General features: G+C 34.8%; 58 protein-coding genes (1 of these 58 running past the window's edge). 30 read left to right on the top strand and 28 right to left on the bottom strand.

All coding sequences use genetic code 11. From position 1 onward, the window contains the following. Positions 1 to 577 carry the beginning of a peptidase U32 family protein gene (locus DAY19_RS11120; RefSeq protein ID WP_115362420.1) on the bottom strand. The gene continues 626 nt to the left of window position 1, outside the view, so the window shows 577 of its 1,203 coding nt (coding positions 1-577); its start codon is at positions 575 to 577; the stop codon falls past the left edge of the window. Then, the gene (locus DAY19_RS11115; protein ID WP_115362418.1) at positions 577 to 1,785 is read right to left on the bottom strand and encodes a U32 family peptidase C-terminal domain-containing protein; all 1,209 of its coding nucleotides are present in this window, start codon (positions 1,783 to 1,785) and stop codon (positions 577 to 579) included. Before DAY19_RS11115 ends, DAY19_RS11120 begins: the two co-directional genes overlap by 1 nt. Before the next feature lie 65 nt (positions 1,786 to 1,850). On the opposite strand from DAY19_RS11115, the gene DAY19_RS11110 reads away from it, so the two are divergent. Genes DAY19_RS11110 through DAY19_RS11100 form a run of 3 tightly spaced genes read left to right on the top strand, consistent with a single transcriptional unit; the run spans position 1,851 to position 6,079 of the window. Continuing rightward, on the top strand, positions 1,851 to 2,996 hold the full coding sequence (locus DAY19_RS11110) for a hypothetical protein (protein ID WP_133296949.1): 1,146 nt from the start codon (positions 1,851 to 1,853) through the stop codon (positions 2,994 to 2,996). 9 nt (positions 2,997 to 3,005) lie between these two features. Further along, entirely contained in the window at positions 3,006 to 3,416 is a 411-nt protein-coding gene (locus DAY19_RS11105; protein ID WP_115362413.1) for a cyclic nucleotide-binding domain-containing protein, read from the top strand. Between the two features lie 17 nt (positions 3,417 to 3,433). Then, entirely contained in the window at positions 3,434 to 6,079 is a 2,646-nt protein-coding gene (locus DAY19_RS11100; RefSeq protein ID WP_115362411.1) for a cation-translocating P-type ATPase, read from the top strand. A 133-nt stretch (positions 6,080 to 6,212) separates the two neighbouring features. Here DAY19_RS11100 and DAY19_RS11095 read toward each other — a convergent pair whose 3' ends face one another. Next, a complete protein-coding gene (locus DAY19_RS11095; protein WP_115362409.1) occupies positions 6,213 to 7,196 on the bottom strand; it encodes a malate dehydrogenase in 984 nt (327 codons plus the stop codon). A 142-nt stretch (positions 7,197 to 7,338) separates the two neighbouring features. Here DAY19_RS11095 and DAY19_RS11090 point away from each other — a divergent pair, with 142 nt between their 5' ends. Continuing rightward, positions 7,339 to 8,007 (top strand): hypothetical protein, encoded by a 669-nt coding sequence (locus DAY19_RS11090; RefSeq protein WP_115362407.1) that lies wholly within the window; start codon positions 7,339 to 7,341, stop codon positions 8,005 to 8,007. Positions 8,008 to 8,102: 95 nt separating this feature from the next. On the opposite strand, the gene DAY19_RS11085 is transcribed toward DAY19_RS11090, so the two are convergent. Continuing rightward, a complete protein-coding gene (locus tag DAY19_RS11085) occupies positions 8,103 to 8,429 on the bottom strand; it encodes a helix-turn-helix domain-containing protein (RefSeq protein ID WP_115362405.1) in 327 nt (108 codons plus the stop codon). Between the two features lie 173 nt (positions 8,430 to 8,602). After that, positions 8,603 to 9,925: an amidohydrolase family protein gene (locus DAY19_RS11080; RefSeq protein WP_115362403.1), complete on the bottom strand. Its 1,323-nt coding sequence runs from the start codon at positions 9,923 to 9,925 to the stop codon at positions 8,603 to 8,605. A gap of 34 nt (positions 9,926 to 9,959) precedes the next feature. On the opposite strand from DAY19_RS11080, the gene DAY19_RS11075 reads away from it, so the two are divergent. From DAY19_RS11075 to DAY19_RS11065, 4 genes are all read left to right on the top strand, one after another. Continuing rightward, positions 9,960 to 11,288: an NfeD family protein gene (locus DAY19_RS11075; RefSeq protein WP_158536884.1), complete on the top strand. Its 1,329-nt coding sequence runs from the start codon at positions 9,960 to 9,962 to the stop codon at positions 11,286 to 11,288. A gap of 8 nt (positions 11,289 to 11,296) precedes the next feature. After that, on the top strand, positions 11,297 to 11,422 hold the full coding sequence (locus DAY19_RS15450) for a hypothetical protein (RefSeq protein WP_255509252.1): 126 nt from the start codon (positions 11,297 to 11,299) through the stop codon (positions 11,420 to 11,422). Positions 11,423 to 11,582: 160 nt separating this feature from the next. Continuing rightward, a complete protein-coding gene (locus tag DAY19_RS11070) occupies positions 11,583 to 12,335 on the top strand; it encodes a slipin family protein (protein ID WP_115363724.1) in 753 nt (250 codons plus the stop codon). A gap of 20 nt (positions 12,336 to 12,355) precedes the next feature. After that, complete coding sequence (locus DAY19_RS11065; protein ID WP_115362399.1) at positions 12,356 to 12,907, top strand: DOMON domain-containing protein; 552 nt, start codon at positions 12,356 to 12,358, stop codon at positions 12,905 to 12,907. Here the strand turns inward: DAY19_RS11065 and DAY19_RS11060 are convergent. Next, positions 12,904 to 14,139: a hypothetical protein gene (locus DAY19_RS11060; protein ID WP_115362397.1), complete on the bottom strand. Its 1,236-nt coding sequence runs from the start codon at positions 14,137 to 14,139 to the stop codon at positions 12,904 to 12,906. The two genes, DAY19_RS11065 and DAY19_RS11060, sit on opposite strands and share 4 nt — an antisense overlap. A 97-nt stretch (positions 14,140 to 14,236) precedes the next feature. On the opposite strand from DAY19_RS11060, the gene DAY19_RS11055 reads away from it, so the two are divergent. Then, positions 14,237 to 14,890, top strand: a complete 654-nt coding sequence (locus tag DAY19_RS11055) for a hypothetical protein (protein WP_115362394.1) — start codon at positions 14,237 to 14,239, stop codon at positions 14,888 to 14,890. Between the two features lie 10 nt (positions 14,891 to 14,900). On the opposite strand, the gene DAY19_RS11050 is transcribed toward DAY19_RS11055, so the two are convergent. Both DAY19_RS11050 and DAY19_RS11045 read right to left on the bottom strand, forming a co-directional pair. Further along, complete coding sequence (locus DAY19_RS11050) at positions 14,901 to 15,773, bottom strand: hypothetical protein (protein WP_115362392.1); 873 nt, start codon at positions 15,771 to 15,773, stop codon at positions 14,901 to 14,903. Between the two features lie 33 nt (positions 15,774 to 15,806). Next, complete coding sequence (locus DAY19_RS11045) at positions 15,807 to 16,721, bottom strand: hypothetical protein (RefSeq protein WP_115362390.1); 915 nt, start codon at positions 16,719 to 16,721, stop codon at positions 15,807 to 15,809. 245 nt (positions 16,722 to 16,966) lie between these two features. Here DAY19_RS11045 and DAY19_RS11040 point away from each other — a divergent pair, with 245 nt between their 5' ends. Genes DAY19_RS11040 through DAY19_RS11030 form a run of 3 tightly spaced genes read left to right on the top strand, consistent with a single transcriptional unit; the run spans position 16,967 to position 18,745 of the window. Then, positions 16,967 to 17,272 carry a hypothetical protein gene (locus tag DAY19_RS11040; RefSeq protein ID WP_115362388.1) on the top strand — a complete coding sequence of 102 codons (306 nt, stop codon included), beginning with the start codon at positions 16,967 to 16,969 and terminating at the stop codon, positions 17,270 to 17,272. Further along, positions 17,250 to 17,573 (top strand): hypothetical protein, encoded by a 324-nt coding sequence (locus DAY19_RS11035; RefSeq protein WP_115362385.1) that lies wholly within the window; start codon positions 17,250 to 17,252, stop codon positions 17,571 to 17,573. The genes DAY19_RS11040 and DAY19_RS11035 overlap by 23 nt, the downstream gene beginning before the upstream one ends. Further along, positions 17,570 to 18,745 (top strand): hypothetical protein, encoded by a 1,176-nt coding sequence (locus DAY19_RS11030; protein ID WP_115362383.1) that lies wholly within the window; start codon positions 17,570 to 17,572, stop codon positions 18,743 to 18,745. Before DAY19_RS11035 ends, DAY19_RS11030 begins: the two co-directional genes overlap by 4 nt. A 5-nt stretch (positions 18,746 to 18,750) precedes the next feature. Here the strand turns inward: DAY19_RS11030 and DAY19_RS11025 are convergent, their stop codons facing one another. Beyond that, positions 18,751 to 19,455, bottom strand: a complete 705-nt coding sequence (locus tag DAY19_RS11025) for an MgtC/SapB family protein (RefSeq protein WP_115362381.1) — start codon at positions 19,453 to 19,455, stop codon at positions 18,751 to 18,753. A gap of 55 nt (positions 19,456 to 19,510) precedes the next feature. Here DAY19_RS11025 and DAY19_RS11020 point away from each other — a divergent pair, with 55 nt between their 5' ends. Next, positions 19,511 to 20,593 (top strand): phosphatase domain-containing protein, encoded by a 1,083-nt coding sequence (locus DAY19_RS11020; RefSeq protein WP_115362379.1) that lies wholly within the window; start codon positions 19,511 to 19,513, stop codon positions 20,591 to 20,593. On the opposite strand, the gene DAY19_RS11015 is transcribed toward DAY19_RS11020, so the two are convergent. Next, positions 20,579 to 20,821: a hypothetical protein gene (locus DAY19_RS11015; protein WP_115362377.1), complete on the bottom strand. Its 243-nt coding sequence runs from the start codon at positions 20,819 to 20,821 to the stop codon at positions 20,579 to 20,581. The genes DAY19_RS11020 and DAY19_RS11015 overlap by 15 nt on opposite strands. On the opposite strand from DAY19_RS11015, the gene DAY19_RS11010 reads away from it, so the two are divergent. Then, positions 20,820 to 22,298 carry a hypothetical protein gene (locus tag DAY19_RS11010; protein WP_115362376.1) on the top strand — a complete coding sequence of 493 codons (1,479 nt, stop codon included), beginning with the start codon at positions 20,820 to 20,822 and terminating at the stop codon, positions 22,296 to 22,298. The genes DAY19_RS11015 and DAY19_RS11010 overlap by 2 nt on opposite strands. Before the next feature lie 23 nt (positions 22,299 to 22,321). Here DAY19_RS11010 and DAY19_RS11005 read toward each other — a convergent pair whose 3' ends face one another. Further along, positions 22,322 to 22,648 (bottom strand): hypothetical protein, encoded by a 327-nt coding sequence (locus DAY19_RS11005; protein ID WP_115362374.1) that lies wholly within the window; start codon positions 22,646 to 22,648, stop codon positions 22,322 to 22,324. A gap of 242 nt (positions 22,649 to 22,890) precedes the next feature. Between DAY19_RS11005 and DAY19_RS11000 the strand changes: the two genes are divergently transcribed. From DAY19_RS11000 to phnE, 3 genes are read left to right on the top strand one after another with little or no spacing between them, the layout of a single operon-like run. Then, the gene (locus DAY19_RS11000) at positions 22,891 to 23,808 is read left to right on the top strand and encodes a phosphate/phosphite/phosphonate ABC transporter substrate-binding protein (RefSeq protein WP_115362372.1); all 918 of its coding nucleotides are present in this window, start codon (positions 22,891 to 22,893) and stop codon (positions 23,806 to 23,808) included. Positions 23,809 to 23,838: 30 nt separating this feature from the next. After that, entirely contained in the window at positions 23,839 to 24,600 is a 762-nt protein-coding gene (gene phnC / locus DAY19_RS10995; protein WP_115362370.1) for a phosphonate ABC transporter ATP-binding protein, read from the top strand. A 28-nt stretch (positions 24,601 to 24,628) separates the two neighbouring features. Beyond that, on the top strand, positions 24,629 to 25,723 hold the full coding sequence (phnE, locus tag DAY19_RS10990; protein WP_199506653.1) for a phosphonate ABC transporter, permease protein PhnE: 1,095 nt from the start codon (positions 24,629 to 24,631) through the stop codon (positions 25,721 to 25,723). 560 nt (positions 25,724 to 26,283) lie between these two features. Here the strand turns inward: phnE and DAY19_RS10985 are convergent. Further along, entirely contained in the window at positions 26,284 to 26,514 is a 231-nt protein-coding gene (locus DAY19_RS10985) for a hypothetical protein (RefSeq protein ID WP_115362368.1), read from the bottom strand. A 133-nt stretch (positions 26,515 to 26,647) separates the two neighbouring features. Between DAY19_RS10985 and bfr the strand changes: the two genes are divergently transcribed. The 3 genes from bfr to DAY19_RS10970 all read left to right on the top strand — a co-directional run bounded on the left by bfr (position 26,648) and on the right by DAY19_RS10970 (position 29,336). After that, positions 26,648 to 27,124, top strand: a complete 477-nt coding sequence (gene bfr / locus DAY19_RS10980; protein WP_115362365.1) for a bacterioferritin — start codon at positions 26,648 to 26,650, stop codon at positions 27,122 to 27,124. A 78-nt stretch (positions 27,125 to 27,202) separates the two neighbouring features. After that, positions 27,203 to 28,894: a FecR family protein gene (locus DAY19_RS10975; protein WP_115362363.1), complete on the top strand. Its 1,692-nt coding sequence runs from the start codon at positions 27,203 to 27,205 to the stop codon at positions 28,892 to 28,894. Between the two features lies 1 nt (position 28,895). Then, positions 28,896 to 29,336: a hypothetical protein gene (locus DAY19_RS10970; protein ID WP_115362361.1), complete on the top strand. Its 441-nt coding sequence runs from the start codon at positions 28,896 to 28,898 to the stop codon at positions 29,334 to 29,336. Here DAY19_RS10970 and DAY19_RS10965 read toward each other — a convergent pair. From DAY19_RS10965 to DAY19_RS10950, 4 genes are all read right to left on the bottom strand, one after another. Next, positions 29,333 to 30,691: an ATP-binding protein gene (locus DAY19_RS10965; protein WP_115362358.1), complete on the bottom strand. Its 1,359-nt coding sequence runs from the start codon at positions 30,689 to 30,691 to the stop codon at positions 29,333 to 29,335. The two genes, DAY19_RS10970 and DAY19_RS10965, sit on opposite strands and share 4 nt — an antisense overlap. Before the next feature lie 62 nt (positions 30,692 to 30,753). Then, positions 30,754 to 31,713: a hypothetical protein gene (locus DAY19_RS10960; RefSeq protein WP_133296948.1), complete on the bottom strand. Its 960-nt coding sequence runs from the start codon at positions 31,711 to 31,713 to the stop codon at positions 30,754 to 30,756. Positions 31,714 to 31,769: 56 nt separating this feature from the next. Next, on the bottom strand, positions 31,770 to 32,186 hold the full coding sequence (locus tag DAY19_RS10955) for a DUF6691 family protein (RefSeq protein WP_115362354.1): 417 nt from the start codon (positions 32,184 to 32,186) through the stop codon (positions 31,770 to 31,772). Beyond that, positions 32,183 to 32,602 carry a YeeE/YedE family protein gene (locus tag DAY19_RS10950; protein ID WP_115362352.1) on the bottom strand — a complete coding sequence of 140 codons (420 nt, stop codon included), beginning with the start codon at positions 32,600 to 32,602 and terminating at the stop codon, positions 32,183 to 32,185. Before DAY19_RS10950 ends, DAY19_RS10955 begins: the two co-directional genes overlap by 4 nt. Before the next feature lie 105 nt (positions 32,603 to 32,707). Between DAY19_RS10950 and DAY19_RS10945 the strand changes: the two genes are divergently transcribed. The 3 genes from DAY19_RS10945 (at position 32,708) to DAY19_RS10935 (ending at position 43,052) form a co-directional block, all read left to right on the top strand. Next, positions 32,708 to 33,343, top strand: a complete 636-nt coding sequence (locus DAY19_RS10945; RefSeq protein ID WP_148666857.1) for a Crp/Fnr family transcriptional regulator — start codon at positions 32,708 to 32,710, stop codon at positions 33,341 to 33,343. A gap of 115 nt (positions 33,344 to 33,458) precedes the next feature. After that, positions 33,459 to 33,779 (top strand): hypothetical protein, encoded by a 321-nt coding sequence (locus tag DAY19_RS10940; protein WP_115362348.1) that lies wholly within the window; start codon positions 33,459 to 33,461, stop codon positions 33,777 to 33,779. 357 nt (positions 33,780 to 34,136) lie between these two features. After that, the gene (locus tag DAY19_RS10935; RefSeq protein ID WP_115362346.1) at positions 34,137 to 43,052 is read left to right on the top strand and encodes a tandem-95 repeat protein; all 8,916 of its coding nucleotides are present in this window, start codon (positions 34,137 to 34,139) and stop codon (positions 43,050 to 43,052) included. Here the strand turns inward: DAY19_RS10935 and DAY19_RS10930 are convergent. Then, a complete protein-coding gene (locus tag DAY19_RS10930) occupies positions 43,049 to 43,567 on the bottom strand; it encodes a lipocalin family protein (RefSeq protein ID WP_115362344.1) in 519 nt (172 codons plus the stop codon). The genes DAY19_RS10935 and DAY19_RS10930 overlap by 4 nt on opposite strands. A gap of 61 nt (positions 43,568 to 43,628) precedes the next feature. Further along, positions 43,629 to 43,733 carry a hypothetical protein gene (locus tag DAY19_RS15540; protein WP_371287243.1) on the bottom strand — a complete coding sequence of 35 codons (105 nt, stop codon included), beginning with the start codon at positions 43,731 to 43,733 and terminating at the stop codon, positions 43,629 to 43,631. On the opposite strand from DAY19_RS15540, the gene DAY19_RS10925 reads away from it, so the two are divergent. Beyond that, positions 43,717 to 44,076 (top strand): hypothetical protein, encoded by a 360-nt coding sequence (locus tag DAY19_RS10925; RefSeq protein ID WP_115362343.1) that lies wholly within the window; start codon positions 43,717 to 43,719, stop codon positions 44,074 to 44,076. The genes DAY19_RS15540 and DAY19_RS10925 overlap by 17 nt on opposite strands. 37 nt (positions 44,077 to 44,113) lie before the next feature. On the opposite strand, the gene DAY19_RS10920 is transcribed toward DAY19_RS10925, so the two are convergent. Beyond that, positions 44,114 to 44,908 (bottom strand): hypothetical protein, encoded by a 795-nt coding sequence (locus DAY19_RS10920; protein WP_115362341.1) that lies wholly within the window; start codon positions 44,906 to 44,908, stop codon positions 44,114 to 44,116. Between the two features lie 71 nt (positions 44,909 to 44,979). Between DAY19_RS10920 and DAY19_RS10915 the strand changes: the two genes are divergently transcribed. Then, entirely contained in the window at positions 44,980 to 45,372 is a 393-nt protein-coding gene (locus tag DAY19_RS10915) for a fibronectin type III domain-containing protein (protein ID WP_133296947.1), read from the top strand. Positions 45,373 to 45,374: 2 nt separating this feature from the next. Here the strand turns inward: DAY19_RS10915 and DAY19_RS10910 are convergent, their stop codons facing one another. Next, a complete protein-coding gene (locus tag DAY19_RS10910; protein WP_115362337.1) occupies positions 45,375 to 46,196 on the bottom strand; it encodes a hypothetical protein in 822 nt (273 codons plus the stop codon). A 184-nt stretch (positions 46,197 to 46,380) separates the two neighbouring features. On the opposite strand from DAY19_RS10910, the gene DAY19_RS10905 reads away from it, so the two are divergent. Then, complete coding sequence (locus DAY19_RS10905; RefSeq protein ID WP_115362335.1) at positions 46,381 to 47,103, top strand: YebC/PmpR family DNA-binding transcriptional regulator; 723 nt, start codon at positions 46,381 to 46,383, stop codon at positions 47,101 to 47,103. A gap of 60 nt (positions 47,104 to 47,163) precedes the next feature. Continuing rightward, the gene (locus DAY19_RS10900; RefSeq protein ID WP_115362332.1) at positions 47,164 to 48,090 is read left to right on the top strand and encodes a hypothetical protein; all 927 of its coding nucleotides are present in this window, start codon (positions 47,164 to 47,166) and stop codon (positions 48,088 to 48,090) included. Here DAY19_RS10900 and DAY19_RS10895 read toward each other — a convergent pair. From DAY19_RS10895 to DAY19_RS10875, 5 genes are all read right to left on the bottom strand, one after another. Next, positions 48,065 to 49,687 carry a Na/Pi cotransporter family protein gene (locus DAY19_RS10895; protein ID WP_199506652.1) on the bottom strand — a complete coding sequence of 541 codons (1,623 nt, stop codon included), beginning with the start codon at positions 49,685 to 49,687 and terminating at the stop codon, positions 48,065 to 48,067. The genes DAY19_RS10900 and DAY19_RS10895 overlap by 26 nt on opposite strands. Before the next feature lie 225 nt (positions 49,688 to 49,912). Beyond that, the gene (locus tag DAY19_RS10890) at positions 49,913 to 50,737 is read right to left on the bottom strand and encodes a hypothetical protein (RefSeq protein WP_115362330.1); all 825 of its coding nucleotides are present in this window, start codon (positions 50,735 to 50,737) and stop codon (positions 49,913 to 49,915) included. A gap of 109 nt (positions 50,738 to 50,846) precedes the next feature. After that, entirely contained in the window at positions 50,847 to 51,236 is a 390-nt protein-coding gene (locus tag DAY19_RS10885) for a c-type cytochrome (RefSeq protein WP_115362328.1), read from the bottom strand. After that, positions 51,236 to 51,685, bottom strand: coding sequence for a universal stress protein (locus DAY19_RS10880; RefSeq protein ID WP_115362326.1), 450 nt, complete (start codon positions 51,683 to 51,685; stop codon positions 51,236 to 51,238). Before DAY19_RS10880 ends, DAY19_RS10885 begins: the two co-directional genes overlap by 1 nt. Positions 51,686 to 51,787: 102 nt before the next feature. Further along, positions 51,788 to 52,618, bottom strand: a complete 831-nt coding sequence (locus DAY19_RS10875; protein WP_115362324.1) for a hypothetical protein — start codon at positions 52,616 to 52,618, stop codon at positions 51,788 to 51,790. Between the two features lie 293 nt (positions 52,619 to 52,911). On the opposite strand from DAY19_RS10875, the gene DAY19_RS10870 reads away from it, so the two are divergent. The 3 genes from DAY19_RS10870 to DAY19_RS15160 all read left to right on the top strand — a co-directional run bounded on the left by DAY19_RS10870 (position 52,912) and on the right by DAY19_RS15160 (position 55,600). Continuing rightward, positions 52,912 to 54,633, top strand: coding sequence for a transglutaminase-like domain-containing protein (locus DAY19_RS10870; RefSeq protein WP_115362322.1), 1,722 nt, complete (start codon positions 52,912 to 52,914; stop codon positions 54,631 to 54,633). A gap of 152 nt (positions 54,634 to 54,785) precedes the next feature. Further along, positions 54,786 to 55,388, top strand: coding sequence for a hypothetical protein (locus DAY19_RS10865; RefSeq protein ID WP_115362321.1), 603 nt, complete (start codon positions 54,786 to 54,788; stop codon positions 55,386 to 55,388). A 2-nt stretch (positions 55,389 to 55,390) separates the two neighbouring features. Further along, positions 55,391 to 55,600: a hypothetical protein gene (locus DAY19_RS15160; RefSeq protein WP_133296946.1), complete on the top strand. Its 210-nt coding sequence runs from the start codon at positions 55,391 to 55,393 to the stop codon at positions 55,598 to 55,600. A gap of 433 nt (positions 55,601 to 56,033) precedes the next feature. Here the strand turns inward: DAY19_RS15160 and DAY19_RS10855 are convergent, their stop codons facing one another. The 3 genes from DAY19_RS10855 to DAY19_RS10845 form a co-directional block, all read right to left on the bottom strand. Next, positions 56,034 to 56,399, bottom strand: coding sequence for a hypothetical protein (locus tag DAY19_RS10855; RefSeq protein ID WP_115362317.1), 366 nt, complete (start codon positions 56,397 to 56,399; stop codon positions 56,034 to 56,036). After that, complete coding sequence (locus DAY19_RS10850) at positions 56,396 to 56,887, bottom strand: hypothetical protein (protein ID WP_133296945.1); 492 nt, start codon at positions 56,885 to 56,887, stop codon at positions 56,396 to 56,398. The genes DAY19_RS10855 and DAY19_RS10850 overlap by 4 nt, the downstream gene beginning before the upstream one ends. 400 nt (positions 56,888 to 57,287) lie before the next feature. Beyond that, on the bottom strand, positions 57,288 to 57,530 hold the full coding sequence (locus DAY19_RS10845; protein ID WP_115362314.1) for a hypothetical protein: 243 nt from the start codon (positions 57,528 to 57,530) through the stop codon (positions 57,288 to 57,290). Positions 57,531 to 57,671 lie beyond the last annotated feature (141 nt).

The raw sequence follows: 57,671 nt of genomic DNA, 5'->3' as shown, positions 1-57,671 counted from the left end.
TTTCAAATTCTTCTAAATCTTCATCAGTGTATAAAGGAGAAACAAGATTTCGTGGTGTATAAAATAGTAGGATGCGCCCGAGAACAAGAAGTTCCGTTTTCACACCCCAACTCTTAATTTCCTGACAAAATTCTTTTACGACATTGCTTGATAACTCAATAGAAAGAATAATCTTTCTTAAACGATCACCAACTAAATTCTTCCAAACTTTGATGGCCTTAATATTGTGATGCCCACCAGTATCAAGTAAAAGGTCAATACTTAAGTTCTCATAAGAATTTAAGATAAAATTAATGGCCCCAGGATCTCTTAAGCGAATACTCGAAAAACCTAAATCAGCATATTTTTTGAATTGTTCACGATACATCTTAAAACGGCTCTCCGTCATAAGAATATCCCACTCTAGAGTATACTTAACTTTTTGGGCCTTACACTTTTCTATAATCTCAAGCATTTCATCTATTGTTAGCTTTCCAACCTGAGAGAATAATCGCGTTGCAAGAATAACCTCACTGAATTTACTAGTATCCAGTGATTCAAGTTCATCAATATGTGAAATATAAGTAATGGCCTTCATTAATTAGTAACCCTTGCACGTACGAGATTATTAATATCAACCCCATCAACGTATGGAATCTTAAATAAGGCACCAGGGCGAGTGCGACTGAAGTCCTGTCCTGCAAGATTTTTAATGTGACTAATATTTACTTCGACGTGAGAATCATTAAACGGAAGAATCTCTAAAGACTCCCCTATCTCAAATGCACTCTTTACATCAACAACGATAAACTCATCTTTTACAACTTGAGCAACCTTTCCAATAGCTCGATATGTCTTCTCTTCGTGTTCACGATCATTATAAATAGAGCTCTCATCAGCTTCTTCAACTAAAGATGCTTGAGTATATGCTCGGTGAGTAACTTTAGTTAGCTCCTCTTCCCATTTTAAAAGGTCTTCACTTAAGAAGTTTCCATGCTCTTTATAGTAAGCAAGGGCCTGAGAGTAGACCATTGAAATGGTACCTGCATACATTGGTGATTTCATACGACCTTCGACTTTCAGAGAGTCGATTCCAGCATCAATAAAGTCTTGAAGAAGTCTAATCCCTTCCAAATCTTTTGAGCTCATAAAATAGCTATTAAGTTCTTTCTTCCCATCATCAATCTTATACTCAAAGCGACAACTATGGGCACAACCACCACGATTTGAATCACGGCCTTGCGTATAATTTGAGATAACACAATTTCCAGAGTAGGCCATGCACATTGATCCGTGTACGAACATTTCAATTTCAACACCGGCCTCTTCTTTGATCATCTTTGCATCAGCAATTGAGACTTCACGTCCGAGAACAATTCTCGTAACACCAAGCTTCTTCCAAAGCTTAGCACTTTCAACATTTAAGCAACTGGCCTGTGTTGATAAATGAATCTCTAGATTAGTATTTTCTGCGATATAATTAATAACACCAGGGTCAGAAACGATAACGGCATCAATTTTAACAGCGTCAAGCTCTTGAATAAAATCCAATAGCCCGTCAAAGTCTTTATCGTGAAAGAAAGAATTTAGAACGACATAAACACATGAGCCATGCGCATGAGCAAATTCAACACCTTCTCGGATTTCTTCAATAGTAAAATTATCCGCGGCTTGGCGTAGTCCATATTTCTGCCCGCCTAAGTAGACAGCATCTGCACCATAACTAATGGCGACTTTTAATTTCTCAAGGCTTCCTGCTGGAGCTAAAAGCTCAGGTACCCATCTGGTGTTTTTTGCATCTTTCATAAGGTCTTCTATGTACCAGAAATTACGTATATAATAAAGGCATAGACAAAACTTATATAGATTTTATGAAAAAAGTATTCAACATTTTATTTTATTTGGCCTGTGTTCTAATTATCGCAATTCTAGGAGGGCTAACTTACCATTATTACGAGATGCCTCTTCGCGATGACCCGGCCCCCTATAAGTTAAGTGATTCTGTTTATGGGCCAGATGATATCGCATCAAATACAGATGTTCTTGTAATTGGTGATGATCTGGGCAAGACCTTAAACCCATATATTGGAGAAATCACAACAAAGCTCTCTCAGAAATTGGCCAGGCCTCTAGCTATTTATAATATATCAGCAAAGAACGAAAGTTTGTTTCGTACAATTGAGAAGGTCTCAAAGCTTACTAAGGTTCCTAAAATAATTATATTGGCCACTGGTTTTTCTGAGATGCAAGAAGAACTCTATCCAAAATCAAACAAAGAATTAAATATTAATAATATTAACTTTAAGATATATCGAAATCTCTATATTCAAAGTTTCATTAAATTATATCCCAATTTATCTAAGTTATTCTATCTTAACGAAAATATAAAAGAGCTAGAAAAACAAGTAACGCCATTAGATTATTCTAAGTTAAGCGCTGAAGCCTTTCGCTCAATTTTTGATAAAGAAGTTCTACTCTATCAACATCGATTAGAGAGCTTCCTTCGAGAACTAAGGAAAAAAGGTGTAAATGTACTAATGGTTTTACCGCCAATTAATATAGAAATAAGTAATCTTAAAGTTTGTGAAGATACGACAAATGATAAAATAGAAAAAGCACTCCAAAAACTTGATAACCTACTAGAGCAAGGTAAAACAAAGGAAGGTCAGTTACTGGTGGAAAGTCTTGATAAGAAGATCGTGGCCAATACAAAATATCATCAGTTAAAGCAAGAGCTCTATCGAAAACAAGGTCAGATAACGAAATCTTACGAGCAAGCTCTACTTAAGCTCGCCTTTGCGTGTGAAGTGGAATCTTCTCATCCTGTTTTCACTAAAATTTTAGAAAGAACAGCTATTAATCAAAATATTGATTTAGTTGATTTTCAACAAATCATAAAAGAAAATTATATGCGTAATCCACTTTTTGTTACTAAAAAGACGCCACAAGATATCTATTACCCAAAACTTGTTAATGAACTTGTTATTAAACTTAAACAACTTACTCAACTACAATAGAGAGGCCTTATGAGACTTACTCACGAAGCAAATAAAATCATCATTAAACAAGGCGATCAGTCAGATACGATCTATCTAGTTGAAGAAGGCGAATTACTTGTTTTTGTTGTAGATGGAAGCAAGGTAAGTCCTGTTGCGACAATAGGTCCAGGAGAAATGATAGGTGAAATGGCGTTCTTTGCTGGAACTCACCGCGCAGCCTACGTTATGACTAAAACACCGACAACTCTTATGGAGATCGACAGTGAAACAATAAAGGATCAAATTCCTGACTGGTTATTTAAAATGACTAAGAACGTGGTCGATCGTATTCATCACCTCGATAAGGTTATCGCTAAGAGTGGAATAAAAAGAAAGAAAGTCGACTCAGTAAAACCACTTTCAATTGAAGAGCAAAGAAGTATTCTAGATTTAATATGATTTAGAGGGCAATAAATATGACAACCTCTAAAAGTTTACCTTATTCTAAAAAATCAATTGAAGATATCCTAAACGAATTAGAAAGTGATATTAAAAACGGACTCTCTCAAGAAGAAGTCATAAAGAAGACTTCAAAATATGGCAAAAATATTTTAACGATTAAGCCACCTATCTCAAAACTATCAATCCTAATTCGACAATTAAAAAGTATCATCGTTTTACTTTTAGCTCTGGCCTGTGCAACTTCTTTTTTTATGGGTCATGTAATAGAAGGCCTAACAGTTGTGGCCGTTCTGATTATTAATACAGCGCTTGGTTTCTTTACAGAACTTAAGGCCGTACGATCAATGGAAGCATTAAAGAAGATAGGAGTTTCAAAGTCTGGAGTCATTCGAAATGCACAAGCAATCAATCTCGATACTAAAGAACTAGTACCCGGGGATATTGTCATATTTGAAGCAGGAGATGTTGTTGGTGCAGATATTAGAATTATTGAAGCTAATAATATAAATGTGAATGAGTCGATACTTACTGGGGAATCAGCACCAGTAGATAAAACTGCTGAAACACTTTCTAAAGATACAATCATAGCTGAAAGAAATAATATACTCTACAAAGGTACTTCAATAACAAGAGGCTCAGGCAAGGGTATTGTTATTGCCACGGCAATGATGACTGAAGTTGGACAAATTGCAAAAGCAATTCAACAAGAAAAAGAAGAAGTAACTCCTTTAGAAAAAAGGCTTGATAAACTTGGTGGTCAAATCGTTTGGTTTTCTTTGGCCATTGCTATTTTAATTGCAATTTCAGGTGTTATGGCCGGGAAAAGTTTTATACTCATGCTAGAGACTGCTATTGCGCTAGCAATTGCAACAATCCCAGAAGGCCTTCCCATTGTTGCAACTTTGGCCCTTGCAAAGGGCATGTGGAGAATGGCAGAAAATAATGCATTAATTAATAAACTCGCCGCTGTAGAAACTCTAGGTGCAACATCAATCATCTTTACAGACAAGACAGGGACATTAACTGAAAATAGAATGAAAGTAAGGCTTATGAAAGGCCATGGTGATACATATAATTTGGACGATCATCACAATCTTCAAGAAAATACTGAATTAAAGAAATTAATAAAGGTTGGTCTTCTCTGTAATAATTCTAAAATCAATCATGAAAATAGTGACAAAAACATTGGCGATCCTATGGAGATTGCATTACTGAATGCCGCTAATAAGTTTAATATTAGAAGAGATGAAGTATTAAAAACAACACCAGAGCTAAAAGAAGTCCCCTTTGATAGTTCAACTCTTATGATGGCCACTTATCACCAAAGTGATAAGCAAATTATAGTGGCCGTAAAAGGTGCACCAGAGGCCGTAATTGCAGCCTGTACTAATATTGAAACAGATGATGGAGCGCTAGATTTTTCTGATGATTTAAAATTAAAATGGAAGACAGAAAATGATTTATTGGCAGCAGATGGATTGCGAATTCTGGCCTTAGCAACTAAGACAGTCTCCTCTATAAATGAGCCACCATATAAAGGTCTAAACTTTTTAGGGCTTGTAGGGCTACTTGATCCAGCACGTTCAGACGTAAAAGATGCTATCACAAAATCAAAAGAAGCTGGAATTAGAACGATTATGGTTACTGGAGACCAAGAAGGCACTGCTTTAAAAATTGCAAAAGAAATAGGACTTATTGAAGAAAGTAATAATCTTTCAATTAATGGCAAAGTACTTGGACCTAAAGAAGAATGGAATGAAAGCCTAAGGGATAAAGTTAATCAAACACAAGTATTTAGCCGTGTAAGTCCTGCTCAAAAACTAGACTTAATCGAATATTTTCAAGCTAAGAACGCAGTCGTTGCAATGACAGGCGATGGTGTAAATGATGCACCAGCGCTTAAGAATGCAGATATAGGTATAGCCATGGGACAAAGAGGTACTCAAATCGCAAAAGAGGCCTCTGATATGGTATTACAAGATGACCGATTTAACACAATAATCTTGGCCATTAAACAGGGCCGAATCATATATAGCAATATTCAACGTTTTGTGGTCTATCTGCTTTCTTGTAATATAAGTGAGATCTTAATTGTATCAATTGCATCCTTTATCAATGCTCCTCTTCCCCTACTACCTTTACAAATTCTATTTCTAAATCTTGTCACAGATGTTTTTCCGGCCCTAGCTCTGGGTATGGGTGAAGGCGATCATACCTATCTTGAAGAAAGACCAAGGCCTCGTAATGAACAAATTATAACAAAGAGAAAGTGGGGATTGATATCACTATATGGTGCTATTCTCACAGCATGTGTTCTAACAGGCTTTCTCTATACTTTAAAAACAACAAATGATGACAAGGCCGCACTAACAGTATCATTTTTAAGTTTAGCATTTGGACAGGTCTTCCATGTCTTTAATATGAGACTTGAAAAATCGAATTTATTTATTAATGAAATTACTAGAAATATTCATGTCTGGGGAGCAGTTGTACTTTGTACGATTATACTACTGGCCGCTGTCTTCATACCTGGCCTTAGAAGTATTTTAAGCTTGAAATTAATCGATAAACAGAGCTGGCTTATCGTAGGATATTCATCTCTTGCACCGCTTATTATCATTCAAATATTAGCAAAATTTAGATTGGGAATTAGAATTTAAGAGGGTGCCATGCTCCTTTTGTTTCGCATGTGCTAAATGATCGTTTTATTAAATTTTAAATAACCTGGCAAAGAAGAATTGAAAAGGTGTGCTCCTTTTATTTAGCATTTGCGAAACAAAAGGAGCATGGCACCTAAACTAGACCTAGTTCTTTTACAGTATTTCTTTCAGTGCGAAGTTCTTCAAGTGTTGCATTGAATTTTTCTTGACCAAATTCATTATGCTCTTGTCCTTCAACAACTTTTAGCTCACCGTTTTCAACGCGACATGGGAAAGAGAAGATAAGACCTTCATCAACGCCGTACTCACCTTTTGAAGCAAGACACATAGAGAATGTCTCACCTGCTGGTGTGTCGTGTGTAAGTGCGTAAACACCATTTACACAAGCATTAGCAGCAGAAGCAGCAGATGAAGCACCACGTGCTTTAATAATTGCAGCTCCACGCTTTTGAACAGTTGTGATGAACTCATCTTTTAAATATGTTTCATCGCCAATAACTTCAGCAGCTGACTTTCCACCAATTTTTGCATTGTAGAAGTCTGGGTATTGAGTTGCTGAGTGATTCCCCCAGATTGTCATATTTGTAACTTCAGTTACATCAACTCCAGCTTTTTGAGCTAGTTGAGTTTTTGCTCTCTTCTCATCAAGAGTAGTCATAGCAAAGAAACGTGACTTATCAAGTCCTGAAGCTTCCATTGCGATATAACAATTTGTATTACATGGGTTACCAACAACAAATAGTTTTGAATCTGGTGCAGAGTGCTCTGCCATAGCTTTTCCAAGTGGACCAAAGATTCCACCATTAACTTTTAATAGATCCGCTCTTTCCATTCCGTCTTTTCTTGGAACAGCACCAATTGCTAGAATCCAGTTAGCATCTTTAAATGCAACTTCCATCTTATCTGTACAAACAATATTCTTTAGTAATGGAAAAGCACAGTCATCTAATTCCATCTTTACACCTTCAAGAGCACCTAGTGCTTGAGGTAGTTCAAGAAGTTGTAATTCAACTTCTGTATCTGGACCAAACATTTGTCCAGAAGCAATTCTAAAAAGAATTGCATAACCAATTTGTCCTGCAGCTCCTGTTACGGCAACTTTAACTCTGTTAGTCATATAAATTCCCCTTTTAAGTTAATAGAGAGTTGTTCGAATTGAAATTGGCCAATTTTAACATAGGAGTTAGACAAGTTGTAGCTTTACTTCGCAATATTAGGGGCTATAATTAAATTTAAATTAATAGAAGAAGGAATCATTAATGGAGCAAGGCAAAAAAGAGGCCAGCAACAATAAGGGTGATGCAAATAAGCCACGTCCAAATAATAAGAGAAGACGCAATAACCGTCGTCGCCCAAATAATAAGCAGCAGGCCAAGGGCGCAAAAGGCCAAGAACAAAAACAAACAAAGTCTCAAGGTCCAAACAAGGGACAAAAAGCGGCCCCTAAGAAAAGTGGAAGTCGCTCAAATAATCGCAACCGTAGAAGGCGCCCTCAGGGACGCAATCGTCGCAGTGGAACAAGTCACTTAAAAGGTGAAGACTTTGTTATTGTGAAGTATTTAAATCTTCTCGAACAACACATCATGGCCAGAAAGAAATATTTTGAAAACTTTGATCGTGTTGGTGAAAAACAAAAAGAAAAACTTGAGAAAAATTTTATCGACACTCAAAAAACTTTCTTAGACTTCAAAGGTAGACTAAAGCCAGAGGAACTAGAAATATTTGAAAAGAAGTTTGAATCCCTAAAGATGGATACAACTTATGCAAATAATCACGAGCTCCCACTTGGTGAAGTTGCACCTGAAGTAAGTGTTGAAGAAATTGAAGATCCACATTATCTACAAACTCAAATTCAAGCCGACTACTCTGAAGATACTGAAGAGTCGATGGGTAGCTTGGAAGATTACAAGGCCTATAAAGGTTTATAATTATAATTTAAATTTAATCTAAACATAAAAAAAGGGAGCTAATTTAGCTCCCTTTTTCTTTATCAACATTTTTGTCTAAATAACTTAACTATATCTTAGTAAACAAAGTTAGAAGATTGCGCAGCTTCTGTTGTTTCTGTTGTAGCACCTACTACACCAGAACCATCTTTAAGATAATTATCAAGTGTTTCTTCGTGATCTTTAATAATTGCTGTCTTTAATTCAGCTTCATCAATATCAAGAATTTCACAAACACGACGTAACATCTTTAAAGGAATGTTACATAATGCACGCTCAACGTTTGAAATGAATTGTCCGTTTTTGTAACCTAAAAGGTGAGACAGCTCTGATTGAGAATAGCCTTTTGGGTGTGCTGTTCTCTTGTCTTTAATTAATTTTGCGATGTGACTAAAACTTCTCATGCATTTACTCCTAACTATATATTCAAGCACTTACGATTCATATCTAAATATATTCTAAAGCAACAAAATATTTTTGTAAATACATTTACTAAATTGTTAGTAAAAAAGTTTAATTAATATAACTTTTTTTTGGTTTAACCAAACATCGTTAACTCAATTAATCATATTGCTTGTTATCTACCTGAAATCATGTGAGCGTTGTAATATGTCGATTCAATTAAATCAGAATAAAGTTCACGTAATTTGTTAGGTCTCTTAATCAACTTTTTTAATTTGTCTTCAACTGTTAAGTTGCCGCGGAAGTTTTTGCTTCCAAGTGAAACAAAATTGAGTTTCTTTCCTAATTCGAAGTTCCCACTCTCCTTGTCTAATTTAAGTGATTTTGCACCTGCAAGGGTTGCGCGATACAAGGCCTGAGTGTATGAAGCATCACGATGTCCTTTCTTATGATTTTGACAAACAAATGAATTCATCACATCAAGCATTGATAAGAATGGGCCACCACCAATATCACTAGCTAAGGCCCAATGCACTTTATAACGATTGGCCCTTTTATAATCGAAAAGGCCAGAGCCAAGACCTAACTCCTTAATAGGAGCATTACTTGTAGGACAATGTGCAATCATTGTTTGCTTTTGTGATAAGAGCTTTAATTCTTTTGGTGATAAATAGATACCATGGCCCATGATTGTCTTTGGTGTTAATAGACCTACTTTATCGTAAATTTCTGTATACGTTTTTACTTTTTCAAAGCCTTCGATATTTTTATAAATACTAAGAACAAAGTCGATTTCATTTTGTGTTTCACTTAAGTGTGTTTGAATAAATGAGCGATGCTTCTTTGCCGTTTTTGCTCCTGCACTCATTGTCTTAGGATCAGTAGTAATTGCAAAGCGTGGTGTTACGGCATATTTATTTTTATACTTACTTGCAAGCTCTTCTGTTTGAGCAATCGTATCTTCGATTCCCATTGTGAGATACTCAGGCGAGTTCATTGTCATTTGAACATTACCAAGAATATAATCACCTTCAAATTTTTCTAATGCCTCAGATACAGAATGAGAGTGAATAGATCCATAACAAGCACCACCAATTGTTCCATTATTAGCGATCTTCTTAGCGAACTCACGGGCCTTCTTTTTTGCATAAGAAACTTTTTTAAAATTAGCCTCATATGGCCACGTATAATTTTCAAGCCAAGATAATAGATTTGCTTTTGGCATCGTTCTTACGTCATCTTGTACCCAGTGAAAATGTGTATCATACATACCAGGAATGACATATTGACCAGACTTATCAATAATTTCCACAGACTTTTTTCTTTTAATATATTCATTTAATTTTGACTTGTGGCAGCGATGTACGATTTTATAGTCACCTTTAGCGTTGCGCTTAGCAACAATAGCGTAATCTTCTAAAAATTCACATATTTTATCATTTATAGGATTAAAAAAATGAGCGATAATTACTTTATAAGTAATATTATTTGATGACATGAAATCTCCTTCTAAAATAAGCAGGTCAAGATATATGAGAAATACTATCATTACAAGTTTTGTAACAATCATTACATTCTTATCAATGCACTTTTTTGGTAACGATGCAGTTGCTCAAACAAAAGAATATAAAATCAATAAATTTCTGATAGTAGAAGTAAATGAGGCAATCACACCGGTGACTCTAAATCATCTAAAGAAAGCACAAGAATCAATAAAGAATGAGCCAGGCTCAGCTCTTCTAATAAAAATGAATACACCAGGAGGACTGGTTAGTATTACTAAAGACATTATGCATTTGATCGCCAATAGTGAAAATCTCGTTATCGGATGGATTGGCCCATCTTCAGCATCGGCCACAAGTGCTGGTGCAATTATTTCAAGCAGTATCCCTACTTTATATATGGCCGACGGTACACGAATTGGAGCAGCAACACCAATTTCAGGTTCCTCAGATATTAAAGAGGGAGATATGAAAAACAAGATTATCAACGATCTTGTTGCCCTTGTTAAATCGCAAGCAGATGGAACAGGAAAGAATCCAAAGATTTACACAAAAATGATAACTGAAGCAACTAGCCTTACGGCCCAAGAAGCTTTAGAAGAAAATGCTCACAATGGAATCGTCGATAAAATCCAGGGTGAAGATGGTTTAATCGAACTTATTAACGGCAAAGAATATCAAAAGCATCATGAGAAATATAAAATTAGCGTTGAAAGCAATCACGTTGTTGTAACTTTTGAAAAAACCATCGGACAAAAAGTGATGGCCTTCTTTGCTTCACCCGATATGGCCTATATTCTCTTCTTAATAGGTGCTGCTTTAATTTATCTTGAGTTTCAAGCACCAGGTGGCTTTATTGCAGGAAGTGTTGGTGCTGTTTTAATACTAGTGGCCGGTATTTCTTTTGGAGTTCTATCATTAAATGTTGGAGCACTTCTACTTGTTATCGCTTCATTCGTTCTTTTTATTCTTGAAATTTATATCACCAGTTTTGGTATTCTTACCATAGCGGGAATTGCGAGTTTAATTATTGGCTCACTCTATCTTTTTCAAACAGAAGAGTCTTACTTACAAATATCAGCGACAGTGCTATTTTCTAGCATTGGTGCTATCTTATCCTTTATTGGACTGATTGCTTATATTTTCTATAAGTCACGCAAACGTATATTCTCAGAGCCTGATGATCCATATTCAGGAAGCACTGTTGCCATCAGTGCAATTGATGGCGATAAGTATTACACTCAATTTAATGGGGAGCTTTGGCAACTGACGGCCAATGGAGATATGTCTCAGCTAAAGGTTGGAGATAAAGTTACCATTATAAAGAAAGATAATGTAAAATTACTAATAAATATATGAGGTTTAATATGAGTCAAAGAAAGTCTTTTCGCCAATTAATAAGCTTAATGATGTCAATGAGTACAAATGATCTGCCAACAAAGAGCGATATTAACTGGGTAAGAAGAGAGATTAGAAAGTTTTTTTGGTTATAAGAAAAAAACTAAGGGGTATCGTTGAGGGACGATTGATTTTGACAAGGAAGAGAGAGTTTTTGTTAATCACCCCTTAGTTCTTGAATATATAATAGCTTTAGCTATTTTTTAAGAGTCATCTAATTGTAAAGTTTTTGTCAATTCACGGAGGATCTATATGATGCACATCGCCCCTTTTCTACCATTTGTCATTTTATTACTAATATTATTATTTAATACGATCAAGATCCTTAAGGAATATGAACGTGGAGTTATCTTCTTTCTAGGACGCTTTACAGCAGTTCGCGGGCCAGGACTTATCCTGCTAATCCCAGGGCTTGAAAAAATGCATAAAGTCGATTTGCGTACAGTAACGATGGATATTCCATCACAAGATATTATCTCTAAGGATAACGTAACTCTTAAAGTAAATGGAGTTGTCTACTTTCGAGTAGAAGATCCAGAAAAGTCAGTAGTTGCAGTAGAAAACTACTTAGCAGCAACTGCGCAAATTGCACAAACGACACTTCGATCAGTAATTGGACAATTTGAACTTGATGAAATTCTTTCTATGCGAGATCAAATCAATGCACGTCTTCAATCTATTTTAGATGAGCATACTGAGCCATGGGGAATCAAGGTATCAACTGTTGAAGTTAAGGCCATTGACTTACCAATAGAGATGCAAAGAGCGATGGCAAAACAGGCCGAAGCTGAACGTGATAAAAGAGCAAAAGTAATTTCTGCTCAAGGTGAATTTGATGCGGCACTCAAGCTATCAGAAGCAGCTAAGGTTTTAAATGAAAGCCCTAATGCAATCACACTACGCTACCTTGATACAATGAAAGAAATCTCTAGTGGAGAAGGGAAATCAACGACGTTCTTCCCTTTACCAGTAGACTTCCTAACGAATATTATGGGTAATAATAAGTAAGAGTAACCAAGATATAAAAAATGATTTCAAAACAATTTGAGCTAATACCTTTTAATCAAGGCGACCCTAACCTACCAGAGCTTAGGCTTCTGGCAGAGGTTAAGGTCGTTGAAGATTATATGTACTTTCATTTTACGATGAAAGGTAATATCGACACTGTCTACTTCAGTAAGAATAATGAAAAATGTAATCGTGTTATTGGCCTTTGGACTCAAACTTGTTTTGAATTCTTTATCTTAAATAAGTTAGATGGTGAGTACTACGAATTTAACTTTGGAACAGACTCAAGTTGGAATTGTTTTGTCTTTAACTCTTACCGATCAGAACTAACAGAATATGAAGAGATCGATATAGATAATATTAACATAGATCATCATGATAATTCATTTAATCTAGACTGTCGCTTTCCACTAAGAGTACTCGGCCATCAATTTGAAGATCTAGCAAATATAAAAGTAACTCCTACGTGTGTAATAAAAACAAGTGAAAATCAGACACTATACTACTCAAATAAGCACCCCGATTCGAAGCCGAATTTTCATCATCCAGAAAGTTTTGTAGATTTAGTTTAGTATTCAGTGAGATCGTCTTTGTCCTCTTTGACATCGACATTTTTTAAGATGTAATCAATTTTTGAGTCTTCATCCTTAAACTCAGTCTCGCCATCAATATTATAATCAGCAAGATCTCGCTCTTGTTTTTTCAGCTCTTGGGCCTTTTCCATCTCTATCTTTGACTTAAGGTCATTCTTTAAGATCTCATCACGGCCTGAGAAAGTCTTACCGTATTTTTGTTTGGCAAAATCATATAAACCAAAAAGTTGAGATGTTTTATAATCACCTTTTTCTAAATAATAGATCATCTCTTTATAAAATGATTGATTTTCAAGCTCATGTGACCACGCGGAATAAATTAGTAGCATACCTTGATAATCAAAGCGTTTTTGATACTTTAACTTTCTAAATTCATTATACATTGCTAGAGAACTTTCCTGATCTCGTGAGAGTTCAAGCTTTAGATTCTTCATCATTTTATCTTTAACAACATTATGATCTGGATGTTTTTCATTGTAGTGAATATCAAATTGATAAAGCCTTCCCTTTTCATAGAAATAGCTGCGAGCAAGACCTTTTAAATCATCTTTTTTATACTCTTCAATAATATGAAATGGGCCATTTTGAACAATTCGTTTTGCATTATGTGCAAAGTATTTCTGCCTAAGCTTATAAATATAAAGATAATAACCTAATTTAGAAATTGGATAATCTTCTAAAAGGCTTTTTACATCTTTATAACTATAGAGATTATAATTTTTAATTTTAATATTTAAATTAAGCATATCTAACCAAACTTGTTGATTGGTCGCAGGCTTAATGAATTGAGTAATAATTGGTAAGTTGAAAATTTCATCTATTGGAATAGATGGATTAAACTTTGAGACCTGAAAGCCAGAAACCGATGCCACTAACAAACCTTTATGGTCAAGAATATCAAAGTATGGATAAGTTCTACCTTTAATAATCTTAGGCCTAGGAAAAACCTGAAACGTAACATCTTGGAAAGGTACATCAAAAGAGTAATTAGAGAAGTGAATCTTCTTCCAAAACGCAGTCTTTCCACGTTTAATTTTAGAAGGAAGCAGACCTGAATAAAGAATATTGCGTCTATCAGTGGCAATAAAGTAATCCGATTGTACCCCTTCACTCTGGAAGGTATAATAGAAACGGTAAGGCATTGTAATAACGAGATAAGCACTCAAAATTACAAGGCCAAAAATGGTGAAGGTGAAAATAATCTTCTTCATCAATCAACTTATCGGCTAAAAAGTTAAGAAACTACATGAAAAATTAATATTTTTTCAGATTTGCCGATAAGGAGACTGTAAGAATACGGAGTAATAAATGAAAAACTTTATTTTTATCACAACAGTTTTAGCTCTAACCTCTTGTGTAGCACCACGAGAGACACGCTCAATCTATGACAATGGCACAGCGGCAACAGGGAGCACTTCAAATTCGACAGGCGGAACAATTGATATTGATGACTCTTCATCAAGCTCAAACAACGGAGCAAATATCCCAAGTGAAATTGCTCATTGTAAATGGTCCCTAGATGGCCAGACAGGCTTTGAAAACTCAAATAATCAACACCTCGGCCCAAGTACGGTATGTCAGTCTAGAACTAATGAAACAAATATTTACATACAAGTTAAGAACCCAGACTCAAATTCACGTGTCTGTGTTATCCCTACTTCAGAAGTTTCAGGAAATGCTATTTTCCTTGGAGCAGCTCAATGTAAGTATATTAGTAGTTCCGGAACAATCTCAAAATTTGTCCTATCTAAAAACCGAGACTACGGTCGCTACCAGAACTTTAGAATCAATAGTGTTATGATCATGAAGGAGAAAACTTATGACTTCCCTTCACCTTTTGATCGTGAGCTAATTTCTTATGATGCTTATTTTATGTGTTCAATTAATATCGATCTCTATAATGATCGAACTTATTGTGACGCTTTTAAGCAGCTTGGCGAGTACTACTACAAATCTTTTTAATAATTAGAATTTAATGGGCAAGCTTATTTCCATCAAGAAGCTTGCCTTGCTTATACGCATTAGATAAATCCCCATCAATAGTTGGAAATGAAAGCACTGGAATGATCAGTGTCTGATCTTCTTTTTCAAGTCTCATACAAAGTGCAATATAAAAGAAGCTTACTCCAGAGCGTTCAAAGGCCTTAAAATAGGCCAGTGCCTGATCTCCATCTTCATCATCAAACTCATAGAGTTCATCATAACTTTCAACTGTCTTTTGCAAATATTCCATATAAAGGGCAAAGTCTTCAAAAGGAATATCGAACTCTTTTCTTTGAGTCATCATCTCTGCCAAAAGCTTTGATTTTTTTAATTCAATTTCTTCCATATCGTCATTATCAATTAATGACTCTCCAGGAAGCTCTTTCTGATGATAATCTTCTAAAGAATCGACTTCTTCACCTATTTGAAAGTTTTGAATGAAGTATTCATTAGATGAGGCCGTTAAGGCCAGAACAAATGAAGGAGTATGATCAAAAACAAAGCACAAGGCCACAAGATAAGCCTCTTCACCTTCAAACTCTACTTTAGAAATAAAGCTGAAAATCTCTTCTTTTAGATCATTTTCAAGGCGCCATATTTCATCTGGACGATGAAGAACTCTATCCACATATGTTGGATTATCTAATAATGATAAACAGGCCTCTTCTTCAATATTTAGATCTTTTCTTTTCTTATCAATTTTTCCCGTAAAGTAATCGATTAACGGAGAATAGAATTTTTCAATACAGACTTCACTGCAAAAGCTTAAACTAGAACCGTCTTCTACAAAGAGTAGATCCTCGATATCCTTGACGACTTTCTTACAGTTCTTACAGTAGTAAATATTATCTGATATTAACAATGATCAATCCTTCGTTATTTTTTTATGATCTATTTAGATCGCAATATTTAGGCCAGCAAATAATGTATTCCCATAAGCTGCTGGCAGTCCCCAAATCTTTAGTGATGAGCTCATTAAAGATGAATCTGGACGAGATGCTTGGAAAACTGCCCCAAGGTTTAAGCGAACGGCATTGGCCATCTTTAAAAACATTTGAGGTTTAATATAACTATATTTTAAATCACTAGAAAGGTAATTGGCACTTAAGAAATCACTAGCACCGACTTTAACCTCACCATAAGTTAAGAGAAATTGAATTTCTGAAGAAACCATTATTCCTAAGTCTGCACTCCATTGACTAATATCACCAATGCTCATTTCTTCATCATCAACGAGACCTTCAGTAAAAGTACGTTCATATGTCAGGCCCAAGGCCGCCGCACCAAATCTCTTCTCAGTCGTCACACCCACAAAGCGATCACTTCTCTTAGTTGAAAATTCACTCTTTCCACTAAAATTCGTACCGACAAAGATATCAAAAATTAGCTTATTATAATCGTTTCCAATATCAAGCCAATTAAAGCCTAGTTTAGCGCTAGAATTACCTTGTTCATATTCAGATGTCTCAAGAGACTGAGCACCATTCATTCCAAGCTCAACAAAGATACCATGAGAAAAAGTTCCCTTGATCTTCATATTAAGCATATTTATATTCTCATCAGTATAAAAGGCTTTTGCTGATGTATAGCCTAGAGAAAAATCCACGGCCTGTGGAAGAAATCCCCAATCAAATCCAGAACTAGCAGGAGCAGAAGTCTTAGCTCTTGATTGTCTAACCACAGGAGCTGGACTTGTTGTCGTTGGATCATACTTAGTAGCACTTGAGCCACCAGAATAATCAACTAAAGCGTTGGCATTTAAAGTTAATGATAAAAATGAAATTGCAGCAATAGATTTTAATCCGTTCATTTTGATAACATTCCTTGTATTTTAGTTTTGCCATCATGGCATTCTCTTAATTTTATCTTTATTATTTCTTAAATACAATGGCCGCATATCTTACCTAGCGACTCAACTATTCTATAAATACAATGAGTTACTCAGATCCTGTTCGAAAAAACCTAAAATTGCTGCGAGGCTTCTGGAAATGTATTCCGTCTGCCATCTTGGCCCTAAAGTTTATAAAATAATGGAGACGAATTAAGGAGGATGAGTTGATCGAATTAGGATTTTTAAAACGCTATGATTCAATTAAAAGGTTAATCGATTTTGGGGCAAATGGTTATTACCCATTATTCGAGGACATTTCAATTCAGGAGCGTTTCGAAGAAGTAAGAATGACAAAGGCACAGCGCCTGAAAGCTAAAAGTCTTCTCAAGAAGATTTCAACTCATAATAACCTAGAGAAACAAAGAGTTCTATTTTCATCTTTTGAGGAAATGGATAAGTACATTGTTGCTCGTGCACTGATGGAAATGGTGGAAGGAAAGATTTTAGATGCTAATCCGCAGCTTCAATAAAATTCTTCTCGCATCACTGCTAACACTCAGTATTCAAGCAGAATATCGAGTCTATCAGTATATGGTTTCTTCACGCCTACAGCCTCAAGGGCCAGCAAGTGTTATCGTCACTTCAACTCTTGATCCAAATTCATATGTAAAATATAACGGCGGAAATCGTTCAATTCGTGTAAACTTATTAAAAACATGGATGTGTAAAGGACATACTGGCAACAAAATGCCATGTAAGTCACCTCTTGCACTAACAGCTCCAATTTTGGAAAGTGCTGAACAAGAAAGGCCAGGTGCTCAAAACTTATGAAGTTAGAAGACTCTACCCAATTCACAAAGGCCAACCTACGTCTTAAAGACCAAAGGGATCGCGTCATCAAGCAAAAGAAGCTTGAGATAGAAAATATAAAAAAGAATTACAATAAACAAGTTCAAGATCAACGTATAATTGGTGAAGAAAAACTCGATGCCGTACGAGATCAAAACCAAGTTGCTATTATCGAGTCACTTGGCCAAAAAGAAAATCGTCTTAATAATATAAAAGAGAGTCTAGATAAGACGACACAACAATTTAATAAGCAAGAAAAATTCAACAAGGCCCAATTTGACGCCAATATTGATGCGATTAGAGACATCTACCAAGAACAAATGGAATATGTACATCAAAGAGGTCAAGAAGAGCTCGAGGATACATCACAAAATGTAAATGAATTGGCCAAAAAGATAAAATATGACAATGAAGACTTTATCATTGAAGAAACTGCAAAAGCAAAAAATCGTGCAAACGAAATCGAAGTCAGAAATGATAACTTCATTATGGGTATCAATAAGAAATACGATCAAAGACTTGAAAGCCTATCTAAAGAAAATAAGAACGAAATTCATCAACTTGAAAAAGATCAAAGGCGTGAGTTTAGTAAATTAAGAAGTGATCACTTTCACAAGATGTCTCAGACAGACGCTTTTCAAAAAAATGAAGTGATAAGTCAGGAAGCTTTTCACAAAGACAATATAAAATCCAAACAAGAAAATTTTGAAAAGAGATATAAAGAGCTACAAAAAGAACATAATGGGTTAATGGGCCGCTTAAAAGAAAAGATCGACCAAGAGCTTAATAGCCTAAAAGAATACTATACAAAGGCAAAGACCAATATTACGGAGAAGGCCTCTGATAAATTCTACAATATCTCTAAGCTTTCTCCTCAAGTGAGATCAGATGAGAATTTCTATTATTTCTCTATTGAAGTACCAGAGCATGAGGAATCAACAATTCATATCAATGCACAAGAAAGAGATATTACTGTTACTCAAAACCGTAAGTTTGATCAACGTGTCGAAGAAGGTGACAACGTCTTTAAATCTAAGAGATCTGAAAGCCTTGTAAAGCAATTTAAAGTTCCTGATATTCTTGACGGAACAGAAGTCACACGTAAGTACGATAAAGAGGCTTCTCTACTAACATATCGAATCGCTAAGAGATAATTTTCTTAATGATCGTGATCTCTTTGGTGAATCTCGACTTTATTAACACGAATAAGAGTTTTAATCTCACGTCTAATTTGCGGGATCCATCTCGGATGAAGGTGAACATTTAGAGTTAAAAGCCTTTCATCAGAAACAGCATCTAAAACCTCTTCGCTCACAATTTCTATATCTTCTACTCTTGAGTAAAGAATTTCTTTAACGTGACCGCGAATTCGTCCATTTGATAAGACTTCAATATAGAAGTTTTGCTTGGCACGATCTGATTCGAGAATTTTATACAGTGGATTAATTAATCTTAAGACTGCAAATAAAGAAATTGAGATTAAGCTGGCAATTACTGGATATCCAAAACCAACTGTCATTCCAATGGCGGCAACAACCCAAACTGTAGCTGCTGTCGTCATTCCAACAACATTGCCTCGACCTTGAATAATAGCACCAGCACCTAAGAAACCAATCCCACTTACAATCTGAGCGGCCATACGATTTGGATCTGCTACGGTTCCCATATGCTCTGTCATCGTTAAAACACTTAAGGCAGTATATGTAGCTGCTCCCAGGCAGATCAGCATATTTGTCTTAATTCCGGCCGATTTCATCTTTTGCTCACGGTCATAGCCTATAAATCCACCTAAAAGAATAGAACTAACTACTTTAATACCCATGGAAATATAAACCGGCTGCTCACCCAGGAATTCAATATACATATAACCTCTATTAGAATAAAATAACGTAAAGTCTATTTTAACAAGGAATTATAAGTTGAAAAGGGCCAAGGCCGTAAATTTTTTGGCCATCCAAACAAATCACTACCTAAATCTCAAAGCTGACTTCACAATGAGTGAAAATCTATACTCTGTGAATAAAGACTTCGAGAAGTTTGAGGCCCGCTTCCCTATTCAAGCATATAAGCTACTAAGGGCATATGAATTTGAGATCAAAGTAGTTGTTTTAGGAAAGAATAACGAAACGCTATTTACAAAAACTCTTGAAACGGACTCATATGGTGGCCTTTTAGCTAAAATACCTCTGCCTAAAGATAGCAAAGAATCGATATCAAAGATCGAAATCTATGAAACTTCAAAATATCCAGGCCTAGAATTACTGCTAGGAACATATATACCTCTAAAAATTACAGATAATAGAAAGATCATTATTTGTGACTTTGATAAGACTCTTGTTGAAACCAAGTATTCAAAACCGAGTGAGATTTATGACTCTTTAACAAGTCCACTTAAAAATTATCCGACTTTAGAAAACTCAGTTAAAATCTTAAAAGAGTATATAAATGATGGCTACCATCCGTTTATCCTCTCGGCCTCTCCTCACTTCTACGAAGAAGCAATTAGAGATTGGTTATATGCTAATGAGATCTTTACAGCTGGTATTTTCTTAAAAGATTATCGTCGAATTCTATCAATTTTAGAAAATGATTTATCACCAAAAGATATTAAAACTCAGGGGATCTATAAACTTGGCCACCTACTAGATATTATAAATATGACTGATATCCCATCATCATTAGTCTTAATGGGTGATAATTTTGAGTCTGACCCTCTTATTTACTTAACATTTTCTGAGTTACTAACCGGTAGAGTTGAACCACGTCAATTATGGAATGAATTAAAACGAGTTGAAGACTTTAAGGTAACGGCAAGGCAAAATGGCCTATTCTTAAATAAAATCTTTCAAATAAAAGATAGTGTAAAACAACATGGCCTAGATAAAGAAATTAAAATCTACATTAGAAAAAAGGCCCAAGAAAAAGAATTAAGAGTCAAGGCCCCTTTTGATAGTTACTCAGGTAAGATTAGCCTATATGAGGGACACTTAGGCAAAGAGTAGCTCTGGTGCCCAAAGAATGATTTGACCAATACAAATATAGAGCCCAACTCGATGGAACCTCTCTGTAAAGTCCTGGCCAAAGGCCTTTGATATTTTTTTTGAGATTGGCCAATTTGCAGGTGAAAAACGTGTTAACTCAACAGCAACTCTTAATCCTGATAGAGCAACACATACGGCAATAAAAGTTTGATTGCTAGGATTAACAAGTGAACTTAAAATATTAGACATGAATACTCCTATGACTTCAAAAAAACGTAAAAATGCCCACCATGAATTAATGGACATTGAACTCTTCGGAGAGGTCACAGATGGTATTTACCAATTAGCTTCAATCGATAAAGAAGACGTAAATCTTGCCTGGAAACAAATTCAAGAAAGTTCATTTTTTGGCCCCAAAGCATTGAAAACCCCAATACACAAGTTCTTCAGTCTCCTATTCAAAAGAAGACTCGAAAAGTCGAGCAAAGAATTAATAGAAGATGACTATTATCGATCAAGTTTTAATGAACTAATAAATCAATATGCTCAAGGTCTGGGGACTTCACAGGAAAATGCCTTATACCTTGTTTACATGAACGAATTCTTAAACAATCCTGGTGCTATCTTTGATGAGATTGATGACTTTCATTTAAGAGATGATAAGTATAAAGAATTTATCAACTCTCCTATTCAAGACTCATTCTTTGATAAACTTCGATTTGTTCATTTTAAATGTGAAGGAAGTCTTGAGGCCTATGTTTTACAAGACCTTCTATCCCCATTTGCACCTTATGGTGGCATAAATGAAGCAGGCCTAAGTATTGGCCTTGTTCAAAGAGAGGCCCTTACTCTAAACTATGAAGGAGAAAATGCTTCTTACCTTGCACTTGTCACTCTCTTAGGTTGTGACACTATTGAGTCGGCCTGTGATTTTTTAAAGCAAAGACAATTAGTCTTTCATTGGGAATTTCATTTAAAAGATGAAAGTGGAAATTATAAAATTGTAAAAATAGATGGTAAGAATACAAAGGTTTTAGATGGTGGTGAATTTGTAACTCTTGAAAGTAAGAGTGAGCTAAAGAGGCATATAAATATATACCAAAAGAGCTTCCTACCTATTAGTCATGCTTGTTTAAGCTTTGATGCAAATAGCCTGGCCCTAACACTATTTGATTCAAAAAATCTCTCTATTCATCACTACTTTAAGAAAAATGTCTTCACGCAAGATACAATAAAAGTTTCCAAAGGCTCGAGGCCAACTAAGAAATTAGAATCAATTCTAAAATTAAAAAGACTTTTAAATGATGCCCAATTGGCCTTTAACGAGAATGATGAAGAAAGATGCTACCATTATTTACAATTAGCAATTGATCACTCAAAGAAGAACTTTTCAAATGATAAAGAGTTAATAGCAAAGCTTGAGCTTATCTTTTGTACTTGCCAATATATCTATGAATCTCATCCTGAAACCTATCAATTTATATTATCAAATATTTTAAAAATACACCCAAGACTTCCTATAGAGCATCAAGAATTAGCAAATATTCTAATTCAAAGAATACAAATTCTTGCAAACCTTAAGAAGCAAACACCAACAGCAAATAAGCTGCTAAAGAGAATATTTTTTAATGAATCACAGCTTGGAAAAGTAGCGCACTTGGCACTAAAGAAAACGACTCTTCTTAGGCCTAATCACCTCGATTTTAGGCCAATCTCTGGCCTGTAAGCTTGTTTACAATGTAAATAAAATTACAAGATATTTAAGCGTCTAATTGCATCAGCAAATTTCTTTTTCTTCTCTTTTGCTTTCTCTTTTGCATGCTGATGTTTTTCTGAGATTGATTCAAAAAAATTTTTACGCTTTTCCTTACGTTTCTTTTTTGGATTTTTTTGGTCTCTATAAATAGCCTCAACATATCCTCTAACAAGTGAGAATCGCTTGCTATCGTTTATATTGTCTTCATAGTTTTTAGACCCTTCAGCACCACGACCAGGCTCTTCAACAGGTACCTGATCATTGTTTACCTGCTCTGTTGGATGTGGCAATCGTTCAAGTCTTTTGATGTTTAATGCCATGCATATATTATAACCCTTATTCTTTTAAACAATATTTAAATATTATAAAAACTACTGCAATTAAGTTACTGTAATTACTCACTTTTTAAAGATAATTATAAATGTGATTAGGTTGACATTAAAAATCTGTCTCATTCATGTTAAAAGAGCGTAATTTCAAAATGTTAGATTTTTTTAGAACGCAAATATTACGTTTATATATGCATGCATTAGCAACATGCTTTAATAGAGGAGAACAACAAATGAAACACACAATCGTTGCTATTATGAGTATTGCTCTAGCGATCACAACAGGTATCTCATGTAAAAGAGATATGAAACTAGGAAGCAAAGACAATCCTGTAAAACTTTACTTCACTCCATCTGTAGACGCAGACACAATTGCATCGAACTCTGTTCACTTCATTAAATTCCTAGAAAAAGAAACTGGATACTTCTTTAAGACAGGTATCCCTACTAACTATATCTCTGTTGTTGAATCATTTGGTTCAAAGAGAGCTGACATTGCAGTTATGAACTCATTTGGTTATTTAATGGCCAATGAAAAATATGGTGCAAGTGCAAAACTTAAAGTTCTTCGTTATGGACATGATTACTACCAAGGACAAATCATTGCTCATGTAGATAGTGGTATTAACTCAATTAAAGACTTAGAAGGTAAGAAGTTTGCTTACACTGACCCATCGTCAACTTCAGGTTATATGTTCCCTTTAAAGATTATGATGGAAAATGATGTAAAACCAGGAAATACAACTTTTGCAATTAAGCACGACAACGTTGTAACAATGGTATATCAAAGACAAGTAGATGCTGGTGCAACTTACTACTCAGCACCTTCTGAAGACGGAACAATCCGTGATGCTCGTTCACGTGTAAAAACTCAATTCCCAGATGTTGAAGATAAGGTAAAAATCGTTCAAATTACTGAGAAGATCCCAAATGACCCATTCGTATTCAGAAAAGGACTTCCACAAGAAGTTACTGATAAATTCATCACAGCGGTAAAAAAATACATAGCTACACCAGAAGGTAAGGATGTATTCGAAAATATTTACAGTGTTGGTGGCCTAGTTGATACAACTGATGCAGATTATGATGGATTAAGAAACGTAATTAAAACACTAAATATTAACTTAGAAGAGCAACTTCAAAAGAAATAATTTACAAAAATCTATAAAGTGAGAACAAACATGATTTTAGAAGTCAAAAATGTTAATAAAGTCTATCCAAATGGATGCCACGCCCTAAACAACGTAAGTTTCAACGTTGATAAAGGTGAATTCCTAGTAATTATTGGTCTATCAGGTTCTGGTAAATCGACAATGCTAAGATGTATGAACCGTCTTCACGATGTAACAAGTGGAGAAATCAACTTCGAAGGTAAAGACATTACAAAGTTAAAGGGTGCCTCAATGAGAGAAGCGCGTTCAAACATTGGAATGATCTTTCAACATTTTAACTTAATCCCAAGAAGAACTGTTATGACAAACGTTCTTTCAGGAACTCTATCTAAAACAGGTGTTATCAAGTCAATTTTTGGTATCTACTCAGAAGAAGATAAGAAAAAAGCACAAGATTACATCAAGATCGTAGGCCTTGAAGGTAAAGAAAACGTAAGAGCAGACAACCTTTCAGGTGGTCAACAGCAACGTGTTGCGATTGCACGTGCACTTATGCAAAACCCAAAGGTACTTCTTGCTGATGAGCCTGTTGCGTCTCTTGACCCTGCAACTTCACACTCGGTTATGCAATACCTGAAAAAGGTAAATGAAGAACTTGGAGTAACTGTAATTTGTAACCTACACTTCCTTTCACTTGTAAGAGAGTACGCTTCACGTGTTGTAGCTCTTAAAGGTGGAAAGCTTATCTATGAAGGTCAACCTCTAGATATCAACGAAGAATGGTTCCAAACAATTTACGGTGAAGATGCCGTTGAAGTAACAATTAACTAATTACTTTGATTAAATAGGACAATATATAATGACAACGACAACTCAAACTGCAGACAATCAAGTTAATAACTTACCAAAGCGTAAGGAAGATAAAACTACTTGGAAGATGAAAATGAATTTTTACTCATTTGTAATCGACTTCCTAGTATGGTCATACCTTGCACTAGTTTCATGGAAAATCGTATGGGAGAAGCTAATCCTAGGTCTTCGCTACCCAGATTTTACTTGGAATCAACCACTAATAGCACTTGCTATTGGTTTTGCTATTTCAGCAATCCTTTATAAAACTAAAATGTCACTAGGACGTGGAATTACAGGAATCATGAAAAGAGATGAGAATACTCCTTTCATGAAAGAGCCATTTTCTTTCGTTCTTATTGCGACAGTAGTTTTAACATTCATTGCTAGTATTTATATTTCTCAAATTTCAATTTACGAATTCTTATCTGAATCGGGAATGACAGGAGCAAAGAGAATCTTTACAGCTCTTTTAACTCCAAACTTTGCAATTTTTGAAGAAGCACTATTTGCAGCAATTGAAACAATCTATATGGCCTTCATTGCAACAGCGGTAGCGCTACCAATTGCATTCTTACTAGCATTCTTTGCAGCAAGAAACCTAATGAATGGTTCACGTTTCACAATGACTATTTATACTATTGTACGTTTCTTCTTAAACGTATCACGTTCAATTGAGCCTCTAGTATGGGCGATTATCTTCTCTGTATGGGTTGGTATCGGGCCATTTGCTGGTATGATGGCACTTTGTCTTCACTCTGTATCATCTCTATCAAAGCTTTACTCAGAGCAAATTGAAAACGTATCTAATGGGCCAATTGAAGCAATGATGGCAACAGGTGCTCACCCTATCCAAGTTATTTGGTTTGGTGTTGTTCCACAAATCGTTCTTCCATACCTATCATTCACTATCTACCGTTGGGACATCAACGTTCGTATGGCCACAGTAATTGGTCTAGTTGGTGGTGGTGGTATTGGTACTATGCTAATGCAATACCAAGGTCTGGCAAAGTGGAATGAAGTTGGTCTTCTTGTAATCGTAATTGCAACGATTGTATGGGTAATGGACTGGCTATCTTCTAATATCCGTGAGGCTATTAAATAGACAAATAAAAAGGACTTAGTGTCCTTTTTTTTGTCTATGCGCCCTTATTTTGGGCACATGATTTTCGAGAGAAAGACCTTTAGGTCTTTCGGTTCGCTAAAAGCGCTAAAAAAAAGAGACTTTCAGTCTCTTTTTTTGTCTATGCGCCCTTATTTTGGGCACATGATATTCGAGAGAAAGACCTTTAGGTCTTTCGGTTCGCTAAAAGCGCTAAAAAAAAGAGACTTTCAGTCTCTTTTTTTGTCTATGCGCACCTATTTAGGGCACAAGCTATTCGAGAGAAAGATCTTCAGATCTTTCGGTTCGCCAAAGGCGCGATCATTAAAATAAAAGCTTTATATAAGAAAAAGGCCCTCGAAATGAGGGCCTTTTTTATTGGTTAATATTTACCGTTTTTATAAACGTTTTCATATGAATCTTGAAATTTATATGAGTCGAATTGTTTCTTAGAAGAAGGTCCTCTATCAGGAGTACTACTACAAGATACTAAAGTTAATCCTAGAATTGCTATTGTTATAATTTTTTTCATATTAATTTCCTTTAATTATTCGAATTTATATCTATTCACACATTCCTTTCTTTACAAAAGAGTCCTTAATTTTCATGGCATCACCTTTCGTATACCAATATTGGCTATGCGGCTTTTCATGAATCAAGATACGATAATGATTCTTTGATGGGTGCTTTTGAAGAGCACAGCTACCTTCTACTGAAGCAACTCCCCTGCTCGGCGAACTACCACAAGACACTAGCGTAACTCCCAAAGTTACAATTGCTAAAATTCTTTTCATTATTATCCTCCTACGTACATTTTCACGTACTATTTTTATCGGTTATTCAACTTCTTAACTTTAGTAAATGAGTCAAATATTATTGTATTTTAAAATTTCGACGAATCGTGTATGCTACTAAAAAGGAGAAAAAATGAAAGGAAATCAAGAAGTTATCGATATTTTTAATGAGTTACTAACGCAAGAGCTATCGGCAATTGATCTGTACTTTCTCCATTCTCGTCTTTTCCAAGATATGGGACTTACAAAGCTCTATGAAAGAATTGATCATGAAAAAGATGATGAAACTATTCATGCAACAAAGCTAATCGAGAGAATTATCTTTTTAGAAGGGATGCCAGAGCTAGGAACAAGACTTCCGTATAGGCCATCTCGTGACGTTAAAAAGCTTATTAGTGATGAACTTGAGTATGAGCTTGCTAATAGCAAAAAGCTAAAAGAGGCCATCGCACTTTGTGAGAAATATAGTGACTTCGTATCTCGCGATATCCTTTTAGAGCTATTATCAGATACTGAAAACGATCATATTGATTGGCTTGAAACTCAACTTTCTCTGATTGAAAAAGTCGGAATTGAGAATTATCTACAAACAGCTAGTGAATCCGTTTAAGAAATATTAAAAAACATTAAACATTCGTTGTTTTTTTACTTATAATTATGAAAACAATTTAAAGAACACGGATGTTTTATGAAATTTAATTATCTACTTATCTTAACTCTCCTATTGGGAGTTCACTTCAACAGTTACGCTAAATTTGCAAAAGTTGTCTCTATCAGAGGAAAAGTCTCTCAACTTCCTCCTGGAGCGATTCAAGCTTCTTGGGTCAAAAAAGGACAATTAATCAAAGAAGATACCTCGATTGTTACAAGAGTACGCTCCTTTGTGAAAGTCCAAATTCTAGAAGATGGAAGTTATATTACTGTTGGCCCAAATACAAAAATTAAAATTGCAAAGATTGAAAAGAAAAGTGGAAGTATCATCCAGCTCTTAAACGGTAAGATGAGAGCAAAGATTAGGCCACAGGATAAGAAAGTAAAAGGACATAAGGCATTTAATAAAGTCTATATAAAGACGAAAACAATGGCATTAGGTGTTCGAGGTACTGAGTTTATCACTGTTGCTAGTCAAAAAAATAAAGCGACATCAGTTATTACATTAGAAGGTGAAGTTGCTGTAAAAAAAATCAACGAAGAAAGAGTTGATATCGAAGAAACAGTCAAAGAAAGTCTTGATCGTGATGATGTTACACTTGTTAAAAAAGGTAGCGCATCCACAACTTATGATCACCTCTACGATGAGACTCCAGCTCAAAAAGTTAACCCTAATCAGCTTATTGCCTTAGAGAAAAACGAAACACTTGAGACAGTATCTGCAAAAGAGATTCAAAAAGCTCCAGAAGCAAAGCTAAATGAAACACAAGTTTCATATCTTTATGGTAAGGATACAAAAGTAGATGAGATTCCAAATAATGGTGCCATCGTGGATCTCGACTCTGCCATCTTTATTCCTGAAATTAAAGATGAGTCTTTGAAAGTTGGTGATATTGACAAGAACACAGGACAATTCATTGCGGCCAATAATGTAAAGCTAGATGAGAAGAAAGGTTTTGTTGCTGTAAGTGAAAAAGATGAAGAAGCAAAAGAAGTAGCGAAAAAACTTAATGAAAAGATTGAATATAGAGAAGTTAAAGGTCACGAAGTTGTGGATCATGGCACTCCTCTATCAAGAACGTCTTATTTAACGAATATGCACAATAGCTGGTCTGCAAGCTTTGGTATGGGTGCTCGCCGAATGGGCTATTACTCAATGGATAATAACGACAGCAAAAGTAACTACGTCGGTGCAGGAATAACAGCCGCTGTTTACTATCAACAAGTATTTAATAAACGTCTTTATGCTCGATATAAGATTGGCGTTGATTCAATCTATATGTTTCGTGATGATCAAAGACCAGAGAATAAAGATGATGACTTTATTTCACCTGAACTTGCTGCTGATATCTACTATCGTCTAAATTCTGAGTTAAGATTTAAAGTAGGATACCATCTACAAGATGAATTTTTCCTAACAGGACGTTTCGAAACAAGCTTAACTCCAGTATTAGATCAACGTACACAATTTATTCCTTATATGACTTTTGGAGTTGCATACGACTATAGTGACAATTGGACGTATCTTATTGACTATCGATCTTATATGCCAAGCTCTGATAGACCAAATATTAATGTCTATACAGGTAAAGGATTTGAAATTGGAGCAAGAAGAAAACTTTCTTCTACGACAGCTCTACTCTTTAATCTGATCCATAGAGAATTCCTAGCTCAAGATATTAAAGTTAAAAATCTTGATCTAAATGTAAACTATGAAATGGAGTTTTAAAATGAAATATATACTAATCTTAGCGGCATTAATCTCACTCACGTCATGCTTTAAAACTGATACAGATGGAAATGTTTTTCTTTTTGAAAATGATAACTTTGCCCAATTAACTTTACGCTTTAGCAATATAAACGCTAATGTTTATTATTTTGGAATTAATAACGAAGTATCTAGCCCCTCTAATAGCGTTACTCCTTTTACATCAAAGCAACATTGGTGTTTGGAGAGAATCAATTACAAGATAGATTCTGGGCCATTTACACCCAGCTCTCCTTGGGAAATATACATTAATGGAAACACTGATGCCATGACATACAATCCAGGTGATTATATAGGAAGAGAGATTCACCCAGGAGATCAACTTGTTATTTCATTTAACTGTTCTGCCTGTGCATCAACAAGCGGTAGTTTTTGGCTAGAGATGAGTAATTGTAATAATTAAAGATAAATATCAAAGCAGGTATTGTCTTGGAAAGGACCTAATTTAATTCGTCCTCCAATCTTTTCAATATCTGCTTTCACTGATGCCAGACCAATTCCTCGGTCTCGTCCCTCTTTAGAACTATAACCATATTTAAAAGCATTCTGTGGCTTTTTAAAATCACTATATAGCCCACTATCAATATATTTGAGATGAAGTTCATTAGAAGAGCTATTTACTTCTATTTTAATCCACTTCAAGTCTTCACCTAAGGCTTCAATTGAGTTCTTAATAAGATTGATGAGAGTATTCTTTATTACCTGGCAATTAACATCGACTTCATGTTGTGGTGGTATATAATCAATATTTACGTCATCATACATCTTTATAACATCATTAATGGCCAAAGAAATGGGACAGAATTTTTCGTCTTCTTGTCGATACTTATTTAGAATATCAATGGCGTTAGTTGTTGCCATATATAATGAGTTTACATCTTTATCAATATCCAAGTTTCTTTGATTTGACTTGTCTTTTATAATCCTTCGTAGACGCGTCCAAGTATGCTGTAAAGGATTTGATATATCATGAAGAAGTTTCGCTTCTTTTTCTCTTTGCTCTTTGAAGTCATTATTTATTTGATTAATTTCAACTCTTTGAAGTCTTGTGTATTCTACAATATCTGTGAGGAAAAATAGTGGAATCCAATATTGGAAATCAAAAACAAAATAACTTAAAGTATAGAATACATTAGCAACACTTAGTCCTAGTCCAATCTTCATTGCCAAGTCGTTGGTCTTTAAGGCTTTATAGAAAAAACTAAAGTAAATCAACCAAACGACAATAATATAACCACTTTGAAAACCTTGAAGAAGACTACTTACTTTGAAAGGAACCTGTATTTTTAAAATTTCTGAAGTCGTCTCATTGATAACATTAGGGGCCAAGCAGCAGCTTCCTCCTCCTTCAATAAAATAAAATATGATGTGAATAACTGATACAAAAATAGCAGAGAAAATCACTATTTTATAAAAAATACGAGGGCCACTAGATTCTTTAAAATAATAACTTAAATTATTCCAATAAAGTAACTTCGAAAAACAGCCAAAAGTAAAAAGAAGTAGGCTAACAAGAACTTTCTTATCAGAATATATTGGAAAGAAATACTTCGCTAAAACTAAAAAACATACAACGGACTGAGAAAACGCCATAAGGTAAGTTTTCACTCGATGTTTTGATTGGCCTTGGCCTATACGTTTTAAATGAAGACCTGTGATCGCAAGAGATAGATAGTAACAACCGGCGGCCATTGCCAAAAAAGCAAAGCCTATATTACTCCAAAACTGTGAATCTAAAATATCTAAATAACCAAACATCTGTTGGATATTACTATTTGCCAAGCAATTAAACAATATCTTTTGAAGGTTTAGTATTTAAACTAATCTTTCTTTTTATGATTATTTAAAGCTTCTATGATGCGGCTGTTTTGCGTTGATATATCATTAGCATCATCTAAAGATATAAGGGTATTTCTCTTCAATCGATTCAACTTCAAAGAAGAAAATTGTATAGGATTTGCAATATCATGAATAACCATTCGATATGATTCATCATGCGAGCGATATTTCTCTCGTGACTGAGAGAGCTCTAGCTGTTGTAGTCTTGTATACTCAATAAGATCGACGATAAAATAAAGAGGAATCCAATACTGAAAGCCAAAAGCATGAAAACTTGTCGTATATAAAATATTAAGGACACTTAAGAGCAGGCCAAAAATCATCAGACGATCACCTTGCTTTAGTGAGATTAAGAAAAACCTTATATAAACGACTGAAACTGCCAATGTGAAAAAAGCAACTAGGCCACTAAAGGACTTATTAAGAACAAAGGGGATCTGTACTTTTAAGATAAAGTTACTTGCATTACTTTTAATAAGCTTAGGTCCTAAGCAGCACGTATGCACATCATAAAAGGCCATCCACAACAAATGGATAAGACACAGAGAAATTGCACCAAAGACAATTGACTTATATACCCATCGCATCGCTTTTGGTTCATTAAATACTTTTGATAAATTTTCCCAGTAATAATAGCGAGCTGTGTATGTGCAAATAAACATCAAAAGTGTCGTTGCAACTTTAGCTTTTGAATAGATAGGCATAAAAAAGTGAGCAATTATAAAGAAGCAAACAACAGCTTGAGCAAAACACATGGTAGATGTTTGTATCTTTTTTTCTGGTTCTTTATTCGATAGATTTTGTAATGATAGGCCAGAGATACCCATCGATATAAGATAGAAAGAAGCACCTACTGTGATGCAAATATAAATGATAGCTGACCAAAGTTCGGGAACACTAATACCGGTTCCCGCTAAGAATGTATTTAAATACTCGTACATACACTATAGAATATATGCGACGAGTAAAACTAGTCAACTATCATTATTGATATTTTCTATTTAACTATTTTTGTCACTAAAAATTGCCCAATAAGCATTGAGGCAATAAATGCGAAGATTTGTGAATTTAATTGCACAATATTCACAAGAGCAGGACCTGGGCAAATCCCAGCTACTCCCCAACCAATTCCAAATAAAGCTGCACCACTTAAAAGCTTCTTATCCACTAACTTATTAGTAGGCATATGAAATTGTGAATCACATACTGGATTCTGTCTCATTCTAATAAGGTGAGTTGCTGCAAGTCCTATTACAACTGCTCCTCCCATAACAAAAACAAGAGCTGCATCCCAAGGAGTTTGGGACCCTGCTATATCAAGGAAGCCGATAACCTTTTTAGGATCCACCATCCCAGAAACAGATAGTCCGATTCCAAAAACAGCACCAGATAATAAGGCCATTATATTTTTCATATCGTTGCTCCTAATTGTCCCATAATAAATACTGTTATTGCTCCAGTTAACATAAATGTAATTGTGGCAATAAAAGATCTCTTTGATAGTCTTGCTAGCCCACAAACTCCATGACCTGAAGTACAACCAGAGCCTAGTTTTGTACCCACTCCTACCAATAGCCCAGCAATAATGGCCCTAGGAAAACTAAGATTAATATCAAAACTAAAGAATTCTGGACTAATAAACTTAATTAGAACTCCGCCTACAATAAGCCCCACAATAAAGAAGGCTCGCCATCCCTCTCCTACAAATGCCTTATGACAGTTAAAGAGAATCCCTGATATTCCAGCGACACGTCCATTAAATAACAACAACATTGCCGCAGAGAGTCCAATTAGTATCCCCCCTACTAAGGGCCATAAAAAAGTATCCATAAACCACCTTTATATTTTTGAAATCTACTTCATTTCAACACCTTAATTATATATAATAAATGAATACATACTTTGATGACCATCAAATAACACTTAAATTAATAAGTGCAGAAATTTAGGAATATGATGCTTGAAGAAATATTAAAACAACTTCCAAATAAATTAATCAAAGACTACTCTAAAGGAGATCCTGTCTATAGCGAAGGTGAAGCAGCAGACCTTCTCTATATTGTACAAGAAGGTATCTTTGGTCTTTACTTTAATACACCGAGTGGAAAAGAGAGTTTCTTAAGAGTATTCACCAAAGGTGATATATTTGGTCATCGCTCATACTTTAGTAATTCTCCCTATCATGCAAATGCTGTTTGCTTGAAGAAGGGAAAAGTTCTCATTATAAGCCGTGAACAATGTGACAATATTTGCTTAACAAGCCCAGCGCTTTTAAAGCAGATGACAAAGCTTATGGCCGAAGAATTAGGAGCAGCTGAAACAAGGCTTGCGGGAATGGCAGATAAGTCAGTTAAGCGCAGGATTGTAGAAGCATTAACCTATCTCAAGCTAAAAAATCCCGATCATACATGGACAAGAAAAGAAATTGCTGACTTTGCCATGAGCACATTTGAAAGTGTTGCCCGCGTCTTAACAGAACTAGAGGAACAACAGCTCATACATAGAGACGGGAGAAGAATTGAAATACCAGATGAAGCTAAATTAATACAATTTGCAGTAGAAAATTATTAGTTTTTTGTTAAGTTACTCATTATGAGAGTAGATAGTTTACATACAATATTGACGAGTAAAAAACCTAAAGTTAGGATGCGGCCATTACTTCACTTTCCCACAATAGGAGCTAATAATGGCGCACATCTTAAAAGCAACACTTATCACAACTACGATCCTCTCTTCATTTATGACAAATGCATGCTTAAACGAAGTGAGCAATGAACTTAATTATGAATTAAGATCTGATAGACCCTTAGAAGTGACGTTAGAGACGACATTAGAGGCCGGAAAAAAATTACTTAATGATCGAGGCCATGAACTAAACTCATTTAAAGAAGACAAGTTAATCTATTCTGCAATTGGAAGTTTCCATTCAGGGTGGTTTAATGCTGCCGTTGCAGTTAACCCAAAAACATGCGAAATCGATTATATTGGTTACTTCGCAGCTGAATAAAATGACAATATGACCTAGTTTCAAGACATTTTTGAGACTAGGTCAATAATATTTCCTCAAAAACGCTAATTCTTATTTAAAATATAAATAAATCCTCATACTAAATAAATCACATATATGAATTTGCTAATTAGCAAGTATCTGAATATTCATAAAATCTAACCTAAACAACACAGATTATTGCCACAAAAATTAACAACAACTACAGAAAGCGCCACTAAGTACCTGTTTACACGTAAACAGATAGATTATGTATAAAATGTTAAGAAATCAATAAAAGAGACGAAAAGTATTGAGCAACAATTATCGTTAACTAAACAAACAAAGTCGGTACGTTGGCGGATAAAGGAAAGATAATTGAAGAAACTTAGTCTTGGTGTAGGAGTTATCCTCACTATAATATTCACTTTTTCTTATTGGATTTTTTCATCAAATGAAAAAAGCTCAGGGAATTATAGTGACCTCGCAAAGAGGACAGGGCTAAAGTATGAACTCGTTAAGCCTAAAGTAAAAAAGAAACTTTATAATAGTATTGGAAAAAGAGGACCTTCCTCAATACCTTCACTATATTCAAATACAGATGGTGCAAGTACATTAGAAGCCGATCTTGGTAGTAGCAATATTTCAAAGCTTGCCCCTAAAAAGAAAAAGACTAAAATAAAAAAACGTAATCCATCTACATACACTGGATCTTCTTATGCACCACAAGCTGATTACTTTGATCCAAATTATGCGCAAGCAATCAATGAACAAATAAAAGACAAAAAAAGTCCTTCAAAAGACGAAGAAGAAAAAACTTATACTTATGCAAAGTCTGTTCAAAGCACTGAAGAAGAATCATCAACTGAAAGTGAAAATGACGCTTCTCAATCTTCAGGCTCTAATAATAACGTTGTCGTTATTCCAAAGATTCAAGGTGAGATACCTCCCCTAAATGGACTAATCACAAAAACAAACAATGGCCTCTTTAACAGTAACGTCTATGCTGCAGTAACATGTATCGATCCACGTATTGAATTATTCGACTTAGTAACAATGACTCCACTAGAAGATAACCCAATTACTTTCAATGGAGTTGATCAATCAACAGCTTTTACTTTTGATGTTAGAGAACTAGGACTAGAAAGTTCAACACCGGCTAGATACAAGGTAAAAATAACTGGATGTAGTGAAGAATTAGAAAAAGTTGTTACAAGTTATTATCGTCCACAAAATATCACGGCCGTATCAAGTCTATTAGCAAAAATTACTAATACAGATATTACTTATAATCCAACTGAGGAATTTGCTCTTTATCTTGAAGAAGCAGAAGATATTATTACAAATAAAATCGATCAGTCTACTCTAGACTATGCAACTGTTTATTCAGAATTAGAAAATAGTACTGATGTAGCTGCTGTTTTTGCAGAGATTACAGAAGGTGAAAATGTACAAATTCTAAAAGAAGCAGCACCGAAGATCCAATCATTATCAATACCAGAAATTCTTCACGAAGATCTAAACTCAGATTTAGCTAATGATGAAAGGAATGCGGGATTAAATCCAAATACATTTACAACAAGTGCAGTTCACTGGGATACAGATTATACATTGGCCTATCAATGGATTCTTAACGATGGAACAACAACACAAACTGTTTCAAACTCGAATACATGGCTTTATATCCCACCTGCTGATTCTGCTCCAAATGTTACAGTAACACTAAGAATCGGTAGAAAGAATGCTGGTGATGCTAATGTTGATACAACAATACCTCACCATGAATTCAGTTATACTTTAGATGTTGTCTTATATAATGATGCTCCAACACTTGCTGCAAACCAGGCAGTAAATGTTACAGAAGATACAGTCCATAATTTTACACTAACTGAAGGTTATGATGTAGATTCACCTAGCATAAACTATATTCTGACTTCGACACCAACAAATGGATCACTTAGTTGTGTAACGGACACTAATAACTGTACTTACACTCCTAACGCCGATTATATTGGCCCTGACTCATTTACTTACAAAGTTAACGATGGTGAACTAGATTCTACTGAAGCAACGGTTGATCTTACAGTTTTAAATGTAAACGATGCTCCAGTGGTTGCTGCAAACCAGTCATTTACTACACCAGAAGACAATCCAATATCTTTTACTATTAGTCAGGCAAGCGACATTGATAATACTCAAGCTAGCCTCTCTTATAAAATTACAAATTCAACAACAAATGGAACGATAACAAATTGTATTACAACTGGAACATATGGCCAAGATCTAACATGTGACTATACGCCAAATGCTAATTTCAATGGTAGTGACAGCTTCACATATGTGGCAAATGATGGAGCTCTTGATTCTGCTACAAGTGCAACGGTTTCATTCACAATCACTCCAGTTAACGATGCCCCAACACTTGCTACAACTCAGGCCGAATCAACTGATGAAGATACACAACTAAGCTTTAACCTAAATACAGGAAGCGATATTGAAGGAACGACATTAAATTATACGATACTTTCTTCGACTTCTAACGGAGTCCTTAACTGTTCTCAAGGGACATTAAGAGATTGTACATACGATCCAAACACTAACTTCAACGGAACGGATTCTTTTACGTATAAAGTAGATGATGGTGAGCTAGACTCGACAACTGCAACAGTAACAATCACAGTAAACTCAATTAATGATGCACCTGTTATGGCAGCTGATCAGAGTATTACAACAGATGAAGATACGGCCATTAATTTTATTTTAAATGGAGCAACTGATGTTGATGGTGATACATTAACTTATAAGGTTGTAACACCTCCAGCAAATGGAGTACTTTCTAATTGTATTACAACAGGTGGTTACGCAAGTGATATTGATTGTACATACACGCCAAATGCAAACTATAATGGCAGTGATTCATTCACTTACATCGCATTTGATAGCATCACAGATGCAACGACTACTGCAACAATTTCGTTAACAATAAATCCTATTAACGATGCTCCAACATTAGCATTAACACAGACAGTAAGTACAAATGAAGATACACCACTTAACTTCACTTTAAATGCAGGGGCCGATATTGAATCTGATCCACTTGACTACATTATTGTTAGTGGCCCAGCTGATGGAACACTTTCTTGTACTGGTGGGACATCACGTGATTGTACATATACTCCAGACTTGAATTTCAATGGTTCCACTACATTTACTTACAAGGTAAATGATGGAGCACTTGATTCAACAACAGCAACAGTAACAATAAATGTTACATCTGAAAATGATGCTCCTGTAATGGTTGGTGACCAATCAGAAACAATTGCAGAAGATAACGTTCTAACATTAACTCTTAATGGTGCAACAGATGTCGATCTTCCGGCACAAACTCTACAGTATAAGTTAATTACCGCACCAGCTAATGGAACACTTGCAAATTGTATTGCAACTGGCTCATACTCGACTGATGTGACTTGTACTTATACTCCAAATCTAAATTTCAATGGAGTTGATACCTTTACATATCGTGGTAATGACACATTAACAGATTCATCAACAGATTCTACAGTGACAATAAATGTAACACCTGTAAACGATGCTCCAACTCTTGCATCAACTCAATCTGTTACAACGGCCGAAGATACACCACTCAATTTTAACCTGAATACAGGATCAGACATTGAAGGTTCGACACTTTCATATATCATCGTTTCAAATCCTGCTGATGGTACACTTTCTTGTACCGGAGGAAATTCAACGGCCTGTACATATACACCAGATTTAAACTATAACGGCTCGACTACATTTACATATAAAGTAAATGACGGGGCACTAGATTCAAATATTGCAACAGTTACTGTAAATGTAACAGCTGTAAATGATGTCCCAGTAATGGGAGCTAATCAAAGTATTTCAACAAATGAAGATACAGCAGTTAATTTCACTCTAAATAATGCAACCGATGTAGATGGTGATGCATTAACTTATAAATTAGTAACAGCTCCAACAAATGGAAGCCTAACAAATTGTATTACGACAACTTATGGAACTGACTTAACATGTACATATACTCCTAATGCTAACTACAACGGAAGTGATTCGTTTACATATATCGCAACAGACGGTACAGGAACAGCTGTCACAAACGCTACAGTAAACCTAACAATTAATCCAATTAATGATGCTCCAACATTAGTGGCCTCACAATCAGTATCAACGAATGAAGATACTCCTCTGACATTTGATTTAACGGCGGGTGCAGATATTGATGGTGATACTTTAAGTTATATTAAAGTAACTAACCCTGCCTCTGGAACAGTAAGCTGTGCAGGTGGAACATCAAGATCATGTACATATACTCCTGCATTAAATTTTAATGGTACGACTTCATTTACATATAAAGTAAATGATGGTGCTCTTGATTCAACAACGGCAACAGTTAATATTACAATAAACTCAATCAACGATGCTCCTGTAATGGCCGCTGATCAAACGTTTACAACAGATGATAATACTGCTTTATCAATCACTTTAAGTAACGCAAGTGATGTAGATGGAGACCCACTTTCATATAAAATTGTTTCATCACCAAGTAATGGAACTCTGACAAACTGTATTACGACAGGATCATATGGAACTGACCTTACTTGTACTTATACAAGTAATGTGAATTTTAACGGGACAGATACATTTACTTTTATTGCAAATGACGGATCACTTGATGCTGCAACGATGGAAACTGTTACAATCACAGTAAATGACAAAACTCCATCAGCGGCCCCTGCTATTGCTCTAACATCAGCTACATATACAAATTCAACTGCTAATACCATGACAGTAAGTAGCTGTAGTGATATTTCACAAGTTCTAATAAATGAAGGAACGCAACCTGCTGCTGGTGATGCTGGCTGGGTAAGTTGTACAACAACAGCAAGTGCAACTACTTACACTCTTGCCTCTACAACACAAGGTTTACACATCTTAAAAGCATGGTCTAAAGATCCTAATGGTAACGTCTCGACTTCATCAAATGATCTCTATGTTTATTACGATACAATTAATCCAACTTTAGCATTAACAACACCTACTATTCAAAAAGGTGGTAATTCAATAAATTTAACTTGGGATGCGACAGATGCAAGTACATCTTCAAGTCAAAACTTTAGCGTTGATTTTTATAATGGATCTACTTGGTCTAGTCTTGGGACAACTGCCGCTATTAATGGCCCAATATCAAGTCAAACTTTTACAAAGGCATGGACTGTTCCATCAATAAATACAACCACTGCACGCTTTAGAGTAAGCTTTACTGACCTAGCAGGAAATTCATCAACAGTGCAATCGAATGTCTTTACAATTGACTCTATTGCTCCTGCTCTAAGTTATAGCTCACCAGCAAATAACTCTTATCACCTATCAAGTACAACCATCACTGGTAATTGTGAAACTGGTAGAGATATAAATATATCAGGAGATATTCAAGCTAACTTTACAATAGCATGTTCAGCTGGAACGTTTTCACAAACTGTTAACTTCTCTGATGGAGACGGTTCAAAGGTTGTAACGCTAAATCAAGTTGATGCTGCTGGAAATTCAACAACTATTTCACGTACTTTCATTAGAGATGAAGTTGCACCAGTTATGACAAAAACAGCTGGTATATCACCAGACTTCACTAATCAGAACACGCCTAATGCATGGTCTGGTACATGTGAAGGTAATTATACAATCTATGTTACAGGTGATGAAACAACATCATTTAATTGTTCTTCTGGAACTTGGTCATGGACACCATCTCCAAAAACTACAGATGGTACATATGTGTATAACCTAGTTCAAACAGATGCTGCTGGTAACACGTCATCTCCTGCACTCTCTCTAGCATGGGAAAGAGATGCGACTCCACCAGCATTTCAAGCGACTGTACCTTTCGAAATTAATATTGGTCAGAATCCAACTGAAATTAGATATACTGATAGCATTACTGTTTCAGGTTCATGTGAAGGAAATAATACAATTGCAATATCAAATCAAGAAACAGATACGATCAGTTGTTCTGCTGCGAACTGGAGCTGGACTTCTCAAACGTATACGACAGATGCAACAAGAACTTTCACATTTACACAATCTGATTCGGCAGGAAATACATCAACTCTTTCTTATACTTGGACAAGAGACTCTAACTTCCCTGCTCTTGCAATTGATACTGCTACAATCAAAAATAACGGATCAACAGCAACTTTCACTGGTACATGTGAAAATGGCCTAACAATAAATATCTCTGGGGCACAAACGACGACAACGACTTGTTCTTCAGGAGTATGGTCTTGGACGACAGCAACGACAGCTGCTGACTTATCAAATAACTATAACTTTGCACAAACAAACGCATCAAGTAATACGACGAATGTAAGTGGTACTTGGATTAGAGAAACTGGCCTTCCAGTTGTAACATCAATCTCAACGACGGAGCCAGATCCTTCACCAACTAACTTTATTCCTTATACTATTAATGCGAATTCACAGAATTCAAACGTCTACATCACAGAATTATGTCTAAAGACAAATGATACAACTGCACCAGCTGCTGGAGATGAATGTTGGCTAGGACTTAACTCTCCATCAATAGGTATGTCACCTGCTGCAAATGTAACGATCGTAGATTTTTCACATTTACTTGGATGGCAACCAGCAAATTATAATGTCTATGCATGGGTAAAAGATGAAGCAGGAAATATTTCAACAAATACAACAACATTAAATACTGATTATAATGCGATTGGATATACAAAATTTGATCCACCATCAATCTGGGACGTTGCAGCTGCAAATTCAGATACAACATCAATCCCTCCTACTCGTTTAGACTCATCAGTTCCAACAGGTTCTGACGTTTATATTAGATGGAAAGTTGATGATATTCTTGGACTAGATTCAACAGCAATAAACTTATACTATACTCAAGATGAGCAAAGCTTCACAGCTATTGCAGGGGCCCAAGGGATCGCACCACATACAAATCATGGATGCCCAGGAATTACATTAGACACAAATGAAGGTTGTTATAAATGGACAGGTGGTTCACCACTAGCAACGTCTTATAAAATACGTGTAAAAGTAACAAATACTTCAGCAATTAGTACCCAACTAATTTCGACACCTCTTAATGCTGATAAGATCAAAATTATCGCTGGTAACACTGAGGCCGGACTTGGTGGTGATGCTCGTACAGCACTTTTCTTCAATAAAACTGTTGGAGACACAACAGATATACATAGCCTTGCATTTACTGATGATGGAAATATTTATTTTGCTGACTATAAACGAGGTATTATTACAGTAGACCCTGCAGATGGGAAACAGAAATTATTCATCCAAATGACAGGAACATCTACAGGAGATGGTGGGCCAGCTGAAAGTGCTACACTTAGGTATCCTTTAAAGATAACACTTGATTATCAAGGTCGCCTTCTTATTTATGACTATGATCGAATTAGACGAGTCGATCTAAATATGGAAAATCCAACAATTGAAACAATTATAGGTGGTGGTAGCGATAAATCTGATACTGTCGCGAATCCTTTAGATGTTCATTTAACACATTGGGGTACTTGGAATTATAGAACAAGTTCCATGATGTTTACGCCACTACCAAATGGAGACATTCTATTTAACTCTGAACATTCAGAAAGTACTGAAACGACAGACTATCGCTATAGAAGATACAAAGCCTCAACTGGAGAAGTCGTCTCTCATTACCTAACAGGTACTGGGGATGGGTGGCAAGCGTCACAGGACCTTACTAAATGTCGCATTGGTTACATGAGTGTTAAGTTTGATATGAATACGTCAAACCTTGAAGGAATTACAGGTCACTCATACCACCATAAGAACTTTCCAGACTGTGGAATGTACACTTCAACATCTGACTATACTTATGCAAGAGTCTACTTTGACCCATCAACTGGACAAGCAATTACGCCTCTTGATAACTCATACCGTTGGTATCACTACTATCAATTTACAGGTATGGATGGGAATTCTTATGTAACAGTTGCAAGAAGTTATATGAATAGAAATAACTTTGATGGAACTTATACTAGAATTCTTGGTTCTGGTACACGAGGAGAATGTGCTGATGGAACGCCGGCCACTTCTTGTGACATGGATATCTATTCTGTCTTTATAACTAAAACTGGAAAAATATACTTCAACGATCGTGGTAGAATTAGAACACTTGATGGTGACGGAAATGTTGTCACAATCTTTGGTCAAGGTTATGGATACGGAGATGGAGTCAATGCCGTTAACGCACGATTTGCAGACATATCAAGAGTCGTAAGACTTAATACTGGTGATATTGTCGTTAACGATACAAGATCTTATTATATTAAACAATTCACACCAGATGGAAATATCAATATTGTTGCTGGTAACGGTACAATTGCTTCACAAGATACGACGACTCAAGCCGATGTTCAGCCAGTTAGAAACGCATACTGGATGATGGTTGATCGTGCTACTGGAAATATCTATTCAGATAGAGATACTCACTATGGACGTATGGCCATGCTTAATCGAAGCACTGGCTTATGGGAAGACATCTTAAATAATACTAGCGGAACTCCTTATTACGATCCAACAGCTGATGGTATGATTGGGGCAAATATTGATACTGGTGGTAGTAACAACCGCGGTCTTCCACTCGGTTTTGCTAATGGACAACTCTTTATGAACCGTATGAGTTACAACCCGACAACACAACGCTATGAAGACTTCATGCTTAAGAAATATGACTCAACAGACAGCTACCGCCAGTCTCATATCATGGGTAAAATTGGATATGAGAATTCAGGTGAAAGTTGTTCGGCATTACAATCAGGGCCAGTAGATGGATCAACATGTTTCTATGAATACTGGGATGACTTTAGAAATATTTTCTACGATAGCAATGCCAACCGCTATATCATGGCAAAAATGTATCGTGGTGCCCAACGTCGTGTTATTGCACTTAACAGTAATGGAACAGTTGAGCAGATTGCCTACACACCTAGAAATATCGATGATGGATTCACATACGCAAGAAGATCAGGTGTAGACTATATGTACTACTGCTATGGCTCACGTCTATATGCTCACAACCTAACGACAAATACAGACCTCGGAGCGCTACCTTGGACAATGACAGGGTTTAATTGTCGTGGTGTTCAGTTTGACTATAACCCAGTGAATGATTCAGTCATCTTCCCATTTGAACAGAATGGATTATATGGAGTTGCTGAATACTTCCTAGACTAGTCCCACTTATGATTTACATCAACTAAGTCTTTAACTGAGTAACCTAGCTCACTTACCTTTCTCGTGACTTTCTTGATAATAGGTTCAGGATTACGCCAATCTCTGGCCATTATCCAAAGATACTTCTCATCAGGTACACCAATAGCAACCCACTGATAATCAGGATCCATTGCAATCACAAGATAATCAAAATAAAGTGGCCAAAATGGAGAGACTTCCCAATGAGCATTCGTTTCCTTATTAATAATCCAAGCTTTTTGAGGAATCTCTTTTAACTCACCTTCAAATGAATCTTCATTAAATGAGAAATCGATATCAATACGTTGCTTCTCTTTATTCCATGTATAAATCTCAAGAGAGTTATGGGCCCCTTCTTCAAGAAATGTGGCACGGGCACTTAGAACATACCATTTTCCCATAAAACGATTAATATCCACGTAATCAACAGTCTTGTTATATGTTGTTGAACTACATGAGACTAAAAAAAGAAAAGAGATGAGAGTAAATAATTTCATAACTTATTCTATCCATTGATTACAGCAATTATCAACTTAATATTATCAATGAGTTATACAGTTATTTTATCAGGTATTTACACCTGTTTGACATATCAAACAAACTAGAATATTTGAGTCTAATTAAATTAAAAACAACGAGGTAATATATGAAAAACTTAGTTATGGCATTAGTTTGCGCATTCTCACTAAACGCAAATGCAGGAATTAGTATTGGCTTCCCTGGAGATATTAGTTTCCCTGATATGAGAGATATTGAAGAGTCACAAAGAATATTTCAAGAAGCAGTTGAAACACTTATTGAAAGCAAAGAAGTCGCTTCTGTAGTTTCTGAAGTAGAACAAGGACATCGTTCAACTTGTGTTGCATTAGAAGATAAGGCTTCAAGAGGACTTATTTGGTTTAAACTAAGGTATCGCTGTGAAGGTGAAAGAGATTTTACTCTAACTGTAAAATCACGCCTTAAAAAAGATAGCATTATTGTAAAAGAATACAAGATTAAACTATAGACAAAGAAGCGCACTAGTAGCTAGTGCGCTTTTATTATTATTTTAAAGAAACACTTTTAACTTTTTTTGGATTGAAAATCCCGAGAAACTTATTAAGAACCTCACCTGCAAACGACTCAATATTGTCCACAAATGTGGCCTTTTTAACCTTATCGTAACAAACAGTATTATCAACAGAAGCTGAATCATAAATAGATTCGGCCTTATCCGTATCCTTTTTCTTAATTGGGAAAGGAACTCTCTCATCCTTTAATTCGATAGAAAAGTCCTTTGCTACTTGGGCCATTTTAGCAATAGCAGTATCAAATTCTGAATTATTCAAACTATCATTAATATCCACTCGGTTATGAATATCATCCATTACATCTGCAATGACTTTATCACTATCCTTACAATGTGAAAGACCTAGTTTTATTTGAGAGTGAAATTGACTAACGTAAGAGTCAACCTTATCAAGGCCAAGCTGAACATCGTACTTATAAAAAGTTTTTGCTCTTCTTGATAAACTCTGACATTCCTGATTACTTCTTTGACCTGGTCCACATTTTTCAGCAAAGTGCTTTCTTGTATCCTTTAAAAATACAATATAATTACTCACTCCACTAGAAAGCTGCTTCTTATCATGATCAGTCATCATAGAAAAGGCAGTGGCCATAACCTCGTTCTTTTCCTTTTTTGATAGTGAGCTATAATTACAAACTTTTTTGTAACTATTAAGTTTTGAGAAGGCCGCTTTATAAGAATCAAAGTTTGATGCATAGGAACTACTTCCAACAAATAAAGCTGCGGTTAATAAGAAATGTCTCGTGTATTTTATTGTTTTTCTTTCCATAGTTAACGTATCGTTAAATTTTATTAATAACTTTAATAAAGTTTATTGTAATATCAGCCGAATAGTTCATTATGAAAAACTTCAAGATTTTAATGAATATGACATTTTTAGTACTACTATCAACTATGATTGCCTCATGTAATGGAGGTGGTGGTAGCGGCAGTGAGCAGGAAAATACTGGCACAAAGCGGATATCACTAAAGTTGAATTGGACTCCTCCATCAGAGCGAGCCGATGGTTCACGTCTTTATCCATATGAAATTGGTGGATATGAGATTCTTTATCGCAAGAATAGTAATCCTGATTGGAACTCAATTGTTATCTACGACGACCAAAGTTGGGTTTTAGACAAATACGAAATAAAAGATCTTTCAACTGGAACATATGAAATAAAAATGGCCACCTTTGATATTGATGGCCGATTTAGTACCTACTCAGACCCAGTCAAAGTAGATAAGTATTAATATTATTTTAGATAATCTGTGTTAATACCATAAGCATTGATAATATGCTCATCAGGAGTGTCGCGATAAAGTTTTAATTTATTCTTTTCAACATGCTCCTGCACATAATCCTCATAACAATCACTTACTTTTAGTACTTCATTCGTAAAAATACCTTGCTCATCAAAAGCATATCGTTCAGCACGATATATATGCTGATTACTATTCTTTTCTTTGATTTCATATATCTCATACATCTTTTGAGTCTCATATTCACTTAACTCTTTCATTGGCTCTACATCTAATCCAAATAGTTTTTGAAAGTCCTTAAAAGCGTTATAATAAATCATATCCACTTCGTATTCTTGTGGAATTAATTTATCAAGAGCATGAGTTGCTTCATGTACGAAGAAATGGGCCACTAGGCCAAGTTCATCTTCAAATCCGATATAGATTGTAGGTACTGTTGTTGTGAAATCAAAAAGTGCAGATGTTCTAGAACCTAATCCCCTTCTTTGTCTTTCAAAACTTGTAAGATTTGAAATTTTTAATTTACCTTGATCTAACAAAGGCATTAATTGATCAATAACACTCTTACCTTTTTGAGTTGTTGCAACGAGTGCAAAAAGCTCATCTAAAGAATAATTTCTCTTATTTAAATGAAAAACTTGGGCATTGCGTTTTATCTCACACTTGGCCACATCAACCTTATTATCCTGTGGACGATGGCGATATCGTGGATCATGGTCCAAATCTGGTCCACCGAAACCTCCAAGGCCACCAAAATTACCAAAACTAGCAAATGTTGAAAGATTTAACGCCATTAATAATAGATATTTATTCATTGATTCCCCCTATATATGTTCCAAATTACCAGTACTTATCAAATATTTCAGTGAGTTTGAAAGATCTACTTGGCCTGCATAGAGAATCGACAATCTTATTTGGTGGAGGCCAAAAACTAGACGAATCGTGGCCTTTTGACTAAAACTATAGGGTAATAAAAATTAACTACTTAAGAAGGATTTTATGGGAAGAAAATCAGCAAAAATCGCGGCAAAAAAAGGTGCAGCAGACAAGGCCCGTGGCCAAGTCTTCACTAGAGCTCTAAAAGACGTATTCTTAGCTTCAAAAAGTGGAAGTGGTGACCCTGACACAAACTTTTTACTAAAAGTAGCTATTGACCGTTGTAAGAAGTTTAACGTACCAAAAGATAATATCGACCGAGCCATCAAAAAAGGCCAAGGTGGAGATGGTGTTGGCTACACAGATATAAATTATGAAGGATATGGCCCAGGCGGAGTTGCCGTATTCGTTGAAGCTTCAACAGATAATAATACGAGAACAGTTGCAAATGTACGTAGCTATTTCAATAAAGTTCAAGGATCTCTGGGACAAACTGGCTCATTAGAATTCGTTTTCAAAAGAGAAGCAAACTTTCTAGTAAATGAAGAAAATGTAAGTGATCAAGATGAATTCGAATTAGAAGTTATTGATGCTGGTGCAGAGGATATAACTTTAGAAGATGGAGTTTATGAAATTATCGCTCCTGTTGAATCATTTGGTGATATTCAAAAAAAATTACAAGAAATTAATATCACTCCAGAAGAAGCAAGACTTGAGAGAGTTCCTCTTAACCATAAAGCTATTGATGACGAAGATACATTAAAGCAATTTGAAAGACTTATTGATTTATTAGAAGAAGACGATGATGTCGTCACTGTTTATCATAATCTTGAAGAAGAAGAGTAAGATATAAAGGGATCATTTTGATCCCTTTTTTTATATAGAATTTATCCATATAATGTATTTATGGATATAAAATTAATTACACAGCTAGTGCCCCTCTTCTTTTTAGGTGCAATGACATTTTTTGGAATCACATTTTTCTATTTCATAAATTCAATTAATGCCTATTACAAAAAACACGCTAAATTAATCAAAGGTAAAATTATAGCTTTCAAAGAAGAGTCTAAAACTTATCGAAGCAATAGAAGAACAACAAGAACCACTACAATTTGTCCTGTTATTGAATATTATCAAGATGGACAAAGAAAGCTCTTCTTAGGAACAAATCAAAGCTTTTTAAAGAATCGAATTGGAAAAAGTGTTGATGTATACATCATTGACGGCAAAGATGATTACGTTCTTCAAAAAGAGAATGTGTACAAAATATTCTCGCTAGCTTCATTGGCCTTCATTCTAGCTCCAATTCTAATCATCTCTACTATGGATGTCGATTTGATCTATAAAGTGGTTATTCCATTCTTTGGTATTCTACTTCTTTTACCTCCAGCAATAGGCATTAGAAAAAAAATGATTAAAAACTTAAAAGAAAGTGGAGATAACAGAAGCCTAATACAAGTAATACAAGAAAGCTTTTTAAAAAATAAGTCAATTATTGACATCAAAGATTTTGAAACTAGTGACGAGTATATTAAATCAGCAGCAAAATTTAATAAAAAGGTTTCTAATACTCATTTCTATGGAATTGTTCTCACTACGATATTCGGTTGTGGCCTGTACTACTTAATTAAACACGTTTATCACACTAAACTTCATAGTCGAGATAAAGTCTTATTTACCAACTTCCTAAATGACTTTAATAATTATCATCCAATTATAGACGAGCTTGGAAAAAATGATAATGTGACAGTCTTTTGTATACTAATCGCATTTTCAATTATCATCACTTATGGATTTATCATAAATCTTAGTGGGTGGATAAAGAGTCGTTAATATCAGAGCTTGATACCGCATGATCACTAATAAGATTATGATAATGGACTAGTTTATCCTTTAAACGCTGACTATAAGTTATCATATGCATAATAACACTAGCATCACGTCGATCAGGTGCGGCCATAAGTTTTAGAATCCTCTTATTATATTCAATGATATTAAATTGAAATTCATTTACTTCTTTTTTTAGCTCTCGCTTTTGTTCTTCATCCAAATGGGGATTAGACATTGTTTCAAAAAAACTTAAAGTTCGAGTTGCCAGTGAGCGAATGATAATAATGAGATCACTTTTTAATTCAATATAATTCTTATCCATAGAGTCTTTTAAGTCTGATAAGTCTTTTACGGAGTCATGAATTTGAAAGATATATTCATAAATCGACATTATACGAACAATAGAATTAATCTCTTCTTCACTAGTACAAGTAGCAATATAATTTGAGAAGAAGGAGACTAACTCATCTTCTACATAATCGACATAATCCATTCTTCTCTTGGCCGCATTGAAAACACCTTTATAATTTGTTTCAATACTCAAGGTAATAAGATTGTAATTTTCTTGGACAAAATCATATGTTTTGGGAACGTTTAAATAGAGATTTCTTTCAATTTCACTAAAGTCATTATCAGGAGAGAACATACTCAGATCAAAACGTTCAAAATCCATCTTACCCTCACCTAGGACCTTATCAACAAAACGGATAAAAGGATCAATAGCAATAATGAAAATGATGGTTGTTGTTACATTAAAGATGAGATGGAAGTTTGCTAAGGCTATGGCCGGATCATCAGCTAATAATTTAAACTTATCCCCCCAGATAAAAACGATGGGCAAGAAAAGGACAACACCACCAAAATTGAATAAGAAGTGAGATAAAGCAGTTTTCTTTGCAGCGATATCCATATTCACAATCGAGATAAGGGCCGTTACAGTTGTTCCGATATTGGCCCCCATTAGAATTGGGACCGCATTACCTACTGATAGGATTCCCTGCTGAGTTAGAATGATGGCCAAACCAGTCGTAACAGATGAAGATTGAACGACTGCTGTTATAATCATACCAACCAGAACTCCTAAGAATGGATTATGAGGTTTTGATAAAAATGAGATGAGTCTTTCATCACTTTGTAGAGGTACAAGAGTTGAAGATATAAGATGTAGGGCAAAGAAAACAAAACCAAAATAAAATAATGATTTAGCAAATACAGAGTACTTCGTCTTTATTAATGATAAAAAGAAACTCAATATAATAAAAACAGGACCAAAAGCTGTTAATTTAAAAGCAACCAATTGTGCTGTAATAGTCGTACCAACATTTGAACCAAAGATAATACCCACAGAGTTTTTAAAAGACAGAACACCAGCATTAACTAAACTGATAGCTATGACAGATGTTGCTGAACTTGATTGAACAACTGCTGTAACAAATGCACCAATGAGAACACCAATACTTGTATAATTCGTTACCTTTCCGATAAATTTTCTGAACTGGTCTCCAGTAACTTTTTGAACCTCTTTTGAAAAATTTTCTAGTCCAAAAATAAATAAGATAACACTGGAAGTTGCAGCAATGAATATATTGAAATCACCCATATTTTCGTACCGTGTTTAGAAAATTATTAAGATAAATAATAAGTAATTATAGTACAAAAACAACTAAAGAACATACAATATTGTCAGTAAAATCAGATAGAAATAAAACTAGTTAATCAGCTAAAATAGTTCTCTCGATTATCGAGTATATGGCCAAAAACCCTTCAACAATGGCGATAGGAAGGCCTCTTTTTTGAAGAGGTCTTTTTTATTATTGGTAAAATTTTAGTTAAAGAAGTCCATATATCTTTTAAACCATTTTGTATCTCCAAAACGATCGACAACAGCTTCAAAGAATATTTCAACAGAGGACTCTTGAAGTCCCATTTGATCGTAGGACAACTCCTCATATAAATTCATAATAAGGCTTGGGGAGAATTCATTCATAAGGCGATCTAAGTAATCACGGCCCTGCATTGGATTTCTAGCGATAAGATAATCGAAAATAGATAGACGTTTTATATCACTTGCCTCAGGGGATCTCTTTTGAATACTTAAGCCATTATCAAAATGATGCCACTGTGGTGACTTATCATTAACAGTTCTAATACAAAGAGTGACTGTAGGGTTATGTTCATGGAGGACACGATGTGAAAACTCAAGTCCCCTCTTAATTTCTCTAATATCATTTGTAACAAGCGTCTCATCTACAATACACTCTAAATTAGATAAGAAAATATCATCAAAGAACTCTTCATCTTTAGTTACTTTAAAAACTTCATGTCTTGACTCTCCATATAGGACTTGAAAAGCGCCACTAAAAGAATGTGAATGAATCGAAGTATCTAATGTTTGCCAAAAATAGAGATCAACAACAAAGTGCCCGTTATTAAACAAAGTAATTGGAGGCTGGCCAAAACCATTATAAACATTTACCTGTTCTGGAAGAACTTTTGTTTCAAGACTCCATTTTGCAATAAAATCCTCTAATTCATGGATATCCACTTTAATTGACTTATTTTTAAGATATTCATAACAAGCATGAGAAAAATTCTCATTATTAAGCTTTAAGTCTTCAATCTCTTTACCTATATTTAAAATCTCATTCATTTTGGCCCGCTTTAAAATAAAAAAGCCGGTCATAGACCGGCCATTAGAGTATATATTAAATCATATATCTTACTCATCACAAGCTTTTTAATATTTTATATAATTCATTTTATAATGAATAAAGATAGCTCTCTAAATCCTTAATATCTTGTTTTGACAGAGGACTTTTCCATCCTGGCATTGATTCCTTAGAACGCGAAACAAGAAGATAGAAATTAAAATTAGGTACTTCTTTTGAGAGATTAGATAAGTCAACATTATCAATCATATTTCCATCTTGGCCATGACAACTCATACAATTCTTTGAATAAATCTTTTTACCGCGTACTACAGAATTTGCATCAAGCACTCTTTTAATATTCTCGAAAGATCGACTCGTATCTTTTGGAATGATACCATGTCTCATCTTTTGTCCATGATAGTACTCACGTGAGTCAGTGTTTATACTAGAACATGAACTTACAAATACAAGTAACAAACAAATATAGATATACTTCATTAGTCATTTTCTCTAAGTATCATTAATCGACATGGAGCATGCCCAACCATATATTCAGCAAATGAGCTTGAAAATAATCCGCTAAAACCGTGCTTACCTCGAGTCTCAATTATCATTTCATCAATTGAATTCTCTTGTGCATATTCTTTTAGTGCAATTTTAGAAGAGTTTGCAAAAAGGCATTTACCAATAACTTTCCCCTTATAATCAGAAGGTATAAGCTCTTTAGATAGGCCCTGAAGTAAAGTAGCAACAGACTTTTCAATATCATCCATTTGGCTTTCTAAAGGATATGAAGCAAAGTAGAAAGTATCAGCATAGACCTGTGTCTCAAACCCATGAACGAAGTGAACTTCATCCCAACGACTCCAGTCATAATTTTTTAATTGTCCTTTAAAAGAATTAATTGATTCATTAGTGACATCGACACAAATCATTAATTTACTCATAGCTATCCCCTTGTGGATCTTTACTTCACTATAGAGTATCTGTTTATTTATGTGAGTTAAATATGACTTATATCAGGTAAAACAAAATTTAAGCAATAAAGATTAAAATCTTATACCTGCACCAATATAGAAGTTCATACCACTTTGATCAATTTGTTGATTAAATCCACTTTCATGCTCCATTGGGGCCAAAACATAGTTACGCTGTTCTGCTCCAACCGAAACAAAGAAGCGATCCCAAAAGATTGCCTTGGCCTCAAGAGAGACACCATAAGAATAACCACCAATATCATCATAGTGATTATCCTCATATTTTTGACCATTATAATATGTATTAGTATCTGATTTAACATGGACAAGCCCAGCACTTACGCCAGGACTTAAATCTAACTTAAGTTCAGGTGTATTAACTAGACGGATTGCATATTTCATTCCAAGTTGAATATCATTTAAAACGGTTATATTATCGGCCTCGTATACATCATAGCGATCGTCATTAAAAAGATCTCCTTGTGTATACCCAACATGACGGCCATTCATTTGATACTTTCTATATGTATCTGCTAATTCGATACTAAAATTATCTGTGACAAGATACTCAATCGAAATTTTGTGTCCTTCTTTAAATTCAATATTTTCATCAAACATCTTATTAAAGTCTTCACCACCAAAGTTATAAATATCATCTTCATCGTGTCCAACATTATAAGAAGAGTCCACAGCTGAATAATTTATCTGGGAATAAGTGATGACAAAGCGTTTGCGAATCCCATCAAGAATATCTTCTTCATCGACCTTACCTTCCTCAACTTCAACTGGCTCAAAAATAGCATCATTATTTCTCACTAATTCGTTAAGATGCGAATGCTCAATATTATAGTCATTAGCTAAAACCTGAGCTCCTAACAGCAGAGCGAAAGTTGTTTTCTTCATAATTATCCTTATTTTTATTAAAGTTCTAACTTAAATAAAAAGTATCATAATATTGAATACGAAAAGGCCTATACAAGAGAATTCATGTACTATTTGCATGTTAAAGTTTTATACAAAGCTTAATATTCAAAATATCAATTTGAACCTTTAAGTCTGACTAAAGATTGGACATTTCCTAAAATCCTAAACAACAAAAATACTTTCAAGATTATAAGAGCTTAATATTTCTAAATTAGAATTGGCATCTGATGTGCATTTAATCACGAAACGTTAGAATTATTTTGGAGCTTATCTTGAAGATAAAATCATTTATTGTAAGTACAATGCTATTAACGACGTCTGCTGTCTCTGGGAGAATAGCAATAAATGTAGAAGGCGCTTATCTTAATCAAGATCTAAACCAATACAACACAAGTGACTTAATTAAAACAGACGAATTTGCGTCAAACTCATACTGGCGAGACACTGTTAAAAGAGAAGCAGTCATTAAATCTATTGTTAAATGTTTGGATAATAAATGCGCTCGATTTGGCTCTATGGATATTCAAGATATCTATAGTGAGTCTGTTAAGAAGTTCGGTAAAAAAGACGGTGATATTTATTTTGCTAACGTTGTAGCAGGTCTCATGATTGGCTCACCTGAGATTAAAAGAAATGAAATTCTATCTGCTTCAAAGCTTATGATGAGTTTTGAACAAAAGATCTATCTTGCCCACATCATGGGCCATATAATGAATAACCACTACGACTTCACTCGTGCCACAAGTGGTGAATCTGGAATAGTTACAGAACAAGATATTTTTAATGCCATAAAAAGTAATTCCAGAGCTGGAATCTGTCGTGACATTGCGGTTGTTCAAGCAAATATCTTAAAACGTCTTGATGTAGAAGATGTTTATGTAGTTGCCTATAACTCAAGACGCGTTGGCCATGCCACAGTAATTGCACAAGACCCTGAAAATCCAGATCGTATTGTAAACTTTAATTACGGTGAAACTAGAATTAATAATAGAACAGGAGCAGCAGGCCTTTCTCAAGATAATTATATTCCGGAATTTGGTATCAATTACCGTATTTTCGATAGTGAAGGAAATCCTGTTGATCGAGTCCCTAGTGAAATGGGCTATATTCTAAATCAGGCGGCAGGCCTTGATATCGAAGTTTCATCAAACGGTGTTCAATACGATGGCATCAATATGATCAATCTCGACTATAAAACCGGAAATATTTCCACAAGAGCATTTTACGCAACAAGTGACAGCGGCATCGAAGCAATGGGTGGCGTATTTAAATATGAAAATTACTCAAAGCATATCGACACTGTATTAGGTGTTGGAATGCAGACTTCAAGAAAGGAAATTCAAGAAAGAGAATTCCACAAAGAATCCACAAGCGCTTTTATGGGAATGGACGTAAAGCTTAAAACTGGAAAGGTCGATATTGGCCCTGTAAGAAACCTCTACGCAGACATTCAAGGAAATATAAGCATAGATGTTGGTCACGGAAGTGCCACATTAAAAGATTATCAAACTGAAGATATGTATAGCGACAACTTAAATTCAATTAAGTCATCTCTATACGCTGATACAAGTTTTTTAGGAGCTAATTGGAAAAGTATCGTATCAGTTCATGCCTCGATTATGAAAGCCGACGTAAGAGATGAAGGAAAGTACACTGTCGCCATCCTAGGCGGTAAGATTGAAAACGTTATCAAGAAACAAGTATTTGAACAATATGGTGTAGGTATTCACAATATTGTCTATATCAAGCAAAACGGCGCAACAACAGATCTTAAAGTCTCTGTTTATTCTCAAGATGGCAAGTATGCCTTTGAAGTTGGAATCAAAAAGCCTATCGCTGGAAAAGTTGGTTTTTGGGTAAAAGGAAGCGAGCCTTCGGCCTATGCCACAGCAAAGACTAAGATCTTAGATGAGAATTTTGAACTGAGTGTTCAATACATTAAAAAGAAGAATACAGAGAGCACGTATAACTTTAAAGGCGAATACAAATTTTAAGATAAATACTACTTAATACACAATGAAACTCAAGGGAGTTCTAGTTTAAGACGATTTTATTACCAATTTTAATTCTAGCTTCAAATTACTGTTTCGCGACACAAATAGAAGACATAAGTAAGGCCATTGAACTAACGAAAGAATTAGAAAACGTGTCTAAAGCACAATACAATATTTCAGCACGAATTGAATACAATGAAAAAGCTCTACAACATGTAGTTAACAGACAAGTAATCAATCAAATGAATGCACTTAGACTATACAGAGAATTTATCGAAAGTGGTATTAAAGATAAAGAACAAGAAAGGTATCTCAAGATACTAAACGCAGTTTCATTTGATCTTGTATCACTGAAGAATTCACCTACAAATTCTTACGAACTTGATTACCATAAGCTACCAGAAATCTTAGATTTAAAAGATGAGAGTACATTAGATCAAATCTACATCCTTTTAAAATATCATATTGACTCACTTTATAGAGTTTTGAATGAGTATAGGGAAATTGATAAGACACCGTATGTTGAACCAACAGACTTTAAAGAATTAATGGAGTTGAGAAATATCGCTAAAGATGAGAACTTAATGGAACATGAAAGAATTGAAAAAATAGCGGAAGGCTACAATGAGATTCTAAAAGGTAAAAATCACTATGCTTACTCTTCAAGTTCATATCAATATTTCGAAGAGTATAAGAGTGACGCTGAAGCAGCTGCAACAGGAGAAGCTTTGGATCACCTTTTAAAGCTAAAATAAAAATGAAAAATCAATTAGTGAATTCTAAAACAGCAGAAATAAGTGGAAGCAATACAAACCAAAACCAGCTCCAGTTGTTTAACTCTTTATATATTGATTTTACTGAAACAAAGAAGATACTGGCCTCTATAAGAGAAAAAATAATAAAAACAGACTTAATAATATTTAGACTACCTGTAGCCTCTATTGGACCATTAAAGAGAAATATATAAAGAAGTAATGTAGCTAATAGAGGTAAGCTAAAATAAGAGAAAGATAAGATTAGTACAGGTCTTATGTCTTTAGACGTAATATTAGAAACCCCAGACCATTGTAAGCACTTCTTAGTCCACCAAGTAACTAAAAACCAAAAAATAAAATAAGTAAAAAGGCCCCATATCGAAATATAAATTAAAAAGCTCTGCCAAGTAGGGTCTATATAATAGTTATATAAAGCACTATCCTTTGCTAAGCCAAATGGTATTTCTAACTCGCGTAAATTATGAATATGATTATAGAAAACAAGTGAAACACAAATCAAATAATTTAAAATATACTGAGAATATTTATAATTGTTTTTAGAGTACTTTTTTATAAACTCAACAGGTTTGAGAAAGTATATTAAATAAGATGAATATTTCGAAGCCATATTTCAATAATCCTATGTTATTTAATTTTTAAAGTATCATCCGCACTGCCAGTTCTAGCAAAGCGCGCCTTCTCACCTTCTTTAGAGAATATTGCCTTATAACCGACATATCTCTCAACAAAGTCCTCATCAGACTTATCTCTAAGCCGATACCCTGCTGTAAGTAACTTTCTAATTCTTATATTATTTCCATTCTTAGCTAAGTAATACGTATAAACACCAAGCGTTCCTATCGTTAAGAGAAGAAATAATGTTATTTCTATTCTATTATTGAAATAAGAAGAAAATGGCCCTTTAAAGAAAAGTTCACTATTAAAACCAACAGGACAATGAACTTCTTTATCAAATCGTGGAGATAGAAGTACTATAAATCTCTTTTTCACAATGACTCCGAACATCGATATGCAAAGCTTTGATATGTTGAAATATCACATTTGTCTGAAAACATATTGATAAAAAGAACATTGCCTCCGGCGAATAAAACCTCATCTGTAAGTACTTTATAATCAATATCACAATAAACAGAATTACTAACTAACGGCTTATTTGAATAAGAAGACTTAATTCTTATCATCTTCAATCTTTTACAATTCTTTATAGTTTCAGAATTAAATGTAATATCAACATCCCCTCTTAGCTTCTTTCTTCTATTGTTTAACTGTTCCACATAATTTGTATCTGGACCTACGCTAGGAGTTGTTAACAACTTCAATCCAAAATCTAAAACATTGAAAGCTTCATTAACACCAGCATAACCTGGTAAAGATAGGCGTAAAAGAATAAGCGTCAAAATCTTATATCTGAATATAGATTTTTTAAAAATTGAAGAAGTAAATGACATCAATGAATTATAACTCATATCTGAAATCATTCACTAGATTTTATTTTATGTATCTAAAGTACGCGGCACCTTTATACAATTCTCACAAGTTACACTAATTACTTAAAACCAATACCGTTAATATTTGAAAGAAAGCTCGAAGAATCTTGCTTGAAGATAAAAAAAATAGCAAAAAGGAATGAAGTGACGTAGCTTTATGCGCATACGGCCTTTTTTAAACTACTAAGTTACTTATTTTGCATAAAGGTGTCGCGTACTCGCAAAAAGAGAAAATAAAAAAGCCAGCTATCAAGCTGGCTTTTTTATGGAGGATTCGATAGATTCTCCAATATTTCAACAAGTTAAGTATTCAATTAAGCACATGTAAGCACATGTAAGCACATGTAAGCACAGCCTAATTAAATTTACATTTCGATGTAAAATTAGCGTGTTAATCATTACTTATTTTTGATAGAATTTTACTTCTAGCTCTTTTTAAAATCATATTGTAATCACTTTTGAATGGTTCAACTAATTTTTCTTCAAAACTAGCTTCTAAATTCCAAATCACTCTTTTTTCAGATTCATCTAAAAATGTGTTTTCAAGTGCATCATCATTATTCACCCGTGCTAAGTACTCAAATAAAACCAATGCTTCTTCTTTACTAAATTCAATTATTACTTTGTCTTTCATTGTATATTTCCTCGTTCTAGTAAATTCTTTAATTGTGCCTTACTTAGTTTCCATCCACTTATAAACTTTCCATTACTATCTTTCATTACATTTAAGCCTGTTTGAAAATCTGTTCCAGGTGCCTTTTCATTGACCACGCGA

The sequence above is a fragment of the Halobacteriovorax vibrionivorans genome, assembly GCF_003346865.1.
In the GTDB taxonomy this organism is placed as follows: Bacteria; Bdellovibrionota; Bacteriovoracia; order Bacteriovoracales; family Bacteriovoracaceae; genus Halobacteriovorax_A; species Halobacteriovorax_A vibrionivorans.
Note: the sequence above shows the minus strand (reverse complement) of the source record. Positions and strands in the feature narration are given on the sequence as shown.

Bases quoted from the DNA above. Each gene is read 5' to 3' on its own strand.
- DAY19_RS11110 (WP_133296949.1), top strand. From the start codon at position 1,851: ATGAAAAAAGTATTCAACATTTTATTTTATTTGGCCTGTGTTCTAATT.
- DAY19_RS10960 (WP_133296948.1), bottom strand. From the start codon at position 31,713: ATGTACGAGTATTTAAATACATTCTTAGCGGGAACCGGTATTAGTGTT.
- DAY19_RS15450 (WP_255509252.1), top strand. From the start codon at position 11,297: ATGAGTCAAAGAAAGTCTTTTCGCCAATTAATAAGCTTAATGATGTCA.
- DAY19_RS11095 (WP_115362409.1), bottom strand. From the start codon at position 7,196: ATGACTAACAGAGTTAAAGTTGCCGTAACAGGAGCTGCAGGACAAATT.
- DAY19_RS11105 (WP_115362413.1), top strand. From the start codon at position 3,006: ATGAGACTTACTCACGAAGCAAATAAAATCATCATTAAACAAGGCGAT.
- DAY19_RS11070 (WP_115363724.1), top strand. From the start codon at position 11,583: ATGCACATCGCCCCTTTTCTACCATTTGTCATTTTATTACTAATATTA.
- DAY19_RS11085 (WP_115362405.1), bottom strand. From the start codon at position 8,429: ATGAGAAGTTTTAGTCACATCGCAAAATTAATTAAAGACAAGAGAACA.
- DAY19_RS10905 (WP_115362335.1), top strand. From the start codon at position 46,381: ATGGGAAGAAAATCAGCAAAAATCGCGGCAAAAAAAGGTGCAGCAGAC.
- DAY19_RS10970 (WP_115362361.1), top strand. From the start codon at position 28,896: ATGAAATATATACTAATCTTAGCGGCATTAATCTCACTCACGTCATGC.
- DAY19_RS10965 (WP_115362358.1), bottom strand. From the start codon at position 30,691: ATGTTTGGTTATTTAGATATTTTAGATTCACAGTTTTGGAGTAATATA.
- DAY19_RS15160 (WP_133296946.1), top strand. From the start codon at position 55,391: ATGAAAAATCAATTAGTGAATTCTAAAACAGCAGAAATAAGTGGAAGC.
- DAY19_RS11000 (WP_115362372.1), top strand. From the start codon at position 22,891: ATGAAACACACAATCGTTGCTATTATGAGTATTGCTCTAGCGATCACA.
- DAY19_RS10915 (WP_133296947.1), top strand. From the start codon at position 44,980: ATGAAAAACTTCAAGATTTTAATGAATATGACATTTTTAGTACTACTA.
- DAY19_RS10875 (WP_115362324.1), bottom strand. From the start codon at position 52,618: ATGAAGAAAACAACTTTCGCTCTGCTGTTAGGAGCTCAGGTTTTAGCT.
- DAY19_RS10895 (WP_199506652.1), bottom strand. From the start codon at position 49,687: ATGGGTGATTTCAATATATTCATTGCTGCAACTTCCAGTGTTATCTTA.
- bfr (WP_115362365.1), top strand. From the start codon at position 26,648: ATGAAAGGAAATCAAGAAGTTATCGATATTTTTAATGAGTTACTAACG.
- DAY19_RS10920 (WP_115362341.1), bottom strand. From the start codon at position 44,908: ATGGAAAGAAAAACAATAAAATACACGAGACATTTCTTATTAACCGCA.
- DAY19_RS11080 (WP_115362403.1), bottom strand. From the start codon at position 9,925: ATGTCATCAAATAATATTACTTATAAAGTAATTATCGCTCATTTTTTT.
- DAY19_RS10955 (WP_115362354.1), bottom strand. From the start codon at position 32,186: ATGAAAAATATAATGGCCTTATTATCTGGTGCTGTTTTTGGAATCGGA.
- DAY19_RS10985 (WP_115362368.1), bottom strand. From the start codon at position 26,514: ATGAAAAGAATTTTAGCAATTGTAACTTTGGGAGTTACGCTAGTGTCT.
- DAY19_RS11030 (WP_115362383.1), top strand. From the start codon at position 17,570: ATGAAGTTAGAAGACTCTACCCAATTCACAAAGGCCAACCTACGTCTT.
- DAY19_RS10950 (WP_115362352.1), bottom strand. From the start codon at position 32,602: ATGGATACTTTTTTATGGCCCTTAGTAGGGGGGATACTAATTGGACTC.
- phnC (WP_115362370.1), top strand. From the start codon at position 23,839: ATGATTTTAGAAGTCAAAAATGTTAATAAAGTCTATCCAAATGGATGC.
- DAY19_RS11090 (WP_115362407.1), top strand. From the start codon at position 7,339: ATGGAGCAAGGCAAAAAAGAGGCCAGCAACAATAAGGGTGATGCAAAT.
- DAY19_RS10890 (WP_115362330.1), bottom strand. From the start codon at position 50,737: ATGAATGAGATTTTAAATATAGGTAAAGAGATTGAAGACTTAAAGCTT.
- DAY19_RS11010 (WP_115362376.1), top strand. From the start codon at position 20,820: ATGAATACTCCTATGACTTCAAAAAAACGTAAAAATGCCCACCATGAA.
- DAY19_RS11060 (WP_115362397.1), bottom strand. From the start codon at position 14,139: ATGAAGAAGATTATTTTCACCTTCACCATTTTTGGCCTTGTAATTTTG.
- DAY19_RS11015 (WP_115362377.1), bottom strand. From the start codon at position 20,821: ATGTCTAATATTTTAAGTTCACTTGTTAATCCTAGCAATCAAACTTTT.
- DAY19_RS11055 (WP_115362394.1), top strand. From the start codon at position 14,237: ATGAAAAACTTTATTTTTATCACAACAGTTTTAGCTCTAACCTCTTGT.
- DAY19_RS10845 (WP_115362314.1), bottom strand. From the start codon at position 57,530: ATGAAAGACAAAGTAATAATTGAATTTAGTAAAGAAGAAGCATTGGTT.
- DAY19_RS10975 (WP_115362363.1), top strand. From the start codon at position 27,203: ATGAAATTTAATTATCTACTTATCTTAACTCTCCTATTGGGAGTTCAC.
- DAY19_RS10910 (WP_115362337.1), bottom strand. From the start codon at position 46,196: ATGAATAAATATCTATTATTAATGGCGTTAAATCTTTCAACATTTGCT.
- DAY19_RS11045 (WP_115362390.1), bottom strand. From the start codon at position 16,721: ATGAACGGATTAAAATCTATTGCTGCAATTTCATTTTTATCATTAACT.
- DAY19_RS11100 (WP_115362411.1), top strand. From the start codon at position 3,434: ATGACAACCTCTAAAAGTTTACCTTATTCTAAAAAATCAATTGAAGAT.
- DAY19_RS11025 (WP_115362381.1), bottom strand. From the start codon at position 19,455: ATGTATATTGAATTCCTGGGTGAGCAGCCGGTTTATATTTCCATGGGT.
- DAY19_RS11075 (WP_158536884.1), top strand. From the start codon at position 9,960: ATGAGAAATACTATCATTACAAGTTTTGTAACAATCATTACATTCTTA.
- DAY19_RS11115 (WP_115362418.1), bottom strand. From the start codon at position 1,785: ATGAAAGATGCAAAAAACACCAGATGGGTACCTGAGCTTTTAGCTCCA.
- DAY19_RS10900 (WP_115362332.1), top strand. From the start codon at position 47,164: ATGGATATAAAATTAATTACACAGCTAGTGCCCCTCTTCTTTTTAGGT.
- DAY19_RS10885 (WP_115362328.1), bottom strand. From the start codon at position 51,236: ATGAAGTATATCTATATTTGTTTGTTACTTGTATTTGTAAGTTCATGT.
- DAY19_RS10940 (WP_115362348.1), top strand. From the start codon at position 33,459: ATGGCGCACATCTTAAAAGCAACACTTATCACAACTACGATCCTCTCT.
- DAY19_RS11035 (WP_115362385.1), top strand. From the start codon at position 17,250: ATGCTAATCCGCAGCTTCAATAAAATTCTTCTCGCATCACTGCTAACA.
- DAY19_RS11065 (WP_115362399.1), top strand. From the start codon at position 12,356: ATGATTTCAAAACAATTTGAGCTAATACCTTTTAATCAAGGCGACCCT.
- phnE (WP_199506653.1), top strand. From the start codon at position 24,629: ATGACAACGACAACTCAAACTGCAGACAATCAAGTTAATAACTTACCA.
- DAY19_RS10880 (WP_115362326.1), bottom strand. From the start codon at position 51,685: ATGAGTAAATTAATGATTTGTGTCGATGTCACTAATGAATCAATTAAT.
- DAY19_RS10850 (WP_133296945.1), bottom strand. From the start codon at position 56,887: ATGATTTCAGATATGAGTTATAATTCATTGATGTCATTTACTTCTTCA.
- DAY19_RS10925 (WP_115362343.1), top strand. From the start codon at position 43,717: ATGAAAAACTTAGTTATGGCATTAGTTTGCGCATTCTCACTAAACGCA.
- DAY19_RS10930 (WP_115362344.1), bottom strand. From the start codon at position 43,567: ATGAAATTATTTACTCTCATCTCTTTTCTTTTTTTAGTCTCATGTAGT.
- DAY19_RS11005 (WP_115362374.1), bottom strand. From the start codon at position 22,648: ATGGCATTAAACATCAAAAGACTTGAACGATTGCCACATCCAACAGAG.